This window comes from Vreelandella gomseomensis (genome assembly GCF_031451645.1).
Classification (GTDB): domain Bacteria; phylum Pseudomonadota; class Gammaproteobacteria; order Pseudomonadales; family Halomonadaceae; genus Vreelandella; species Vreelandella gomseomensis.
In genome coordinates this window covers 286,446-344,116 of record NZ_JARWAI010000001.1, presented here as the reverse complement: position 1 = coordinate 344,116, position 57,671 = coordinate 286,446, and the positions used below count along the sequence as shown (strand labels likewise).

The window sequence follows — 57,671 nt, the reverse complement described above, 5'->3', positions numbered from 1 at the left end:
CCAAGGTGGAACGTGCCGAAGCGGTGGCCGATGACGCCACCCTGGACGGCATTATCGCAGCTTCCGAGGCGGTGATGGTCGCCCGCGGTGACCTGGGCGTCGAGATTGGCGATGCCCAACTGGTCGGGGTGCAAAAGCGCATGATCAAGCGCGCCCGCACGCTCAACCGCGCGGTGATCACCGCCACGCAAATGATGGAAAGCATGATTGCGGCGCCGCTGCCCACCCGCGCCGAAGTGTTCGATGTGGCCAATGCGGTGCTGGATGGCAGCGATGCGGTCATGCTGTCGGCCGAGACGGCGGCGGGGGACTACCCGGTAGAAACCGTCGATGCCATGGCGCGGGTCTGTCTGGGGGCTGAACGGGAAAAAACGGCCCAGGAATCGGGCCACCGCATTCACGAAGGCTTTACCCGGCCTGACGAGACCATTGCGCTTTCCGCGATGTACGCGGCGAACCATATGGAAGGCGTCACGGCGATTGCCTGCATGACCTCGTCGGGCTATACCCCACTGATCGCCTCACGCATTCGCTCGGGGCTGCCGATTGTCGGCCTGGCGCATAACCCCATCGCTCAGCGTCGCATGGCGCTGTATCGCGGCGTGGTCTCGCTGCCGTTCGATACGTCTGCCATGACCGCCACTGAGCTCAATGACCGCGCCCTCCAGGTGCTGGTCAAACAGGGCGTGGCGAAGGTCGGCGATTACGTGATTCTGACCCGTGGCGACCACATGAACGCCCACGGCGGTACCAACACCATGAAGGTCATGACCATTACCGAACAGCACCTCGACCCGCAGGCGGGCTGAACGATGCGCAGGTTATGGCTGATGGTATGGCTGATGCTTATTGCACTGCCCGCCTCGGCGGGGACGGCAACGGTAGCGGCGGCCTCTTCGCTGCAGTTCGCGCTCACTGAGGCCGCCACACGCTTTGAGCAAGAGAGCGGCCACACGCTGCGGCTCAACTTTGGCTCCTCGGGTAATTTTCGCCGCCAGATCGCCCAGGGAGCGCCCTTCGAACTGTTTCTGTCAGCCGACGAGCGTTATGTGGCAGCGCTGCATGAAGACGGCTATACGCTCGACGCCGGGGTGATTTACGCCCGTGGGCGCCTAGTGTGGCTACAGTCAGCGACGCAGGGCAACGTCCCGGATGCAAGCGCCCCGCTAGCGGGCGTTGAACAGGCGCTGGTGCGTCAGGCCAAGGGAGAGCGGCCGCGCATTGCGCTGGCCAACCCCGACCATGCACCGTATGGCGTTGCCGCGCAGCAAGTCCTTACTCATGCGGGCTTTTGGGAGGCAAGTCGCGCGCTTCACGTGCTGGGCGAAAACGTCTCTCAGGCCGCGCAGTTTGCGCTCACTGACGACGCCCAGGGCGGGCTGGTGGCCTATTCATTGGCGCTGGCCCCCGCGTTAGCCGAACGAAGTGAGTACGTACTTATCCCTGAGGGTTGGCACCAGCCGCTGCGCCAGCGCATGGTGCTTACCCGCCAGGCCGGTGACACCGCCCGCGCGTTTTATGCCTGGCTGCAGCAGGACGAGGCTCGCGCTATCTTTCAACAATACGGGTTCAGTACAGACTGATGGATTGGTCGGCGCTCTCGGTGTCACTGCGCCTGGCGGCGCTGACGTGCGTGTTTTTGCTGCCCCTCGGCATCTTGCTCGGCCGCTGGCTGGCGGTTGCCCGGTTTCGTGGCAAAGGGCTGTGCGAAGCGCTGGTGGCGCTGCCGCTGGTGCTGCCGCCGACGGTGCTCGGCTTTTATCTGCTGCAAAGCTTTGGCCGCGAAGCGCCGGTCGGCCAGCTGTGGATGACGCTGACCGGCGGCGGGCTCAACTTCACCTTCAGCGGTATCCTGCTGGCGTCGCTGGTGGCCAACCTGCCGTTTGCCGTCCAGCCGATCCAGCGTGCCTTTGAGCACGTGCCCCACAACCTGCGCGAGGCGGCATGGTGCAGCGGGCTTGGCCCCTGGCAAACCCTGCTGCGCATTGAGCTTCCGTTGGTATGGCCGGGTATCCTGTCTGCGTCTGCGCTGACCTTCGCCCACACCCTGGGGGAGTTTGGCGTCATCCTGATGGTCGGCGGGGCGATCGATGGCGAAACGCGTACCCTGGCGATTGCCATCTACGACCGAGTGCAGGCTTTTGACGAGCAGGGCGCGGCGCAGATGGCGGCGCTATTGCTGGTCGTCTCCTTTACCACCCTGGGCGTGGTCTATGGCCTGGCGGGCCGCCGGAGGTGGGCGCGTGGCTAGGCTTCAGGTTAATGTGCAGCAGGCGGGGCCGATCCCCCTCGATGCCCGGTTCGGCTGCTTGCCCGGTGAGCTGCTGGCGCTGGTGGGCCCTTCGGGCAGCGGTAAAACCACCTTGCTGCGCGCGATTGCGGGGCTCTATCGCCCTCAGCATGGGCATATTGAATGCGCCGGTGATACCTGGCTGGATACCCGGCATCAGCATTCACTATCGCCCCAGCGGCGCCGGGTAGGCATGGTGTTTCAGGATTACGCGCTGTTTCCCCATCTGACTGCGCTTGCCAATATTGCGCTTCCGCTGCGCCATTTGCCGCAACCGCAGCGCCGCCTGAAAGCCGCAGCGTGGCTTGAAACCGTGCGCTTGAAGGGGTTGGAGAACCGCTATCCGAGCGAGCTTTCCGGCGGCCAGCGCCAGCGCGTGGCGCTCGCCCGGGCATTGGCCCGCGACCCCCAGGTGCTGCTGCTCGATGAGCCGTTTTCGGCGGTGGATCAGGTCACCAGGCGGCGCCTCCAGCGCGAGCTGGCCAGGCTTCGCCAGCACATCTCGATACCCATTGTGCTGGTCACCCACGACCTTGAAGAAGCTTCGGCGCTGGCGGATCAGATCTGCGTGCTGCATAACGGCAATAGCCTCCAGCAGGCGTCTCCCGAGACGCTGTTTCGAACCCCGGCCTCGCCCAGCGTGGCGCGCTTGCTGGATCGGCACAACGTCTATCAGGGGCAGGTGGTTGGGTCGGCGGGAACGCACCGCCTGCGCTGGGGAAACGTGGAGCTGGACGTCGCGACGGGGCTTGAAGGGCTTGCGCCAGGCACGCAGGTGGCATGGTATCTGCCGCCGTCTGACATCGTGCTGCATCGTCGCGGACGACCTTCCCACGGTGAACGCGAAAACCCGGTGGCGGCGAGCGTTGACGATATGCTGGTGCTTGGCAGCATGACGTCGGTGGCGTTGCGCGTTCCACATGGCGATGTGCTACGTTTCGATATCGCCACCCACGCCGCACGGCGTAATGACTTGACGCCCGGCGCCGCCGTCCATGTGTCCCTGCTGGCGGGGGGCATCCATTTAATGCCAGGACAGGGCGACGACATGACGCCCAACGAGAAAAGGACACCGATATGACCATGAACCGGCGGACGCTGCTCAAGACGTCACTCATGTTGCCGTTGTCGCTGATGCTGCCCGGCGGCTCCCTGTGGGCCCAGGAGGCGGCAAGCGACGCCGATACCCTGGCGCTGGCGATTCATACCGAGCAGGGCCCGCATCGTTTGACGGTGGAAGTGGCCAAGTCGCTGGCCCAGCGTCAGCAAGGCCTGATGGGGCGTGAGACGCTCGGCGAAAAGCGCGGCATGCTGTTTGTCTTCGAGCGCGAACAGGCGCCCGGCAAAGGCTTCTGGATGTACCGTACCCTGATCCCTTTGGACATCGCCTTCATCGATGACGACGGCCGCATCGTCGCGATTGATACCATGCAGCCCTGTGAGTCGTCGTCGCCCCGCGACTGCCCCTCTTACCCAGCGGGCGCCGCCTACCATGCGGCGCTGGAAGTCAACGCCGGCTATTTTGCCGAGCGTGGCATCAACGTGGGTGATTGTGTTTCCGTCCCGGATGAAGCCGGTTTCTGCCAGCCCTAGACCGGGCGACGGCGAAATTTGATCACAATCAGGGCAATGCCCGCGATCACCAGGCCGCCGCCCATTAGCTTGTGCACGCCTAGGCTGTCGCCCATCAACAGTGCGCCCAGGCCTACCGCCAATACCGGTACGAGCAGCGTCATGGGCACCACACGGTTGACGGGGTGGCGGCGCAGCAGCGCGTACCAGATGCCATAAGCGACAATCGACGACATCACGGCGGTATAGACCATTGCCCCCCAGCCCAACCAGTTCGCTTGCTGTACTGCCTGCCACTGGCCACTCTCGAACAGCCACGAACCCAGCGCGACCTGGGGTACGGCAAACAGCGCGACCCAGCCTGCCAGCGCCATCGGCGCAATCGGCGGGCCACGCTTGATCAATAGCTGCGATACCGCCCAGCCCATGGCGCTACACAAAAGAATCGCCAGGGGAAGGGGCGTCGGTAAGGTGGGGCCCCCCGCTAATACGATAATGCCCGCAAACGAGAGCAGCAGCCCGACAACACGTTTGGGGCCTAGCTTCTCTTTCAGAAAGATCACCGCCAGCAGCGTGGCAAAGGGCGTGCCCATCTGCACTAAAAGCGCACCGGTACCCGCCTCGGCCTGCTGTAAGCCAATAAACAGCAGGCCGAAATGCAGGCTGCCGAAGGTGAAGGAAAGTAATAGCAAAAAAGGCAGCTGGGCTCGGGCTACCGGATAGAAGGGCACCAGCAGCACGGCGACCAGCGTAAAGCGCAGCGTGGTCATCAACAGCGGCGGGAGTTCTGCGACGCCGACCTTGATAACAATAATATTCAACGCCCAAATGGCGATAACGAATAAGCCGAGCAGCAGGTCGCGTAGGGGCACGTTGATGTCCGTTGATAGGTGTAAATTATTGCCATTGTATCAGCTTGGTTAAGTGCCAGAATGATCGGGTGACAAGTAGCTGCCTTCCCATCATCTGACGGGTGAACGCGACGACCCGTAAGGCAGGATGACGCTGTCGTTCATGCCGAACTTGGGTGGCTTCTTTTTGTGAGTGAAGTGCTTACAATGAAATGGAGCTCCACCAACGGCGTTGTGCCGTTGCATACACCACCATAAAAATCGATAAAAAAGGATCTGTTATGACGCTGACACGCTCAATGGCTTGCGTTTCCACCGGTCTCGCCGGTGCGCTGCTGCTGTCTTTTTCGTTCTCGGCGCAGGCGCGCGAACTGTCCGTTTCAACGGTATTGCCCGATGCCTTTCCCTGGGGCCAGGCGGCGGAAAAGTGGGCAGAATTGGTCGAGGAACGCAGCGACGGTGAGCTGACGATGCGGGTATATCCCAATTCTCAGCTGGTATCCGGTGACCAGACACGCGAATTTTCGGCCATGCGCTCGGGGCTCATCGATGCGGCGGTCGGTTCGACCATCAACTGGTCGCCGCAGGTGCCCGAGCTCAATCTCTTCTCGCTGCCGTTCTTCATTCCCGATGAAGCGGCCGTCGACGCGGTCACCGGTGGGGAAGCCGGTGACATGGTGTTCGAGGCGATCGAGTCGCGCGGCGTGATACCGCTTGCCTGGGGCGAAAATGGCTTCCGTCAGGTCTCCAACTCCCAGGGCCCCATCAGCGAGCCCGAGGATCTGGAAGGCCTGAAGATTCGCGTCGTCGGGTCGCCGCTGTTCCAGGATACGTTCTCGGCGCTGAATGCCGACCCCACGCAAATGAGCTGGGCGGATGCCAAGCCTGCGCTTACTACCGGGGCGGTAGACGGTCAGGAAAACCCGCTTTCGGTATTTGATGTGGCGCGCATTGACCAGGTCGGTCAAGAGCACTTGACGCTGTGGAACTATATGAACGACCCGCTGATTTTCGCTGTTAACCAGCAGGTATGGCAGTCGCTTAGCGAAGAACACCGTACCCTGCTGCGCGACACCGCCGTCGAGGCAGGCGAGTGGGAAATCGCTATGACGCGTGAAGAAGAGAGCGATCGCCTCGCGGCTATTCGGGAGCGCGGCGTCACGGTGACGGAGCTGACCGATGCGCAGTACCAAGCCTTTGTTGACGCCACACACGCTGTATACGATGAGTGGGCACCGCGGATTGGTGAAGATCTCGTAGAGGCCGCACAGACGGCTATCGACGCTCGCTAGGCACAGCCTATTCATTTTTATTGTTTTCCTACCGGCCTTTAGGGCCGGTAGCTTTAGCTGTGAGGCTGTCATGAAAGGCATTCCGGATGCGCGCCCCGAACGCTGGCTGGCGGCGCTGGCACTGATCATCATTTCGCTGATCAGCCTGGGAAACGTGATCACGCGCTATCTGACCGGCGGCTCATTTTCCTTCACCGAAGAATTTTCCGTGTTCCTGCTGGTGGTGCTGACTTTCGCCGGGGCGTCCGTGGCGCTGCGTCGTCAACGCCATATTCGCATCAGTTTTCTGGAGCGCGCGCTGCCCCCTGGCCCGCGTCGGCTATTGATAGGCTTTCAGGCGCTGTGTGGGGCCGTGGTGCTGGGGTTGATCACCTGGTATGGCGCCAAGCTGGCCTGGCAGGAATATCATTGGCAGTCGCTTTCGCCCGGTCTTGGCCTGCCGCAGTGGTGGTATATCGTCTGGTTGCCGGTGCTGTCCGCTGCCATGCTGTGGCGTCTGTTGCAGCAGACCCTCGACCGTCTGGCCGGGAGACACGCCGATGACGCCTGATGTATGGATGATTCTGGCCTTCGCTGGGTTTCTCATCGCGGGCGTGCCGGTGGCGTTTTCGCTGGCGTTGTCGGGCGCAGTGGGCATCGTGATCGGGCTGTCGCCGGACATGCTGGCGACCCTGGGCACCAATACCTACAACAGCATTGCCAAGTATCCGCTGATCGCGATTCCGCTGTTCATCTTGACCGGGCTGATTTTCGAGCGTGCCGGTGTCGCGCTGCGCCTGGTGCGCTTCGCTCAGGCGTTGATTGGCCCGCGCCATGGCGGTCTGGCGCTGGTGGCGGTGCTGGTGTGCATGATCATGGGCGGCATGAGTGGCTCCGGCCCCGCCGATGCCGCGGCGGTCGCCATGGTGATGCTGCCGAGCATGACCAAGGCCGGCTACCCCAAGCCGTTTTCCGCCACGCTGATCGCGGCGTCGGCTTCCACGGCGATTCTCATTCCCCCTTCCGTCGCGCTGATCCTCTACTCGATCGTGGTGCCGGGGGTGGATCTGCGTGCCCTGTTTGCCGCGGGCTTGTTCCCCGGGATACTGGCCGGTCTGGCACTGTTGCTGCCGGCATTGCTGGTGTCCAGGCGCTATGGATGGGAAGGCGGGGCGCCGGCGGAAGGGGCCGAGCGGCTGAGCGTGCGCGACACCTTCAAGCAGGCTCTGCCCGCGCTGTTTGCCCCGGTGCTGATCCTCGGGGGGCTGCGCTCGGGGCTATTTACCCCGACGGAAGCCGCCGTGGTGGCGGTTGCCTACGGTGCCATCGTCGGGCTTTTTCTGACCCGCGAGCTGTCCTGGCGTGATCTGTGGGAACTGTTCGGCGAAGCGGCGATTATCTCCGGCGTGGTGATGCTGATTATTGCGCTGGCGGGCATTTTTGCCTGGGCGGGCACCATGCTGGGCACTTTCCGTCATCTGGCAGAGTGGATTATCGGTCTCACCGACAACGGCGTGCTGCTGCTGATGCTGGTCATGCTGGCGGTGCTGATAGCCGGAATGCTGCTGGATGCCATTTCCATCTACCTGATCATGATGCCGATTTTGATACCGGTCATGCAGCATTTTGAGTGGAACCCGGTATGGTTCGGTATTTTGCTGGCCATGAACATTGCTATCGGGCAGTTCACCCCGCCGGTGGCGGTGAATTTGATGGTTACCACGGAAGTGGCCAAGATCCGCCTGGAACAGACGCTGGGTTGGGCGCTGATGTTCGTCGTGGCCATGGCCGGCGCGCTGGCGCTTGTCGCGGTGTTCCCGAGCATTGCGCTCTGGCTACCGCGCATTTTGGGCTACAACGTGGACTGATACCGCTTGGCCTATGCAAAAGCGGTATACCGGTTAACGCTCCCTAAACGGTGAACATCACTACACTCAGTGCATGACGTTAAGAAACGATGTTTGTCGGCTGACGTATCGCGTTTCGCTAATTACGTTTTTTTTCGCTAAAGTAGTCAACGCCGACAGACCCTGTCGATGCTGATAACAGATTGTCTTGAAAACGTTTTGGATCAGCCCACCTGTGGAAACATGATGCAGGTGGGGCCAAGACGCACAATGCTCATAACATCAAGATAAAGAGGTGTATTCATGAAACGCCACGCATTTTCTACCGCCGCCTTCTCCGGTGCGTTACTCGCCGCCACGGCCTTTGCCGCACCGGCCATGGCGCAAGAAGACCAGCAATTCATCACCATCGGTACCGGTGGCCAGACCGGCGTTTACTACGTCGTCGGTCAGTCGGTCTGCCGACTGGTCAACCGCGGCAGCGACGACCACAACATCCGCTGTAATGCGCCGTCCACCGGCGGCTCCGTTGCCAACATCAACGGTATCAAGTCCGGCGAGCTGGATATGGGGGTTGCCCAGTCCGACGTTCAGTACCAAGCCTATAACGGTACCGGGAATTTCGAGGGGGATGCCTTTGAGGATCTGCGTGCTGTCTTCCGTATTCACGGCGAGCCGTTGACGTTGCTGGCCCGCGCGGACTCGGGTATCGAAACGCTTGATGATCTCGAAGGCAAGCGCGTTAATATCGGCAACCCGGGCTCGGGTCAGCGTAACACCATGGAAGTGGTGATGGACGCCAAGGGCTGGGACGAAGACACTTTCTCCCTGGTCTCTGAGCTGGACGCCGCCGAGCAGGCCGCCGCCCTGTCGGATAACAACATCGACGCCATGGTTTACGTGGTCGGCCACCCGAACGGCTCGATTCAGGAGGCCACCACCACCGTCGACTCGCACCTGATCCCGATGAACGACGAGGACGTCCAGGGCATCGTTGACGAGTACCCCTACTACTCGACGTCTGTGATTCCGGGTGGCCTGTACAAGAACAACCCCGATGACGTCGAGACCTTCGGTGTGGCGGCGACGTTCGTTACCTCTGCTGATGCTGATGATGACGTGGTCTACGAAACCGTTAAAGCGGTATTCGATGATTTTGACCGCTTCAAGCGCCTGCATCCTGCCTTCGAAAACCTGGATGCCCAGGATATGGTCACCCAGGGCCTGTCCGCGCCGCTGCATGACGGTGCCAAGCGGTACTACGTCGAGCAGGGTTGGATCGAAGAGTAAGCTCTTCGGATAAGGGTGTTCATCACCCAGTGAAAGTGGCGCGCGGTCTCTCATGGGGCCGCGCGCTGTGTTTGGGATGCCGCTAGGCATCAAGCGGGCATCTCACAGTGCCATCCATATTTTAGCAGGGCATGCTTATGACAACGGACAACACCAAGACCGGCGGGTCGAATGTTGATCTTGAAGATCTTGTCGCCTCGACGGACTCGGGCTCCCGCAAACCAGCGGGGATGCCGGGCAAGCTGCTGGTGGGTATTGCAGCGGTGTGGTCACTCTTTCAGCTGTGGATCGCATCGCCGCTGCCGTATCTGGTCGGCTTTGGGGTTTTCAATGCCACCCAGTCCCGCTCGATCCACTTGGCCTTTGCGCTGTTTTTGGCCTACATGGCATACCCTGCGCTGAAGCGGTCGCCGCGCGATCGTATTCCTCTCCAGGACTGGGTGTTGGCGGCGGTTGCCGCGTTCTGCGGCGCCTACATGTTCATTTTTTACGAGGGCCTGTCGGAACGCCCTGGTGCGCCGCTGTTGACCGATGTGGTCGTCGGTGTGACAGGCATCCTGTTGCTGCTCGAAGCCACCCGGCGCGCCCTGGGGCCGCCCTTGATGATCGTGGCCAGCGTCTTCCTGTTCTATTCGCTGGCCGGCCCCTGGATGCCCGGCATGCTGGCCCATGGGGGCGTAAGTCTTTACGGGCTGGTAAACCATCAGTGGCTGACGACCCAGGGCGTATTCGGTATTGCCCTTGGGGTCTCCACCAGCTTTGTGTTCCTTTTCGTGCTGTTTGGCGCGCTGCTCGATAAAGCCGGTGCCGGTAACTATTTTATTAAAGTCGCGTTTTCCCTGCTGGGCCATTACAAAGGCGGCCCTGCCAAAGCGGCGGTAGTGGCGTCGGGCATGACCGGTCTGATTTCGGGCTCCTCGATTGCCAATACCGTGACCACCGGTACCTTTACCATCCCGATGATGAAACGGGTGGGCTTTTCCTCTGAAAAAGCCGGCGCGGTAGAAGTGGCCTCGTCGGTGAACGGCCAGATCATGCCGCCCGTCATGGGCGCCGCCGCCTTCCTGATGGTCGAGTACGTCGGTATTTCCTACGTCGAGGTGATCAAGCACGCGTTTCTGCCAGCGCTGATTTCCTATATAGCACTGATCTATATCGTTCACCTGGAAGCCTTGAAAGCTAACATGCAGGGGCTTGAAAGCAGCAACCCACCCAAGCCGCTGGTGCGCAAGGTCACCGGTTTTTTGGCAGGTCTGTTGCTGATGATGGTCACCGCCCTGGCGGTGTATTACGGGCTTGGGTGGATGCAACCCGTACTGGGCCCGGCGGCTCCCTGGGTGATCGGTCTGGCGCTGGCGGCGGTTTATGTCGCGCTGCTGAAGCTCGCCTCGAACTACCCTGAACTTGAAATTGATGATCCCAATGAGCCGGTCGTCACGCTGCCCCAGACGCGGCCCACGGTGCTGGTCGGCCTGCAGTACATTCTGCCGGTGATCGTGCTGGTGTGGTGCCTGATGGTTGAACGCCTTTCCCCCGGGCTATCGGCATTCTGGGCCACGGTGTTCATGATCTTCATCATGCTGACCCAGCGGCCGATCACTGCCTACTTCCGCGGTCACAGCGATTTCAAGGCGGATCTGCGCGAAGGCGGCCTTGACCTGTGGAATGGCCTGGTCACCGGTGCCCGCAACATGATCGGCATCGGCATCGCGACGGCCACGGCGGGGATTATCGTCGGCGCCGTTTCCCAGACAGGGGTCGGGCTGGTATTGGCGGATGTCGTCGAGACCCTCGCCATGGGCAACCTGATGCTGATCCTGCTGTTTACCGCCGTACTCAGCCTGATTCTGGGCATGGGGCTGCCGACTACCGCCAACTACATCGTGGTGTCGGCACTGCTGGCGCCGGTGATCATTCAGTTGGGGGCACAGAATGGCCTGCTGGTGCCGCTGATCGCTGTGCACCTGTTCGTTTTCTATTTTGGCATCATGGCCGACGTGACGCCGCCGGTGGGGCTGGCCTCGTTCGCGGCGGCGGCGGTTTCCGGGGGGGATCCGATCCGTACCGGTTTCCAGGCGTTTTACTACAGCCTGCGCACCGCCGCGCTTCCGTTCCTGTTTATCTTCAACACCGATCTGCTGTTGATCGACGTGACGCCGCTGCAGGGAATATTGATCTTCGTGGTGGCAACCGTGGCGATGCTGATCTTTGCCGCCGCCACTCAGGGCTTCATGGTGACGCGTAACCGCTGGTACGAGTCGATTCTGCTGCTCGTGGTGGCGTTTGCCCTGTTCCGCCCTGGCTTCTTCATGGACATGCTTCACGACCCTTACCGGTCGACGCCGCCTGAAGAATTTGCCGAGACCCTGGGCGAGGTGGATGAGGGATCGTCCTTGCGCGTACAGATCAGCGGCCTGGATGATTATGGCGACCCCATGACCACCTATATTCTGGTGCCGGTGCCCGAGGGCGATAGCGGTCAGGCGCGGTTGGATAATCTCGGCTTGACGTTGCTGACCGAGGACGATCAAGCGATTGTCGATATGGTCACCTACGGCAGTGACGCGGCGGATCTGGGCTTTGATTTCGATCAGGAAATCGTCGAAGTACTGGCACCGGTGGATCGCTGGACGAAGGAGTGGATCTGGATACCCGCATTAGGGGTGTTTGCGCTGATCGTCATGCTGCAGCGCCGTCGTCGGGCCGCCGAAGGGCGTGCGCCCAAAGCCAATACCGCGTAAGGAGGGGCTGTCTCATGTACCACAAGATCCTGTTACCCGTTGATCTCAACGAAGAGAGCTCATGGGCCAAGGCATTACCCACGGCTATCAAGCTATGCCAGACGTTTGATGCGTCGCTGCACGTGGTGACGGTGATGCCGGATTTTAAGATGCCCATGGTGGGCGCGTATTTTCCCAAGGACTTTTCCCAAAAGGCCCACGAGGCGGTGAAGGAGGCGCAGCATGACTTCATCCAAAAGCATGTGCCGGAAACCATCAGTACCCAGAGCGTGATTGTCGACGGCTCGCCGTGGGAAGCGATCATCAAGGTGGGCAAGCGACTGGATATCGACCTGATCGTCATGGCCTCGCATACCAAGCGCAAGTTCGTCGACTATGTGCTGGGCCCCAACGCCGAGCATGTGGTTCATCATGCCAAGATGTCGGTCATGATCGTGCGCTGATCCCTGTATGGGAAATGAAAGCTCCAGGCCTGGCTTGGAGCTTTTTTATTATGATCACTGGTTTGGCAGGGTGAGTCAGCTCGTCATGACGTTAGCAAATAAAACGTGTTTAAACTGACCCTGTCCATGCGATGGCGTAACCTTGAATACTGAAAAGGTTACCTTCCGGTTAACGCGGCAAGAGGATATCGCAGTGAAAGCGTTGTTGTTGGGGTGCATCATGCTGGCGTTCAGCATTCCCCTGGCGGGGCTCGCGGCTGATGCGGACGGCCACAAAGCGCCGGCAGGGCCGGTGATACTCAGGGTGGTGGGCGATATCGACAAGACGAATGTCGACGGTGAGGCCCATTTTGATCGCCGGATGCTGCAGCAGTTGCCGCAGCATGGCGTCGAGACGACCACGCCGTGGACGGACAGCCAGGATCACTATGAAGGCCCGTTGATGCGCGACCTGCTCGCGCACCTTGGCGTGACGGATGGCCGCGTCAATGTACTGGCGTTGAACGGCTACGAGGCGGAGATACCGGTCAGCGACTTTTACGACTACGATGTCATCCTGGCACTCAAGCGCGACAGCGAGGCGATTCCCATCCGCGAATACGGCCCGCTGTGGGTGCTGTACCCGTTTGATCATGACGCCGCCTTGCTAAGCGAAAAGATGCGTTTTCGCGCCGTCTGGCAAGTGATGAAGATCAATGTCCGCTAGCGGTTCGGCAACGCACTATGCGCGCCTGCTGCGCTATCCCTGGCGTTTCAAGCTGGTCGCCATGATCGCTGTGGTGCTGTTCGCTGCGGCGATTGTGGTGGCGACCATTGCGGCATGGCGGCAGGATAATCTTACCCAGACCCTGCGGGAAGACACCTCCTGGGTGATTTACAAGCTGGATCGTGATGCGGTGCAGCTCCTCAATCAGCTGCTTAGCGCCACGCGTGGGCCGATAGCACCCGCTGCCCAGGACGACCTGAACCTGCGCTTCGAACTGCTGTACAGCCGCATCACCCTGCTCAATGAAGGCGAGGTCAGCACCCTGCTGAACCGCATCGAGCCTGCCCGCGAGCTGCTCGACGAGATCCAGCAGCAACTGGATGTCATCGATCTGATGCTTGAACCCCACGAACACCTGGAACGCATGCCGGTTATCGCGCTGGAAACCGAGCTGCAGACACTGACCCGCCTGACGGAGCGGCTGGTCATCACGATCAATGGCTACCTGGCGGAATCCGCCACCGAAGAGCGTGCCCAGCTGAGCCTGCTTTACAAGCTGTTGATGAGCCTGATTGTGGCAATGAGCGTGGCGGCCCTGTTGATCGTCATCTTTCTGGTTCGAGAGATGCGCGAGAGCGCCGCGGCTCGCCGCGAGCAGGAACAGCTCAGCCGCCAGTTGGAAGTCACCGCCGAGCAGGCCCAGGCGGCCAACCATGCCAAGTCGGACTTTCTCGCCATGGTCAGCCACGAAATTCGTACCCCCCTGAATGGCGTTATCGGGATGAGCGAACTGTTGCGCGAGCCCACCAATCGAGCGCAAGTGGAAGATTACGCCAGCACGATTCACGACAGTGCCAACCAGCTGTTGGCGATGATCAATGAGATTCTGGATTTTTCCAAGATCGAAGCGGGCCACCTCAGCCTGGAAACCGTGCCGACGGCGGTCGAGGAAACGGTGTCAAGCGTAGTGGCCCTGTTCAAGCCTCGTGCCGAGGCAAAAGGGCTGGCGTTGACCCACCATGTGGATGAACGGGTACCGGCCTGGATAATGGTCGATGCCGGGCGGCTGCGACAAATATTGCTCAACATGATCGCCAATGCGATCAAATTCACCGATGAGGGCGCGGTGGCCGTGCGCGTCTCTGCCACGGAGGACCAGCTATTCTTTGAGGTCATCGATACCGGCTGTGGCCTAAGCGACGCGCAGCAGCAGCATCTGTTCGAACCTTTCCATCAGGCGGACGCGTCGGTCGCCCGCCGGTACGGGGGAACCGGCCTGGGGCTGGCCATTTGCAAGCGGCTGAGCGAGGCCATGCAGGGGCAACTGAGCGTTGACAGCCAGCCAGGCAAGGGCAGCACCTTTCGCTGTCAATTGCCGCTGGTGGAGGCCGCGCCTGAGCATCGCGCGCCGCGTCCTTCCTTGCCCACCCAGCAGCACTTTGCTGGCACCTCATTGCTGCTGGTGGAAGACAACGCCATCAATCGCAAGGTTGCCATCGAGCTGTTGGCACGCCTGGGCTGCGATGTGGTGTGCGCCGAAAACGGCCACGATGCCCTGGACATGGCTGCGGCTCAGCGTGTTCACCTGATCTTCATGGATATTCAACTGCCCGACATTGATGGGCTAGAGGTCACCCGCCAGCTGCGTGCTCAGGGGGGCTGGCTGGCTGACGTACCCATCGTCGCAATGACGGCAGGCGGCGCTGAAGATGACCGCCAACGCTGCCTCCAGGCGGGCATGGACGATTACATCACCAAGCCGCTATCCATCGGCGCGCTGAACGACATGCTGGCCTTGCAGCTGAGCGACCCATCAGCCGACGCGGCCGTGCCCACCGAGTCGGCGAGCAACGCATCAAGGCTCGACCTCGAGACCTTGAGCGGCCTTTACCAGGCGTTGGGTGAAGACCATCTGCGCCAGCTTATCGCCCTCTATTATCAGCAGGTCGACGATTACCTGGCACAGCTGTCGACCTACCTTGTCTCAGACACGCTCTCTGCCGATAACGCCCGGCAGGTTGCCCGCCTGGCCCATCAGCTGCGCGGTGAAGCCTTGAGCATCGGTGCCCGGCAGGTGGCGGAACAGGCGCGAGCGCTTGAATCGCTGGCCAACCAGGCTCCCCTGCCCTGCACCGCCATGCGCGAGGCGCTGGACGCGCTGCGCCAGACCGCCGAGGGTACCGCAACCGACCTGGAGCAATGGCAACGTGACCATATCGACACCTGATCAGGGTGCCGTGGTGGTGGCCAGCCGCCTGGTGGATGCCGAGGAAGCGGTTCAGGCGCTCGCTGAGGGGTTGCGCCATGCCTATCTTGGGGGGATTATCTTTTTCTGCAGCGCCGAGTATGATCTGGGTCGCCTGGCGGCCGCGCTTACAAATGCCTTTCCAGCGGTGCCGGTCAGCGGCTGCACCACAGCGGGCGAAATCACCCCCGAAGGCTACGATCGCGGTAGCATCGTGGCCATCGGCTTTGATCGGCGGGTGTTTGCCATCGAGTCGGCGCTGGTCGACGACCTGGATCGTTTCGCGCTGAGCGATGCCCAACCGCTGGTCGATGACCTGATAGCGCGGTGCCGTCGCCAGGCGCTGGCACCGGTCAACGCGCACAGCTTTGCGCTGACGCTGCTGGACGGGCTTTCCAGCCGTGAAGAGCAGGTGCTGGCCACGCTGGACGCCGCCCTGGGCCGCATTCCCAGCTTCGGCGGCTCCGCCGGTGACGATAACCATCTGGCGCACACCCATGTGTACGCCCATGGCCGCTTTCACAGCCGTGCCGCCGTGGTGGTGATGATCAATACCCGTCTGCCGTTCGAAGTGTTTTCTACCCACCACTTGACACCGCTCAGCCACAAGCTGGTGGTGACCGAGGCCGACCGCGAGCGCCGCCGGGTGGTGGAGCTCAACGGCCTGCCGGCTGCTGGCGTCTATGCCGACCTGGTCGGCGTTGCGCCTGACGCCCTCGACCCCGGTGTCTTCGCGCGCCACCCCCTCGCGGTTCAACTGGGCGGGCAGCACTATGTGCGCTCGATTCAGCGCGTCAATGACGACGGGAGTCTGAGCTTCTACTGTGCGGTGGAAAACGGCATCGTGCTGACGGCCATGCAACCCGCCCCGCTGCTTGATGACCTCAACCGCATGCTGGAGGGCGTGACCGCCCGGGTGGGGGGGCCGTCGCTGATGATTGGCTGCGACTGCTTCCTGCGGCGTATGGAGCTGGAGGCCGTGCGGCACCTCGACCAGGCGTCGGCGCTGCTGCGGCGCTCCCGGGTGGTCGGCTTCAACACCTATGGCGAGCAGCACCACGGCATGCATGTCAACCAGACCTTTACAGGAGTGGCGCTTGGCACTCTTCCAACTCTCGGCGAGTGACGATACCTCGCTCAGCCCCGCGGCCTTACGCGAAGAAAACCGTCGCCTGCGCAAGGTGTGCCAGGCGCTGATGAGCCGTGTGGAATCAGGTAGCGACGCCGATGGCGCGCCCTATGCCGCCTTCGAGCGTTCCGTGCTGCTGGCCGAGCAGGTCCGGGAACGCACCGATGCATTGCATCGTGCCCTGGACGAGCTGGGGCAGGCCAATGCTCGCTTGCAGGCCGCCAAGGCCGAGGCCGAGGCGGCCAATCTGTCCAAGACCAAGTTTCTCGCTGCGGTCAGCCACGACCTGCTGCAGCCGCTGAACGCGGCACGCCTGTTTGTCAGCGCCCTGGAAACGCACCCCTTGCCCTCGGCCTCGCAGGCGCTGGTCGGCCACGCGGGCCGCTCGCTCAAGGATGTCGAGGGGCTGCTTGGCACCCTGGTGGATATTTCGCGTCTGGATGCCGGGGTGCTGCACGCCGATAAAGCGCCGTTTGCGGTCAGCACCCTGCTCGATGCCCTGGCGGAAGAGTATCGCCAGGTGGCGGCTGTACGAGGACTGAGCCTGCATTACGTGCCGTCGAGCGTGGTGGTGGAGTCGGATCTGGCGCTGCTCGCGCGGGTGATTCGCAACTTCTTGAGTAACGCGGTGCGCTATACCGAGCACGGCCACCTGCTGCTTGGCTGTCGCCGCCGCCGCGAGGGCGTCGAGATCATGGTGGGGGACACCGGCCCGGGGATTGCCGAGCAGCAGCGCGAGGCGATTTTTCTGGAGTTTCAGCGCGCCCCCGATGCCAAGCATCACCATAGCCGTGGTTTGGGACTGGGGTTGGCAATCGTGGATCGCATCAGCGCCATGCTCGAACAGCCGGTGACGCTGGCCTCAACGCCCGGCCGCGGGGCGCTGTTTTCGATCACCGTGCCCTATGCGCCGTCGTCCAATGCACAGGGGGCGTCTTCTCAGGCGGCTGAGCTTTCCCAAGACATCCCCGATTCACCGCTTGCCGAGAGTGTGGTGTGGGTCATCGACGACGATGCCGCCATCATCGACGGCATGCAGGCGCTGCTTGGCAGCTGGGGCTGCCGGGTGCGAGCGGCCGCCACGGCAAGCGCGCTGGAGGCCGCAAGCGACGGCGAGCCGCCCAACGTGCTGCTGGTGGATTACCATCTGGGCGACCACCGCGAAACGGGCCTGGACCTGGCGGCACGCCTGCGGCGGCGCTACCCCGGGCTGGCGGCGGTAGTGATTACCGCCAATCACGATGCCGCGCTGAGCCGCGCCGCCCGCGAGGCTGGGATGCATTGCCTGCTGAAGCCGTTGAAGCCCATGCGCCTGCGCATGCTGCTGGTGAGCTTGCTGACCGCGCAGGATTAACGCGCCGTGCGGCTGGCCATCACGAGCGGCAGGTCGGCGTCGCCTGCCATGACGATGGCATGCACGCGGCTGGTGGCGCCCAGCTTACGCAGGATGGCCGAGACGTGGGTCTTGACGGTGGTCTCGGCAATGCTCAGCTCGCGGGCGATCTGCTTGTTCGACATGCCCTGCGTCATGCAGTGCAGGACGCTGAGCTGCTTGCCGGTCAACTGGGCTAGCCGATCATCGGACAATGGCCCGGCAGCGAGGGTATTGGCCTGGGGGGAGGGCGTTGCCGGCGGGCGGCGCATCACATCCGGGGGCAGGTAGAGCTGGCCGTCGAGTATCTGGGTCAGCGCATTGAGCAGGGCCTCCCGGGGCGTCGATTTGGGAATGTAGCCGACCGCCCCCAGGCTGATGGCATCGAGTACCAGCTGGCGCTCCTGATGCGCCGAGACAATCGCCACCGGCAGCCAGGGGTAGGCGTCGCGCAGCCGGGCCAGGCCGTCAAGGCCTTCCGCATCCGGCAGGCTCAAATCGAGCAGCAGCAAATCCAGACCGTCGTGCTGGGCGATCAGCGGCATGGCGGCGGCAAGGCTGTCGGCTTCCAGCAGTTGGCTATGCGGCAGGCCGCTGCTGATCACGACCTGCAGCGCGTCGCGAAACAGCGGATGATCATCTGCCACCAATAACGAATACATGGCGTCTCCTACCAAGGGATGAGGGCGCATCCTGCCATTGGGCGATACCGTGCCGCGCCCGACTGACCAACACTGCATGAGCACTCTTTAATAATCATAATACGCAGGAGCTCGATAATGATCTACGCCAATCCCGGTGACACTGGTTCAGTGGTGTCATTCGAAAACCGCTACGGCAATTACATCGGCGGCGAATTTGTTGCCCCGGTAAAAGGCCAATACTTTGACAACGTCAGCCCGGTCAATGGCCAGGTATTCTGCGAAATTCCCCGTTCAACGGCGGAAGACGTCGACAAGGCGCTGGACGCCGCCCATCTAGCCGCACCGGCCTGGGGGAAAACCTCGGTTCAGGAGCGCAGCAATATCCTGTTGAAAATCGCCGACCGCATCGAACAGAACCTGGAGATGCTGGCCGTCGCTGAAACCTGGGACAACGGCAAGGCGGTACGCGAAACGCTCAACGCCGACCTTCCGCTAGCCGTTGATCACTTCCGTTATTTTGCCGGCTGCCTGCGCTCGCAGGAGGGCACTGCGGCCGATATCGACGCCAATACCGTGTCGTATCACTTCCACGAGCCGCTGGGTGTGGTAGGGCAGATCATTCCCTGGAACTTCCCGATTCTGATGGCCACCTGGAAGCTGGCGCCGGCCTTGGCGGCGGGCAACTGCGTGGTACTCAAGCCTGCTGAGCAGACACCGGCGTCCATCCTTAAGGTGGCAGAGCTGATCGGTGACCTGCTGCCCCCGGGCGTGCTGAACATCGTCAACGGTTTTGGCGCCGAGGCAGGCCAGGCGCTGGCCAGCAGCAAGCGCATCGCCAAGATCGCCTTTACCGGCTCCACCCCGGTGGGCTCGCATATTCTGAAGTGCGCAGCGGAGAACATCATTCCCTCCACCGTGGAGCTGGGCGGCAAATCCCCCAATATCTACTTCGCCGATATCATGAACGCCGAGCCGACGTTCATTGATAAAGCGGTCGAAGGCCTGGTGCTGGCGTTCTTTAACCAGGGCGAGGTGTGTACCTGCCCCTCTCGGGCGCTGATCCAGGAAAGCATGTACGACGAGTTCATGGCCAAGGTCATCGAGCGTACGCAGACCATCAAGCGTGGTAACCCGCTGGATACCGACGTACAGGTAGGCGCGCAGGCGTCTCAGGAACAGTTCGACAAGATCATGTCGTACATGGATATTGCCCGCGACGAAGGCGCCGAGTTCCTCACGGGTGGTAACAAAGAGACCCTGGACGACAGCATCAACAGCGGTTACTACATTCAGCCCACGCTGCTGAAGGGTAATAACCAGATGCGTGTCTTCCAGGAAGAGATCTTTGGCCCGGTGGTAGCGGTCACCACCTTCAAGGACGAAGAAGAGGCGCTGGCGATTGCCAACGACACCGAGTTTGGTTTGGGCGCCGGCGTGTGGAGCCGCGACATGAACGTCGCTTTCCGCATGGGCCGTGGGATTCAGGCCGGGCGTGTCTGGACCAACTGCTACCACCAGTACCCCGCCCACGCGGCCTTCGGTGGCTACAAGAAATCCGGCGTTGGCCGCGAAACCCACAAGATGGCACTGGAACACTATCAGCAGACCAAAAACCTGCTGGTCAGCTATGACATCAATCCGCTGGGCTTCTTCTAACCAGCTCCGTAAGTCACACCGTCCGGCATAAGCCGGACGGTGTCTCACTCTCCCTGACGCTGAATTTTCCGATAATGGCCATTCTTACAATGGCCGTGTCGAAAACTATTAGGAGTTGCATCATGGATAGCACAATGCGCGCGGCGGTGGTTCGTGAGTTTGGTCAGCCATTGGCGTTAGAAGAAGTTGACGTACCCCGCCCCAAGCAGGGTGAAGTATTGATGAAAGTGGCGGCCTCTGGGGTTTGCCATACCGATTTACACGCCGCTCACGGCGATTGGCCGGTGAAGCCCTCACCGCCGTTCATTCCCGGCCATGAAGGCGTGGGTCATATCGTGGCGGTGGGGGAAGGGGTCTCCCATGTCAAAGAGGGCGATCGTATTGGTGTCCCCTGGCTCTATTCGGCCTGCGGTTACTGCGAGCACTGCTTGGGCGGTTGGGAAACCCTGTGCGAGTCCCAGCAAAATACCGGTTACAGCGTTAACGGTGGGTTTGCCGACTATACCCTGGCGGATGCGGGCTATGTCGGTCGCCTGCCGGACGCCGTTGATTTTGTTGAAATAGCCCCGGTACTGTGCGCAGGGGTGACGGTCTATAAAGGCTTGAAAATGACCGATACCCGCCCTGGCCAGTGGGTGGTGATTTCGGGTATTGGTGGCTTAGGCCATATGGCGGTGCAGTACGCCAAAGCCATGGGACTTAACGTAGCGGCGGTAGATATCGACGACGGCAAACTGGCTCTGGCCGAGCGCTTGGGCGCTACGGTAACCGTCAACGCCATGCAAACCGACCCGGCGGCCTATCTGAAGAAGACCATTGGCGGTGCTCACGGCGCACTGGTCACCGCGGTATCGCCGAAGGCGTTCGATCAAGCGCAAAACATGCTGCGTCGCGGCGGCACGCTGGTACTTAATGGCCTTCCACCCGGTGACTTCCCGCTGCCGATCTTTAGCACGGTGCTCAACGGTATTACCATTCGCGGCTCCATTGTCGGCACGCGCAGCGACTTGCAAGAAGCGCTGGACTTCGCCGCCGAAGGCAAGGTTAAGGCCACGGTGGCCACCGACACGCTGGATAATATCAACGATGTCTTCCAGCGTATGATCGACGGCAAGATAGAGGGCCGCATCGTGCTCGATATGGCGAGCTGAAGGGGTATGTGAGCAGACGGGGGAGGCTAACTCCCCCTTTTTATCGCTAACGTTGTCATGGCACCGATGCGATTAATTCCCCGCCGTTACCGAACTGCTATCACGCCAGCCCAACCAACGGCGCGCCATGCGCTCGGCGTGGGCAAGGTTGCTGACGACCGCTAACTTACCCGCTTCACGCTTAATGCCTGCACGTTTGATTTTCAGCGCCATACGCGGCGGCAGCCCAACGAATATAACGCCTACGTCTTGCTCACCCAGTTCCCGTCGCAGGCTGTCCAGCGCCACCATGGCGGTGGTATCCAGGCTCGGCACATCGCGCATATCCAGCACGACAATCCGAATGCTGTGATCAATGGCTCTTAGCGTGGCAATGGCCTTTTCGGCCGCGCCAAAAAACATCGGGCCACTGATCTTATAAAGCGCCACTTCCGACGGGAAGTATTCAGCGGTGTCGGGTGCGGTCAAGCGCCGGGTATGGGTCAACTGGGCCATACGGCGAATAAATAACGCCGCTGCCAAGCCAATGCCGACTGCCACTGCGATAACCATGTCGAAGATCACCGTCAGGGCGAAGCAGATCACCAGCACGGCGACATCGCTGGCGGGGGCGCTTTTCAGCGTATGCACGAAATGGCGCGCTTCACTCATGTTCCAGGCGATGACCAGCAGCAGCGCCGCCAGTGCGGCCATGGGCACATACCCCAGCACTCCCGCCAGTGCCACCACGGCGAGCAATACCACCAGCGAATGCACCAGGGCCGCGACAGGCGAGAAGGCCCCGCTCTTGATATTGGTTGCCGTACGCGCAAGGGCTGCCGTGGCGGTAATGCCGCCGAAGAAGGGCACCACCATATTGCCCAGGCCCTGACCAATCAGCTCGGCGTTGGGGTCGTGGCGGGTGCGGGTCAGGCCGTCTGCCACCACGGCACACAGCAGTGATTCAATCGCCGCCAGCAGCGCAATCGCCAGCGCCGGTCCGAGAAGCGATTGAATCAGCGCAAAGTTGACGTGCAGCGGATCGCCATTCGCACCTGGCAAATGCCACGGCAGCGCAAAGCCGGGGGCGAAGGGGGGAATGCCGTTGCCCTGCTCGCCATCTAACGCCCAGTTGAACCGCGAGGCGATGGTGTCGACCTCGACGCCTGCCACCACCACCAGCAGTGCAGCGGCCAGAGTGCCCACCGCCAAGCCCACCAGCGGCGCCGGGACGGGCGTATTCAGACGCGGCCAGATTAACAGCGTTGCCAAGGTGACAAGCCCGACGCCTGCCTCAGCCAGCGAAAGGCTGGGCAGTGCCTGGCCGATCAGCATCAGGTTATGCAGGGTGCTATCGCCAAGCTCGACGCCAGACAGACCCAGAAAGTCCGGCAGTTGCAATAGCGCAATCACCACGCCGATACCTGCGGTAAAGCCGAGAACGACCGGGTAGGGGACGTACTGGATCAGGCTGCCCAGGCGTGACAGTCCCAGCGCCACCAGGATGGCCCCCGCCATCAGCGTGGCGATCAACAGCCCGCCCAGGCCATGGTTGGCCACAATGGGGAAGAGGATAACCACAAAGGCAGCGGTGGGGCCGGAGATGTTGAACCGCGATCCGCCGGTCAGGGCGATCACCGCGCCCGCGACGATGGCGGTATAAAGCCCGTGCTGGGGCGGCACGCCGGTGGCGATGGCCAGTGCCATCGACAGGGGCACCGCCACCACGCCAATCGTTAGCCCTGCCAGGACATCGCGCTTCAATTTGCCAAGCGAGTAACCCTCGCGCCAGGCGCTGACGATGGCGCTGCCCGGCAGGGGAAAGACGTATTCTTTGGCGCGATGGCGGCGGGACATGGGATCAATCTCCTTGGCGATAGCGAAATCAGTCCTTTACGCTACTCCTGCCGTGTAATTTGCACAACGAGACCTGTGTTGCTGGGTGGGCGATCTATAAAAACATCCCGGCCATTTGGCCGGGATGTCGTTGACGGTGCTCATGCCTTATCAGGAAGGCTGAGTAGCGTCCTCTGGCGGTTCGCCGATGGTGCCCGGCATGGCCTGCTGATGGCCGGCCAGTGCCAGGAAGTGCAGATGACGCTCGTACTCGCTCACCAGGTCGCCAATGACCTGACTGCGGGTGAAGCCGTTGAGATCCTTGTCCTGCCCGCCTTCGGCGAGGAAGACGTCCAGCCGCACGTAGAAATCGTCATCTGCGGGGATGAAGCTCGGCGTGCGTAAGCGGTGCGGGCATACCTGATAGACGAAGCTGGTCGCGTCGCCGAAATCGACCTGCAGCATCAGGTTGGGCAGCGACTCGCCCTCAATATGCTCTTCGCTCACGTTGGCGGTCTGCCCCCGGCTTTCGAGCTCCTGGGCAAACTGAGTCATCGCCGGGCGAATGGCATGCTCGATGGTGGCGGCGGCGCCGGCGCGGTTCGAGGTGTCCAGCGCGCGATCGAGGCGTTCCTTCCAGTCGCCCCCATGGGCGGTGCCGGTGACCAGGCGCCGTGCATCGGCCTTGCGGCCTTCAAGCTTGAGCGCTTTGTACATGCCTACCATGATGGCGAAAATCACCACCGAGAACGGCAAGGCGGTAATCACCACGGCACTTTGCAGGGCGTTCAAGCCGCCCGCCATCAGCAGCGCAATGGTGATCAAGCCGATAATCGCCGACCAGAAAATACGCAGCTTCACCGGCGCATCGTGGTTCACGTCGCTCAGGATAGAGGTGAAGTTGGCCAGTACCAGCGCCCCTGAGTCCGCTGAGGTAATGAAGAACACGATACCCAGCACGGTGACCACGGCCGCAGTAATGCCCACGTAGGGATAATATTCAAGCAGCGTGTAAAGCGTGGTCTGCGGGGTGTTCAGCGCCTGCTCACCGAGTTCGGTGACGCCCTGGTTGGCGACCAGCTCGATACCGCTGTTACCGAAGATCGACATCCATACCATCATGAACGCCAGTGGGATAAACAGCGCGCCTGCGACGAATTCACGGATGGTGCGGCCACGGGAAATGCGCGCCAGGAACAGACCGACGAAGGGTGTCCAGGCGATCCACCAGCCCCAGAAGAAGATCGTCCACCACATTTTCCATTGCTGGGCGCCTTCGCCGTCAAAGGCGTAGGTGTCGAAGCTGGCCGCCACGAAGCCCGACAGGTAGTCGCCGGCATTGTTGACCACTTTATCCAGCAGCACCAGGGTATCGCCGGAGAACAGCACGAACAGCATCAGTGCCAGGGCCAGCAGCATATTGAACTCCGAGAGCCGGCGAATGCCTTTTTCGACGCCGGTTACCACGGAGATGGTCGCCAGTATCACGACCAGCACGATCAGGATCACCTGGACAGTCAGCGACTCAGGCACGTCGAACATGTAGTTCAGGCCGTAGTTGAGCTGCATGACGCCGATGCCCAGGCTCGTCGCGATGCCGAACACCGTCGATATCACCGCGGTGATGTCCACCGCATTGCCGATTGGACCGTGGATACGCTTGCCCAGCAGCGGATAAAGCGCGCTGCGAATGGCAAGGGGCAAACGGTGGCGGTAGCTGAAATAGGCCAGCGCCATACCCATCAACACGTACAGACCCCAGCCAGAGAGCCCCCAGTGCAGATAGGTTTGGACGACGGCATTACGCATGGCCGCCTGGCTTTCCGGTTCCAGGTCGGGGGGTGCCAGGTAGTGGGCCACCGGCTCGGCGACGCTGAAGAACAGCAGGTCGATCCCGATACCGGCGGCAAACAGCATCGCCGACCAGGATAACAGCGAAAACTCGGGGCGCGAGTGGTCGGGCCCCAGCCGAATACTGCCGTAGCGCGACATGCCAATCAGCGCCACGAATACCAGGTACGCCACAATGGCCAGCATGTAATACCAGCCGAAGGTAGCGCTTACCCAGGCAAGGCCGGCATCAAAGAAAGCGCCTGCCTGCTCGGTGAAGAGCATGGTAAGCACCAGGAAGACCACGATACCGGCCACGCTGCCGTGGAACACCACGGGGTTGAGTCGGTCGCGGGAGGGAAGGACGGGATTGTCTTTCGCCATGGAGGCGGACTCCTATTGTTAGAGACAGATACCAAACGACATGTTTCGCTCAATTTTATTTTGAATGAACGTTCAAATAAAATACGCGCTTTAGCGTGGGGCTTCAAGTCTGTGCTCGGCACGTATCGTTGGCTCGTCATCCAGATGGATAGGCATCGCTGACGGTGAGACACCCGCTATTTTCCCAGTATAGAAACAAAAAATGCCCGGCAGAGCCGGGCATTGAGCAGGGGTTGGACGCTAAATAAACGCGTTTATTGACGGTGCTTATTCGTCGTTCATGGCCTCGCCATGGTGACGTTTGCCATGACCTTCACGGTAGGCTTCACGGGCTTCATGCATGGCGTCGCGCAATGCCTGCTGCTCGTCCTCGTCGAGAATGTCTGCCATGCGCGCCCGATGGGCTTCACGTACGTCGGTCATTTCCTCGCGAAACGTATCGTGGGCTTCGTTCAGGGCCTGCTGCTTTTCGTCGCTCAGTCCGGCACGCTCGTAGACATCCTGACGGTGCTCTTGCATGCGCTCTTCCATGCGTTCGCGATCCGGCGCGTGGTGTTCACCGCCGTGATTGCCCGCCTGGGCGGTGACGGCAAGCGGCAACAGGGCGGTGGCCATCAGCCCCGATGCGATGAGTTGGCGAAGTGACATGGTCATGACGTATCTCCTGGTAAGTTGACGGTGTCAGTATCCCCCGTCCGGGTGCAAAACAAATGCAGAGAGTGTGCAACAATCGTGATCTTAGTAAGCTCGCTGGGGGGCGGGGAATGTGAGAGGAGAAAGCCCATGAGGCGAATGGCTATGTGGAAGAGACCTCGTTGGAAGCGCCTGCAGGGCGTTGGCGGTATCAGTGTCTTGACGTTGCTGCTCAGCGGCTGTGGCGTCACTCACCTGGCAAGCCAGGGGGCACCCGCCAACGCGGTTGATGAAGCCGCCCCCCAGGAGGCGCTGACTTATAGGCGTCTCCCGCCAATGGCGTATACCCCCGACGAGTGGCCCGAAACGCTCAATGCGCAGGTCTACCTGCCCGACACGCCGACCCGGGCGCGCCGCCCGGCGGCGCTGATCGTTCACGGCGGTGGCTGGCGCAACCGTGGCCCCGAGGACATGCAGGGCATTGCCGAGCAGCTGGCCGAACAAGGCTATGTGGCGGTCAACATCGAGCATCGCTTTGCACCGGCGCATCGGTTCCCCAGCCAACTGCACGATTTACAGCAGGCCATGGCCTGGCTGCATGACAATGCCGACGCCTGGCGGGTGGATACCCAGCGTATCGTGGGCGTCGGGTTTTCATCCGGCGCGCACCTGGTCAGCCTGCTGGCGGTGGCTGGCGTAGAAGGCCCGCTGGCTGACCCCTACGGCGGCGAGGAGAGCCGGTTGGCGGCGGTGTTGGCGGGTGGGCTGCCCAGCGACCTGCTGAAATTCGACGATGGGCGCCTGGTGGTGGATTTTATCGGCGGTACCCGCGCTGAAAAGCCAGAAGCGTATCGCCTGGCGTCCCCCGAGCGCCAGGTAACGCCTGACGCACCGCCGTTCTTTATCTTCCACGGCACCTGGGACCAACTGGTGCCCGTTGATCATGCGCGGGATTTCTACCAGACGCTGATCGACAACGACGTCGAGAGCGAGCTTTATCTGCTGCACGGCCGCGGTCATTTCGCCAGTTTTCTGCTGCGCGGCGGCGCGATCGAGGCGGGCATTGCGTTTCTCAATCAGCAGGTAACCCCTTGAATAACCGCAGAAGATCCTAGCCTTCGGGCTGGTACTTGTAGCCGACGCCATACACCGAGCGGATGACCTCCTGCTCGGGGAGCGCTTCGTGGATCTTCTTGCGCAGCTTCTTGATATGGCTGTCCACGGTGCGCTCCGAGACGATGCGGTTGTCGCGGTACATGTGATCCATCAGCTGCTCGCGGCTGAAAATCCGCCCCGGCGCCTGCATCATCACCCGCAGCAGCTGGAACTCCACCGCCGTGAGGCCCAGGTCGTGGCCCTTGGCGAGGGCTTGCCAGCCGTCTTCGTCGAGCGTCACCGGCGCGCTGTCGGTGGTTGGTTGGGCTGTCTCGGCCGCCGCCTGGCTGCGCCGCAGGACCGCCTTGACCCGCGCCACGACCTCCCGGGGGCTGAAGGGTTTGCAGATATAATCGTCGGCCCCCAACTCTAGCCCCAGCAGGCGATCCACCTCTTCGACCTTGGCGGTCACCATGATGATGGCGATATGCGGCCATTGCTGGCGAATCTCGCGGCATAGCGTCAGGCCGTCCTTGCCGGGCAGCATCAGGTCCAGCAGGATGAGGTTGGGTGTCTGCGCCACGAGCCACGGCATTACCTCATCGCCGTGGTCGAGGGTGGTGACCTCGAACCCGTGAGTGGTCAGGTAGTCGGCCATCAGGCGGGCGATTTTGGGTTCATCTTCCACCACCAGTAAAGAGGCGTTATCCATAGGGCAAGCTCGCTTGAAGAAAAGGACCGGCGTTATTGATTGTTTAGCAGCGGAAACCGCAGCGTCCAGCATAACCCACCCAGCGTCGAGTGAGAGGCCGACAGGCTGCCGTCATGGGCGTGGGCCAAGGCGCTGGCGATGGATAGCCCCAGCCCGCTGCCGCCGCTGGCGCGATTGCGCGAGCCCTCCACCCGGTACAGCCGTTCGGTGAGGCGCACAAGCTCGCTGTCGGGCACCCCGGGGGCGCTGTCCTGCCAGGTGACCACGGCCTCGTCGCCCTCGCAGCGCAGGGCGACCTCAAGCCTTCCTGGGGCGTCGGTGTAGGCGCAGCTGTTATCCAGCAGGTTATCCCACAGCTGGCGCAAGCGTTGGGCGTCGCCGCGGATCATCACGCCCGGGGCGATGTGCCGGGTCAGGCTCAGGTTGCTGTCGTTAAGCCAGCGTTCGGCGTCCTCCAGGCGGCCAGCCAGGGTGTCGCTCAGGTTCAGCGGCGCCAGCTGAATGTCCAGTGCGCCGGCATCGCTTTGTGAGAGCAGGCGCAGGTCGGTGACCAGGCGTTCCAACTGATCGACTTCCTGGCCGAGGGACGCCAGGCTTTCGTGGTTCAGCGGGCGAATGCCGTCCTGCATGGCTTCGATTTCACCGCGCAGCACGGCAAGCGGCGTGCGCAGTTCGTGGGCGGTGTCCGACACCCAGCGCGCCCGGGCATTGCGGCTGGCCTCCAGGGTAGCGGCCAGCACGTTGAAGTCCTTCGCCAGCCGGGATAGCTCATCGCGCCCGCGCTCGGGCAGGCGGCTGTGATAATTGCCCTCTGTCAGGCGCCGGGTGGCCATGGCCAGGGCTCGGGTTCGTCTGCCCAGCCACCACGACAGCCCGCCGGCCAGTAGCAGCGACGCCACGCCCAGCGAGATGACGATGATCATGAGGTTACGCTGCTGGCGTTCGAGAAAGCGGTTTTCCATGCGTTCCATGACCTGCATCGGTGGACGAAATCCCAGCTCGCCGATGACCTCGCCGTCGCTGCGCAGGGGCAGCCAGTGCCAGTTGCTTTCCCGTCCGTTATGGGGCGGTACGATGAATCGCTCTTGGGTATCGCGCAGCACGAAGTCCTGTGCCTCGCCCAGTGGGCTTGGGCGGTCGCGGTGTTCCTGCCCCAGGGCATGGCGAACCACCATCGGCCAGCGCTTTGGCGAACGCTCGAGCCATGCCCAGCTTTCCCGTGGCTCCCAGCGGTTGATCAGGCTGTCGGCCAGCAGCGTCGCGCGGCGTTCCTGAGCCTGGTTGAGGTATTCAAGAAACCCCCGGTCGATACTGAACGAGACCGCCAGAAAGACCCCGGCGGAAATCGCCACGTTGACGCTCAGGATGATCATGAACAGCTTCAGCCCCAGCCGCGAGAAGCGCCAGCTGAAACGGCCGAGTGTCGAGCGTGACGAGGGCGGCGGCATTAGCGGGCTCCTGATGAGTGGGGCTGCGGCGGCGTGCGTAACCGCTCACGCAGATGCTCGAGGCTCAGGTAGAGACACGGCACCAGGACAAGCAGGATCAGCGTTGCGAAGAGCATGCCAAAGCCCAGCGAAATGGCCATGGGGATCATGAAACGTGCCTGACGGGAAGTCTCCAGAATCATCGGCGCGAGCCCCAGAAAGGTGGTCAAGGTAGTCATCATGATCGGCCGCAGGCGCCGGGTGGCCGCTGCGACAATGGCTTCGCGGGCGGTCATGCCGTCGCGGCGCTTGCGGTTGGCGTAGTCGATCAGTACTAGCGCATCGTTGATCACCACGCCCGAAAGCGCCAGCATGCCCAGCAGGCTGATGATCGACAGGCCGAAGCCCATCAGCATATGCCCGCCAATCGCCCCGACGATACCAAAGGGGATGGCCGCCATCACCAGCAGGGGCTGCAGGTAGCTTCTAAACGGAATCGCCAGCAGCGCATAGAGAGCGGCGATCATCAGCCACATGGCGGTGCGCAGCGTGGCCAGGTTGTCGGCGGTATCCTGCTGGCGCCCGCCCATGCTGACCTCGAGCCCCGGCCAGCGGTTTTCCAGCGTGGGAAAGACGTCGTCTTGTAGCGTGGAAAGCACCTGATTGATCGGCAGCCCCTCCTCGGCATCGGCGGTGACGGTAATAACGCGCCGGCCGTTGATCCGCTCGAGCCCGCTCGAGGCCTGGCTCAGCGAGATGTCGGCAACCCGCGACAGCGGTACGCTCAGCCCGTCGGGGGTGCGCACGGGGAGTTGGTAAAGGTCGTTCAGGCTGTTGCGGCTGTCGCTGGGCAGCTTGACTTCGACACTGACTTCGCTGCGCCCCACGAACTGCTCCAGCGCGGTGGCGCCTTGCAGCGGGCCACGCAGGGCCTGGGCCAGGTCGTTGCCGGTGAGGCCTAGCGAGCGGCCCTCGGCGGACAGGCGCATTTCCAGCTGCGGCTTGCCGTCGCCCAGGCCGCTGTCGATATCGGTCAATCCGTAGCTGCCCAGCGACGCGGCCAGCTGGCCGGCGGCGCCTTCAAGCACCTGGGTGTCCGGGTGGGAGAGGCGCAGACTGAGTGCCGCACCGCTGCCCGGGCCGCCCACGTCGGATTCGAAACGTACCGACTGGGCACCGAGCAGGTCGCCGGAAAGCGTGCGCCATTCCCGGGCGATGCGCGACGGCGGCCACTCGGCCAGGCTGTCCTGGGCGATATCCAGACGGACGTCGAGGCTTTCGCCGTCAAGCCGGCTACGCGTGCTCGAGAACGTAAGCGACGGTTCGCGCTCGCTCAGGGCGTCGGCCGCGTCCAGCAGCTGGTCGCTCAGCTCACGGCTGACGCTGATATGGCTGCCGATCGGCAGCGTAACCGAGGCCTGAACCTGGTCCGACTCGACCCGTGGCATCAGCGAGAAGCCGAGTCGCCCGCTCATGCTCCAGGCAAGCGTCACCAGGAGGATGACGATACCCAGCGCCACGGTAAGCAACCGCGCATTGAGCGCGCGCTGCAAAAAGGGCTCGAACTGGTGGTAGGTGAAATGATGCAGCCCGCCCTGCAGGCGCTGGCGCAGCGCTTCGAGGGGGCGCTGCCACTTGGGCGTCTGGCGGGGTTTGCGGCTGTGGGCCAGGTGCGCGGGCAGAATAAACAGCGCTTCGGCCCAGGAAATCAGGAACACCGTGATCACCACCACGGGCACGGTGGCGAAAATCAGCCCCAGAAAACCGGGCAGGAACAGCAGCGGCAGAAAGGCGACGATATTGGAGAGAATCGCAAAGGTCAGCGGCGTGGCGATTTCGCCGGCGCCCTTAACCGCCGCATCGCGCAGCGAATAGCCTTCTTCGCGATAGCTGTAGATGTTTTCACCCACCATGATCGCATCGTCGACCACGATCCCCAGCGCGATAATGAACGCAAACATCGACATCAGGTTCAGCGACACGCCGATCCAGGGCAGAAACAGCATGGCACCCAGAAACGCCGTGGGAATGCCCAGGGTGACCCAGAACGCCAGCCGGGCTTCCAGAAACAGCGCCATCAGCACCAGCACCAACGCCAGGCCCATCCAGGCGTTTTTCAGCAGCAGCCCCAGCCGGTCTTCATACACCTCGGAGCTGTCGCGGGAGATGTCCAGGCTGACGCCTTCTGGCAGCCCTGCGCGCAGGCGCTCGAGCTCACCATGGACCGCTTCCGAGATGCTGGTGGGTGTCTGGTCGCCAATCTGGTAGACGTCGACGGAAAGACCGGGCTGGCCGTTATAAAATTCCTCGCGGTCGGTGTCGGCGAACCCCTCGCGGACCTCGGCGATATCGCCGAGGTGAATCGGCGCGCCCTGGGTGCTGGTGAGCACCGGCAGCTCGGCGAAGGCCGCGGCGCTGTTGCGGCGTCCCTGGTAGCGGATCAGCCATTCGCCTTTGTCGGTGGTCAGCTGGCCGCTGGCCAGATCCAGGGCTTCCTGGCCAATCACCTCGGCCAGCGCCCGGTGATCAAGACCGTAGCGTTCGATGGCTTCGTCATCCAGCAGCACCTGGATTTCCCGGGCGCGATTCCCCGACAGCTCCACACGGGACAGGCCGTCGGTGGCCTGCAGTTCGGCGCGCACGTTTTCGGCCACATCGTGGAGCGTCCCCAGGTCGGTCTGGCCGTAGACCTGCAGGCTCAGAACGCTGCGCGCGCGGCCCGAGAGGGTGAAGCGCGGCGGGTCAGCGGCGCTCGGCAGCGTGGTGATGGCGTTGACCGCCTGCTGAATATCCTGGTAGGCGCGCATCACGTCGATACCGTCCACCAGGGTGGCGCTGACGTTGGCGGCCCCCTCGCTGGCGCTGGCGGTCAGCTCATCGATGCCTTCCACATCGGAAATGGCCGCCTCGACGGGTAGCAGCAGGCTTTGCTCGATGTCTTCGGGGGTAGCGCCTGGGTAGCTGACGTTGACCTGTACCACTTCGGTCTCGAAGTCCGGGAAGATCTCTTTCTTGATCGCCAGCGACGCCATCAGCCCGCCGACAATGAACAGCACCATCATCAGGTTGGGCGCAACGCCGTGATCCACCATCCACGCTAGGGGGCCTTTGCGCATCATTGGGCATCACCGGCGTCGTCGGCAGGAGTGTCATCGCCCTGGCGAAGTCGTACGCGCTGGCCTTCGCGGGGCTGGGCGAGGCCGGCAGTTACCACCCGGCGACCGTCTTCGAGCCCGCTGCTGACCAGGGCGACGTCCTGGCCTCGATAGGCGAGAGAAACCTGGCTGCGCTGAAGGCGATTATCCGCGTCGACCCACCATACCTGTTCGCCGGGGCGCAGCGCGGCGGCGGGCAGGGCGATGAGGTCGGGTCTGGCGCTGGTGGCAAACGATGCCCGCAGTACGTCGCCCAGGCGCAGCGCGGGGCCATCGCGGTCAAGCGCGAGCGGGTCATCGACGGCAATCAGCAGCTGCGCCTGAAGGCCGTTTTCCTCAAGCGCCGGCAGTATGGACACCAGTGTGCCTTCGCGTTGCTCATCAGCGGGCCAGCCACTGCTGGTCAGCGTGACGCGGCTGCCTTCACTCAGCCAGTGCAGCCATTCGCCGGGTAGCGAGGTGCGTACCCAGAACTGCTCGACGCCCACCAGGTGTAGTACCTCGGTGCCCAGGCTAAGCAGACTGCCAGCACCCACCAGGCGCTCTTGCACCATGGCCCGCCAGGGGGCGCGCAGCGTGGCGCGCTCCAGGTTGAGCGCGGCCTGGTCGCGCGCCACCCGCGCCTGGGTGACCCCGGCCTGGGCCTGGCGCAGTTGGGGTTCGCGCAGCACCAACGCCCGGCGTTCGGCCGATAGCTGGCGACCGAAGGATTCATACTCGCTGCGCGCGCGCTGCTGCTCCGCCTGCTCCAGGGCAAGCTGGGCCTGGGCGTCGGCGAGCTGGGCCTGGGCATCTTCCAGTGTCAGCTGTAGATCCGCCTGGTCGATATAGGCGACCGGTGCGTTTTGCTCGACGACCTGGCCAGGCACCACGCCCTCGGCAAACCGTTCCAGTTGCCCGGCAACACGACTGGCGAGCATGGTTTCCTGCTCGGCCTCAACGCGCCCAAAGCTCTGCAGGTCGGGCGACCGGGCAGCGGCGGATACCCTGACGACATCGACCAGCGGCGGAGTGGGCTCGGGCGGCGGCTTTCGTTCGATGCGCGGCGGCTGGGTCACCAGCCACCACGCCAGCGCTGCGCCACCGACCAGCACCAGCAACGCGACCACGACGCTCAGCCGAATGCGGCCCTGCTGCAAAGAAGGGGAGGAAGCGCTGTGAAGTGTCATGGTCGCGGGTCATCCGTTGGCTGAAGGCAAAACTTAGAGCTATAAGGGCGTATCATGCTAGCATCACCCAACGCCACGCAGCGATTAGGTAAGCAATGTGTAAATTACGTGGAACTCACCCCGCACAGTGCCGACAGCGCTGCCACGTGGCATGATGATCGTCTTGACTGACGCTTCACTTGCTCATACTAGACTGACTGGTCTATTTTTAACGATATGAAAAACACCGCTACGCGCGAAAAGCTCATCGAGACCGGTGCCGAACTGATCGGCCAGCACGGCTATAATGCCACGGGGATCAATGCCGTATTGAAAACCTGCGGCGTTCCCAAGGGCTCGTTTTACCACTACTTCTCGAGCAAGGAGGAGTTTGGCCTGGCGGTGATCAATCAGTTTGCGGCTGCCTACGATGCGCAGCTGGCCGAGCTGCTGGAAGACACGATGACCCCACCGCTCGAGCGGTTGCGGCGTTACTTTGCTGCCGGGCGCGAGCACATGCACAGCTGCAACCATGCCACGGGCTGTTTAATCGGCAATCTGGGCCAGGAGCTTTCCGGGCAGAGCGATACCTTCCGTGATGCCCTGGATCGGGTTTTCCAGCGCTGGGAGCACCGTCTGGTAGGTTGTCTAAAGGGGGCTCAGGAAGCCGGTGAGTTAAGCGCCGCGCTACCCGCCGATACCCTCGCCAGCTTTATTCTCTCGGGCTGGGAAGGCGCGATCCTGCGTGCCAAAACGCTCAAGTCCGTGGTGCCGATGGAGCAGTTCGAGGCGATTCTGTTCCAGCAGGTGCTGGTGCCGCCCGAGAGTAATGTCGGCAGCGCCTGATTAATACGACTTTCCAAGACGAACCGGGTTAAAAACTGGATAATGGCCGCCATTCGCCTACGCCCTGGTGGTTTAAACGGCTAGGCAAACTCATTGCTCCGGATGCCCGCTCATGGAAATCAAAGTCAATTACCTCGACAATCTCCGGCTCGAGGCCAAGTTCGACGACTTCAATGTCATCTCCGACCAGCCGATTCGTTACAAGGGTGACGGTTCGGCGCCTGGCCCGTTCGATTACTTCCTCGCGTCTTCGGCCATGTGCGCCGCCTACTTCGTCAAGGTGTATTGCAACGCGCGCAATATTCCCACCGAGAACATCCGCCTGTCGCAGAACAACATCGTCGACCCGGAAAATCGCTACAAGCAGATCTTCAAGATCCAGGTCGAGCTGCCGGATGATATCTCGGAAAAAGATCGCGAAGGCATGCTGCGCTCCATCGATCGCTGCACGGTGAAGAAGGTGGTGCAGACCGGCCCCGAGTTCCAGATCGAGGTGGTCGAGAACATCGACGAGGACGCCCAGGCGCTGCTGATGGGCGCGCCGGAAGGCAGCCGCACCTATATTGAGGGCAAGGATCTGCCGCTTGAGCAGACCATCGCCAACATGAGCGCGATACTCGCCGACCTCGGCATGAAAATCGAAATCGCCTCGTGGCGCAATATCGTGCCCCACGTCTGGTCGCTGCATATCCGCGACGCGGCCTCGCCGATGTGCTTTACCAACGGCAAGGGCGCCACCAAGGAGAGCGCGCTGTGTTCTGCTCTGGGCGAGTTTATCGAGCGGCTGAGCTGCAACTTCTTCTATAACGACCAGTTCTTTGGCGAAGCAATCGCCAATAGCGAATTTGTTCACTACCCCGACGAACAGTGGTTTCAGCCTGGCCCCAAGGATGAGCTACCCGAGGAAATTCTCGACGAGCACTGCCTAGCGATCTATAACCCGGAAGGCGAGCTCAATGGCTCCCACCTTTTCGATACCAACTCGGGTCGTGTTGATCGTGGCATCGTGTCGCTACCGTTTGTGCGCCAGTCGGATGGTGAGACGGTGTATTTCCCGTCGAACCTGATTGAAAACCTGTTCCTGAGCAACGGCATGAGCGCCGGCAACACCCTGGTGGAAGCCCAGGTACAGTGCCTCTCGGAAATTTTCGAGCGGGCGGTAAAGCGTGAAATCCTCGAGCAGGAGCTAGCCCTGCCCGACGTGCCGCAGGAGGTACTGGCGAAATACCCGAGTATCGTCGAAGGCATTGCCGCGCTGGAAGCCCAGGGCTTTCCGGTGCTGGTCAAAGATGCCTCCATGGGCGGGCAGTTCCCGGTCATGTGCGTCACCTTGATGAACCCGCGCACCGGCGGCGTGTTTGCCTCCTTCGGCGCCCACCCAAGCTTCGAAGTGGCGCTGGAGCGCAGCCTGACCGAGCTATTGCAGGGCCGCAGCTTCGAGGGCCTGAACGACCTGCCGCTGCCGACCTTCAACTCGCAAACCGTCGCGGAGCCCAATAACTTCGTCGAGCACTTTATCGACTCGGTGGGCGTGGTCTCCTGGCGCTTCTTTAGCGCCAAGCCTGACTTTGAGTTCAGTGAATGGGACTTCTCCGGCAGCAATCAGGAAGAGGCCGAAACGCTGTTTGGCATTTTTGAGGAGCTAGGGGCCGAAGTGTATGTGGCGATTCACGAAGACCTTGGGGCGCCCGTATGCCGTATTCTGGTGCCCGGCTATTCCGAGGTCTACCCGATCGAGGATCTGATCTGGGACAACACCAACAAGGCGCTGGATTACCGCGAAGATATTCTCAACCTGCATCGTCTTGCTGACGATCAACTGACGGATCTGGTCGAGCGGCTGGAAGACAGCCAGATGGACGACCACACCGATATCATCACCCTGATTGGTATCGAGTTCGACGAGAACACGGAATGGGGACAACTGACCATTCTGGAGCTGAAGCTGCTGGTCTATCTGGCGCTGCAGCGCCACGAAGAGGCGCTGGATTGCGTGCAGATGTTCCTGCAGTACAACGACAACACCGTCGAGCGCGGCCTGTTCTACCAGGCGGTGAACGCGGTGCTGGAAATTGTCCTGGATGATGAACTCGAATTGGAAGATTACCTGCACAACTTCCAGCGCATGTTCGGCGAAGCGACCATGGCGGCGGTCGTCGGCTCGGTGAGTGGCGACGTGCGCTTCCACGGCCTGACGCCCACCAACATGCAGCTCGACGGCCTGGAGCGCCACCAGCGCCTGATCGAAAGTTACCAGAAGCTGCATGCCGCCCGTGCGGCTAGGGCGGCCGGGTAACTCGCCAGGCTTGCGGGGTGAAGCCGGCTACTTCACCCCGATAGCGAGAGAAAAAACAAGATCAGCGGTGGCGAAAGCAACGAGAGAATAAACCCGCTGACCACGGCGATGGGCACGCAGGCCACGCCGCCGTGTTGCTGAATGACCGGCAGCGTGAAATCCATGGACGTCGCGCCGCCGTAGCCAATCGCCAGCGCGGTGTGGCGGTGAATGACCAGCGGTATCAGGATGAACGCCAGCAGTTCGCGGGTCAGGTCGTTGAAAAACGCCACCCCGCCCATCAGCGGGCCCAGCTGGTCGCCGATCAGAATGGCCGAGAGCGAGTACCAGCCAAAGCCCGCGGCCATGGCGAGGCCTTCGTTCCAGCTTAGCGCCAGCAGCGGGGCGGCCACCAAGCCAGCCAGCAGCGAGCTGAGCGCCAGGGTGACGGCAATTGCCAGCCCCAGCCGGTTGAGCAATATCTGCTTGAGCGGCATGCCCGAATTACGCAACTGGCAGCCGATGAGCGCCAGCAGCAGGTAGAGCACCCATTCGGCCAGTAAATCCGCCGTGGTAAATAGCTTTTCCCCGAGATGGGGGCCGGCCAGCAGGCCGGCGGTAACACCGCCAGCCACCACCGCCACTAACAACAGCGAGCCCTGCATCGCCGCCAGCTTGCTGGTCGGCGCATCCTTGACCACCGGCGACTGGCCGGCTTTCAGCGCCACCCTGCGCGATAGCCACCACAGCGCCGCCAGATTGAACAGCGTGGTAATGCTGAACAGCAGCAGAGCGTTGCCGCCGAGCCGGGAAAGCTGGCTCGAGAGGTTTTCAAGCCCGGTCAGGCTGATGCCCATCAGCAGCAAAATGATGTAAACGGCGCTGTTGACGGCGTGGTTGATCGCTTGCTGCCAGCGCAACGAAGGAACGCGCACCAGGTAGCCCAGCAGCAGCGGGAGTAGGACGATCAGTAATCCGGAAAACATTTACGGCGTGGTGCCCCCGTCTGGCTTGAACTCGGTCAAGGCGATCTGCGTTTCTCGCTCCCCGTTCTTGATGTACTCGGCGGACAGCACCAGCCCGGGCCAGTCGGGGTGGAAACTCAGGTGAAGCTCGCGATCGCGTTTTTCGGCGTTCAACAACACCACGTTCCGCGCGTCGAACTTGCCGGCGGGGACGCTGATGGGCTGTTGGCTATCCAGGTAATACCGGTAGTGCTCTTCGTCGCCCTCGTGATCCAGAAAGCGCACATCGCAGGGTGCCGCCTCGGTGCAGTGCTCGTTGCCGGCGCGGCGCGACAGGTCGAACAGGGCGGTTTGGCGGTCAAGTGTGGTCAGCTCGCCTTCCTTGAGCTGGTAGTCGTTGCCGATGCCGAACAGTGAATAGCTACTGTTGTAGAGCAACGCACGGGTGGTGTTGTCGGCCACGCTGAAGCGGCTTCTTTCCTCGCCGCTTACCACCGCGATGGAGAAGCGCATGTCGCTGCGCCAGTGATTACCTTCCTGGCTCAGGTGATGGGTAATGGTCGCGCTGGGCCAGCCGCTGACCTTGAGACGGTAGCTGGCTTCAAACGCCTGTGGCGCTTTGGTGGCGGCGCTGGCGTCGGCCACCAGGGCGCCACAGAGGATAAGGGCCGCCGTCGCGGCGAGGCGCCGCGGGTGGTGAAAATAGCGTGATAGCGCACAGCGCATAAGTAAGTCTCCCTGACGAGCGGTCGCCCAATCGTTTGGGCGGTGTGGCATGCTTATACCGTGGACGATAGATGCGCCAGGGCGTCACTCAGTGCCACCGGGTAATCGCTTTCTCCGTCGGCCAGCGCCGTCACGGAGGCTGGAAAGCGCGGCAGGGCATCGGCCACCCGGGTGCTGGCGTGCTGGGTGTCGGCCATCGCCGTGGTGTTGATGACGCCGCCGGTCACCACCGGCACGAGTAACGCCTCGCCTTCGATACCTGTTTCATCGCGACGGGCGATGATATCGCCAAGGTAGCGTCCTTGGGTATCCCGCCGGCGATAGATTTGTTTGCGGGTTGGCAGGTTGGTCTTGCTGGGAGAATGCTTGGCCCGCGGTGTGCCGGCGTATTCAACCAGCTTGTACGACAGGTCGATCACCGGGGCATCCGCCGAAACGCCCATCTGGGTGCCGACGCCAAAGGCGTCGATCGGTGCATCCTGAGCAATCAGCTCGGCGATGCTGTGCTCGTCCAGGCCGCTACTGGCAATGATCCTGATTGACTGAAAGCCGGCGTCGTCCAGTAACGCCCGCGCGCGCTTGGCGAGCGTGCTCAGGTCGCCCGAGTCGAGGCGAACGGCACTGACCGTAAGGCTGGGCATGTCACGCAGCACGTCGATCACGTGCTGAACGCCTTGCAGGGTGTCGTAGGTATCGACCAGCAAGGTGGTGTCGGGGTAGTGGCGGGCAAATGCGCGGAAGGCCGAGGGCTCGTCATCGTGCGCGAGAATATAGCTGTGCGCCATGGTGCCGCTGAGCGGCAGATCATGGCGCAGCCCGCCGAGTACATTACTGGTGCCGCTGATGCCTGCCGTCTTGTAAGCGCGCACCCCGCGTACCGCCGCATCGATGCCGTGCACGCGGCGCATGCCAAAATCCACTACCGGGCGGTCGCCCGCCGCCCAGACGATACGCGCCGCCTTGGACGCCAGCACCGTTTCCAACTGGACAAGGTTCATGATCAGGCTTTCGAGCAGTTGGGCCTCGGCGATCGGGGCGTCCACTTCAAGCAGCGGCTGATGGGGGAAGAGCACGGTGCCTTCGGGCACGGCCCAGATATCCCCGGAAAACCGCCAGTTCGACAGCCAGTCCAGAAAATCGTCGTCAAAGCGCCCGGTCGAGGCGAGTTTTTTAATGGCAACGGCGTTGAAATGCAGCTGGCTGAGCGTGGCCGCCGCGTGCTGCTGGCCGCAGGCGAGGATAAACCGGCGCGACGGGGGGAGCTCGCGGAAAAACAGGCTGAACGTCGCGGGCGTCTGGTGCATTCCCTCTTTCCAGTAGGCCTGGATCATGGTCAGCTGGTAAAGATCGGTCAAAAGTGCCAGCTCGTCGTCTGCCACGCTCAGCGTCACGGGTTCACTCATTCACTTACCTCGGCCCCGGCATTCTGCATCTCACGACGGCAGCGCGGGATGGCGTCGGGGTCGGCCGCGGCGGATAAGGTTTCCAGAAACAGCGTGGTAAAGCCTTCGCGGCAGGCTTCAAGTACCGTGGCGTGGACGCATACGTCGAGCGCCAGGCCGCACACCACAACGCGCTGGATATTGCGTTCGCGCAGGTAGTCGCCCAGGCCCGTGCCATCGAAGGCCGAATAGGCGTCGGCATCAAAGGCCGTGGCCTTGCTCACGCGGATCACCTCGTCGGGGAGCACGAGATCCGGGTGAAAGGCGGCGCCCGGCGTATCCTGCACGCAGTGAATCGGCCAGGGACCGCCTCGGTGGCTGAAGCTGACATGATCCACAGGGTGCCAGTCCCGGGAGGCCACGACGGTCGCCCCGGCGGCGAGGGCCGCGTCGATTTCGGCATTGATGCCGGGCACCAGGGCGCTACCGCCGTCAATCGCCAGGGCACCGCCTTCGCAGAAGTCGCGCTGCATGTCCACGACCAACAGGGCGTCATGGGGTTGATAATGGAGGGCCGACGTCATGGTGCGTTTCTCCTTTATTTCCAACGGGTTAATTATTTGCTACCGGTATGGACAAGTTACCCGTTCGAGTGTTTCGGGCATCAGTAGCCTGCTTCAGGATCGATGGTCGTGACTGGCTCGCCGGCTTCAAAGGCCTTCACATAGGCAATGACCTGGTCGATGGCGTCACTGAGCGGCGTCGGGGCGGCCATGTGCGGGGTGACGATGACCCTGGGATGTTGCCACAACGGATGATCGGCGGATAGCGGCTCTTCCTCGAAGACGTCGAGCAAGGCGCCGCGCAGATGGCCGGGGTCATTGCCCGGGCCCAGCGCCTCAAGCAGCGCTGTCTGATCGATCAAGCTGCCCCGGCCAGGGTTGATGATGCTGGCCCCTTCAGGTAGTTGGGCAAGCCGCTCGGCGTCAAGAATATGTCGCGTTGCGGCGGTGTCGGGCAGGATAGTGATGACCGTCTGCACCTGACCGAGTAACTCGTTGAGGCCTGCCTCGCCGTGCAGGCAGTGAATACCCTCGATCTGCTTGGGTGAGCGGCTCCAGCCGAGTACCGGAAAGCCCGCCTGGTTGAGTTCGTTTGCCACAAAGCGGCCGATCGCGCCCAGTCCGAGTATGCCGACCGGCCACCGGGATTTTTCGACGACGCCCTGGGGTTGCCAGGTGGCGCTTTGTTGCTGGGCCGCATAGCGATCCATGCTGCGGTAGAAATGCAGCACGCCGTAAAGCACATAATCCGCCATCAGCTCGCCCATGCCCGCATCGCGTAGCTTGACGATGGGCACCTGACGGGGCAGGCCGGGGGTCTTGAGCAGGTGGTCGACCCCCGCGCCTAGGTTAATGATGCCCTTGAGCCGGGTTTGCTCCTCGAGCAAATGCGCAGGGGCTTTCCAGACGGCGAGGTAATCGGCGTTCTGGCGATCGTCCGCCGGTGCGTCACTGGTCAGCACCTGGGCATCGGGAAACGCCTCGGCCAGCGCTTCCTGCCACTGCTCGGCCTCGTCGATATGCACAATGATTTTCATGGCGGCTCCTGTCGCAGGCGGGTCATTACGCAAGGCTATCATGGTAGGCGATAAACGCCGCAGCAGACTTGCTTAGCGTAAATCATGATGCCCTATGCATATTTTGTCATAAAGGCTTTGACCGGCAACCAAGGGTGGGTGCTAGTATCGGCTCAAGACGACGTTGGCGGGCCTACTGTGGCGGTGACCAGGTCGATCCTGTGGCCCAGCGACCTGTAATGGTGCTGGTTCTTGGTGATCCTTAATGGCGAGTTGCCCGATGACTCAGGTGTCCCTGCCTTTCACTCGTGAAGAGTATGCAAACCGCCTCTGGAAGGTGCGTGCTGAAATGGCCGGTCGCGGCATTGACGTCTTGATCGTCAGTGACCCCTCTAACATGGCCTGGCTGACCGGCTACGACGGTTGGTCGTTCTATGTCCATCAGTGCGTGCTGGTGGGCCTTGAGGGTGAGCCTGTCTGGTTTGGCCGGCGCATGGATGCTAACGGCGCGTTGCGTACCTGCTGGATTGATCCCGACAACATCACCTATTACCCGGATTATTACGTGCAGAATCCGGATATGCACCCGATGGAATACCTGGCCCAGTCGATCATGCCCGACCGAGGCTGGCACCTGGGCGTGGTGGGCATGGAAATGGACAACTACTACTTTTCCGCCAAGGCTTATCAGAGCTTGCTGCGTGAACTGCCCCATGCGCGCTTCATGGATGCCAACGCCCTGGTAAACTGGTGCCGGTCGATCAAGTCGCCCCAGGAAATCAGCTATATGCGCACGGCCGCCAAGATCGTGGAAGGCATGCACACGCGTATACTGGAAGTCATCGAGCCAGGCCTGCCCAAGAGCAAGCTGGTCTCGGAGATTTACCGCGTCGGTATCGAAGGCTTTGTGGATGAAAACGGCAAGGTATTTGGCGGCGACTATCCGGCGATCGTGCCTATGCTGCCCACCGGCAAGGACGCTGCGGCTCCCCACCTGACCTGGGACGATACGCCGTTTCGCGAAGGCGAGGGCACGTTTTTCGAGATTGCCGGGGTATTCAAGCGCTACCACGCGCCGATGTCGCGGACGGTATTCTTAGGCAAGCCGCCGGCGGATTTTATTCGGGCGGAGTCGGCGCTGCTGGAAGGCATCGAAAACGGCCTGGCGGTGGCCAAGCCCGGCAATGGTACTGCCGATATTGCCATGGCGCTGGGCGCTGCCATGGATAAATACGGCTTTGACCGCGGCGGCGCCCGCTGTGGCTATTCGATCGGTATTTCCTACCCGCCGGACTGGGGCGAGCGCACCATGAGCCTGCGCCCCTCGGATGACACCATCCTGCAGCCGGGCATGACGTTTCACTTCATGCCCGGCCTGTGGGTTGAAGACTGGGGCCTGGAAATCACCGAAAGCATCTTGATCACCGAAGACGGCTGCGAAACGCTGGCCAACTTTCCGCGTCAGCTGTTTGTTAAGTAAAAGGACGACACCATGACGATACCCTCCCGCCAACAGCGGCCCAGCCCGATTTCGGCTACCGTGGACTTTGATGCCGACGGCGTCCAGCACGGCTTCTTGAAGCTGCCGATTTCCACCGATGAATCCGCCTGGGGCGCGGTGATGATACCCGTCACCGTGGTGAAGAATGGCGACGGCCCCACGGCGCTTTTGACCGGCGGCAACCACGGCGATGAATACGAGGGCATCACTTCGCTGCTCAAACTGTCGTCAACGCTCAAGGCAGAGGACGTCACCGGGCGGGTGATTATCGTGCCGTGCATGAACACCCCGGCGGTGATGGCCGGGAAACGCACCTCGCCGATGGACAAGGGCAACCTCAACCGCAGCTTTCCGGGCGACCCCAACGGCAGCGTCACGCCGCAGATTGCCGACTACTTCACCCGCGTGCTGGTGCCGATGAGCGACGTCGTGCTCGACCTGCATTCCGGCGGCCGCACGCTGGATATCCTGCCGTTCGGCGCCTCCCACGTGCTGGACGACAAAGCCCAGCAGCAGGCCGCCCTGGAGGGGGCCAAAGCCTTTGGCGCGCCCTACGCCATGGTGATGTTCGAGCTGGATGCAGAGAAACTCTTCGACACCGCCTGCGAGCGCCAGGGCAAGGTGTTTGTGGCCACCGAGCTTGGTGGGGGCGGCACCTCGACGCCCGAGAGCATCGCGATTGCCGAACGTGGCGTACGTAATTTCCTGATCCATTACGGTCTGGTAGCAGGCGAGGTGGAAATGCCTGCCGGTGGGCAGATGTATCTGGATATGCCCGACGCCAGTTGCTACGTGCAAAGCCAGCATTCAGGCGTGCTCGAACTGCTGGTGGCGCTGGGTGACGAGGTAAAAAAGGGCCAAACCATTGCCTACGTCTACGACATGACCCGCAGCGGCACCGAACCGGTGGCGTATCACGCCGAACGCGACGGCATTCTGATGGCCCGTCGCGCACCGTCGTTAATCAACATGGGCGACACCCTGGCGGTGATTGCCGATGTGGTTGAGCGTCTGGAGGCGTAACCCCTGCCGTGATGAAACTTGATCGTTACGACCTGAAAATTCTCGACATTTTGTCCCGCGACGGGCGAATCACCAAGTCGAAGCTGGCCGACGCCATCAACCTCTCCGTCAGCCCTTGCTGGGAGCGGGTCAAGCGGCTGGAAAACGCCGGCGTCATCCAGGGTTACAGCGCGCGCATCGATGCCGAGGTGCTGGTGCCGCGCAATCCCGTCTGGGTGCAAATCGAGCTCAAACAGCACAACGCCGACAGCTTTGCGCGCTTTGAGGCGCTGGTGATGCAGACGCCGGAGGTGACCGAGTGCGTGGCGGTGGGCGGCGGCGTGGACTATCTGGTCAAGTTTGAAGCCCGCACCATCGACAGCTACCAGCGCCTGATGGACAAGTGGCTGGTCTCGGATGCAGGTATCGAGCGCTATTTCACCTATATCGTGACCAAGACCGTCAAGCGCGAGCCCATCGGTATCGATATCGGCGACGTGTAACGCCCTGATGCCGTTTACCCGCCAAAAAAAACCGCTGCTAAAGCGGTTTTGACAAAAAAAGTTCCGCGATTGCCTGGCGCTTTCAAAAACACTTCGTGCGCCATCTCCTCTAGGCTAGACACATCGAAACACGACGGCTCAGCCGTCATTTTCAATGTTCAATGGCTTGTCGCCTGCCAAGGCGTGCAACCCGGGGAGGTGCCCATGACCACACTATCGACGACGCTTGCCAAACGCCTGGAAGATCCGCGTCTGTTCCGTCAGTACGCCTACGTGAACGGTAAATGGACGCATGGCGAGGGCGGTCGTGAAGAAGCGGTCTACGACCCCGCAACCAATGAAGCCATCGGCCATATCCCGCTGCTGGAAGCCAATCAGATTACTGCCGCCGTGGATGCGGCTGAAGACGCCTTTGGACAGTGGCGGGCGCTGCGCGCTGACGAACGCTGCGAGCGCCTGCTGGCCTGGTATGACCTGATTCAGGCCAACCGTGAAGACCTCGCCACCATCATGACGCTTGAGCAGGGAAAACCGCTGCCTGATTCCCGCGGCGAGGTGCAATACGGTGCCAGCTTCGTGCGTTGGTTCGCCGAAGAAGGCAAGCGTACCTACGGCGACACCATCCCCAGCCCGATTCCCAATGCCTCGCTCGGCACCCTCAAGGAGCCGGTGGGTATTTCGGCCATGATCACGCCTTGGAACTTTCCGCTGGCGATGATTACCCGCAAGGCCGCAGCGGCGCTGGCAGCCGGCTGCCCGGTGATCATCAAGCCGGCCAACGAAACGCCGTTCTCGGCGCTGGCGCTGGCAGAACTCGCCGAGCGGGCCGGCATTCCGGAAGGCATCTTCAACGTCGTGCTGGGTGACCCGCCCGAGGTGTCCAAGATTCTGTGTTCCGAGCCGCGTATCCGTGCGCTGTCGTTCACCGGCTCCACCCGCGTCGGGCGCATCCTGATCGAACAGAGCGCCAACACCGTCAAGCGGCTCGCGTTGGAGCTGGGCGGGAACGCGCCGTTTATCGTAGGCCCGGATATGGATCCCAAGGAAGCCGCCTATGCAGCGGTGGCGGCCAAGTTCCAGACCGCCGGGCAGGACTGTCTGGCGGCCAACCGTATTCTGGTGCACGAATCCATCCACGATGAATTCGTCGAGCAGTTTGCCGAGCGCATGTCCGCGCTGACCGTGGGTAACGGGCTGGAGAGTGAAATCGATCTGGGGCCGCTGATTCACCGCCAGGCGGTCGATAAAGCCGCCTCCATCGTCGACGACGCAGTGTCGAAAGGCGCCACCATGGTGGCGGGTGACCAGAGCCAGGCCCCCGGCGAGAACTTCTTCATGCCGGTGCTGCTCACCAACGTCACCGCGAACATGAAAGTATGGCGGGAGGAAAACTTCGCGCCGGTTGCCGGGATTACCAAGTATTCCAGCGACGATGAAGTGATCGAAATGGCCAACGATACCGAGTATGGCCTGGCGGCGTATATCTACACCCACGATATTCGGCGTATCTGGAAGCTGATGCGCGCTCTGGAATACGGCATGGTCAGCGTCAACTCGGTTAAGATGACCGGCCCGCCGGTGCCCTTTGGCGGCGTGAAACAATCCGGCCTCGGCCGTGAGGGCGGCGCCACGGGTATCGATGAGTACCTGGAAACCAAGTATTACTGCCTGGGCGCGCTGGGTTCCGTCTCCGGCAGCTAGGAGCGCCTGGGTACCCAGCCGTCAGTCACTATTTAAATACCCTCCCCGCTCTGTGGGGAGGTTTACCGTCTAGAGAGAACGCCATGAGCTTGCATCAGGATCTGATCGAACGTGATCGTAACGTCACCTTCCACGCCTCTACCCACCTGCGTGACTTCGCCCATGGCGATGCGCCGGGTCGGGTGATTACCGGTGGTCAGGGCATCAATATCGTGGACAAGGACGGCCGTGAATTTATCGATGGCTTTGCCGGACTCTACTGCGTCAACATCGGCTATGGGCGCACCGAAGTGGCCGAGGCCATCTACAAGCAGGCCCTGGAGCTCTCTTACTACCACACCTATGTGGGCCACTCGAACGAGCCGCAGATCGAGCTTTCCGAGCGCATTCTGAAAATCGCCGGCATGAACATGTCCAAGGTGTACTACGGCATGTCCGGGTCGGATGCCAACGAAACCCAGCTCAAGATCGTGCGTTACTACAATAACGTCCTGGGGCGGCCGCAGAAGAAAAAGGTCATCTCGCGGATGCGCGGCTATCACGGTTCCGGCATTGCGTCGGGATCGCTGACCGGCCTGAAAGCCTTTCACGATCATTTCGACCTGCCGATCGATACTATTCGGCATACCGAAGCGCCGCACTATTACCTGCGGGCTGCCGAGCAGCACGGCATGACCGAGCTCGAGTTCTCTGCCTACTGTGCGGACAAGCTGGAAGCGATGATTCTGGAAGAAGGCCCGGATACCGTGGCGGCCTTCATCGGCGAGCCGGTACTCGGCACCGGCGGCATCGTACCGCCCCCCGAGGGTTACTGGGCAGCCATCCAGGCGGTGCTGGCCAAGTACGACGTGCTGTTGATTGCCGATGAAGTGGTGTGCGGCTTTGGGCGTACCGGCTCGGACTTCGGCAGCCATCACTATCAAATGAAGCCCGACCTGATCACCATCGCCAAGGGGTTAACCAGCGCCTACCAGCCCTTGTCCGGCGTGATTGTCGGCGAGAAAGTCTGGCAGGTGCTCGAGCAGGGCACCGGTGAATACGGCCCCATCGGCCACGGCTGGACCTACTCCGGCCACGCCCTTGGCTGTGCGGCCGGCCTTGCCAACCTGGACATCATCGAGCGTGAAAACCTGGTGGGCAACGCGGCGGAAACCGGCGGCTACTTTCAGCAGCAGCTCAAGGCCACGTTCGAAGGCCACCCGCTGCTGGGCGACGTGCGCGGCGTTGGCCTGATGGCCGCGCTCGAATTCTCGCCGGATGCCAAGCAGCGCCTGCACTTCGACCCGGCGCTCAAGGTCGGCCCCCGCGTGGCCGCCGCGGCCATGGAAGAGAACCTGATTGCCCGCGCCATGCCGCAGGGTGACATCCTCGGCTTTGCGCCGCCGCTGACCATCAACCGTGACGAAATCGACGACATGATTGGTCGTGCCAAGCGCGCCATCGACCGAGTCACCGACGAACTGGTACGCGCGGGCGATCTGAAAACCGGCGACAAAGAAGCCGCGTTCACAGTGTAAAGAGAGCCTTTGCCGGATTAACGCCGCTGCCTGTGCAGCGGCGTTTTTGTTTTTCAACGCCTCGACTATGCTTAATAGCCCCACGTTTCACTATTAATCCGAGGAGTTTCCATGCAGCCCGTACTGGCATTTGATGTGTATGGCACGCTGATTGATACCCAAGGGGTCAAGGTTGAGCTTGAACGACGCCTGACCGAGCCGGATAAAGCCGCTGAATTTGCCCGCCGCTGGCGCGATAAGCAGCTGGAGTACAGCTTTCGTCACGGTCTGATGGGGGCCTATGTGCCGTTCTCGCAGTGCACACGGGAAGCCCTGGTGTTCACCGACCGCGCCCTGCAGACTGGGCTTTCGGATAACGACCAGGATCACCTGATGGCCGTGTATGCCGAGCTTCCCGCCTTCCCCGATGTGGTGCCTGCGCTTGATCAACTACGCGACGCGGGAATGCGCTGCGTGGCGTTTTCCAACGGCACCGCCGATGCGGTCTCTGCCTTGCTGAAGCGCGCGGGGGTCGATCAGCACATGGACGACGTGGTAAGCGTCGACGATATCAAACGCTTCAAACCCGACCCGTCGGTTTATGCATTTTTACGCAACCGCCTGGAAACCCGCCCCGAGCAGACCTGGCTGATTTCCAGCAACCCCTTCGATGTGATTGGTGCCACCCACGCCGGCTTGCGCAGTGCCTGGGTACGCCGCCACTCGGATGCGCCCTTCGACCCCTGGGGGTTAGAGCCCGATATGACGGTCACGGATCTCGAGTCATTGGCCGACCGCTTACTCAACGTATAGACAAGGAAACAATATGCGCTTTTTACCTTTATTGGCGTTGGCGACGGTGGGTGGGTTGCTCAGTCAGCCGGCGCTGGCCGAAGGCGATAACGGCATTGAACACCTGACCAGCGAGACCAATTTTTCCACGGTCGTCAGGCAGCTTAACGACGCCCTGGATGACAACGGCCTGAGCCTGATGGCCACCGTGAACCATGGTCAAAATGCGGCGAACAACGACCTTGAGCTCGCCCCGACCATGACCTTCATCTTCGGCAATCCTAAGGCCGGTACGCCGATGATGCAGTGTCAGGGCAGCGTTGCGCTGGATTTGCCGCAGAAAATGGTGGTGCGTGAAACCGATGACGGCGTGCGCCTGGAGTGGAACGACCCTCACTACCTGGCCGAGCGCCATGGGCTTGAGGGGTGTGATCTCCCACTCGACAACATTGCGGGCGTACTGAACGATGTCGCCGAGCGTGCGGCTCAGTGAAGGCGCTGAACGTTCACCAGGTCGCGTTGTCCAGACGCACCAGGTAAGCGCATAATAGTGAGCGCTCAACGACTTAGGATGCCATCATGTCAGAAAAGATCTATTGTATTGCCGGTTTCAAACCCAAGCCCGGAAAAGAAGAAGCCGTCTTCAAGGCGCTTCAGGCACTGGAGCCCAACGCGCATCGTGAAGATGCCTGTATTCACTATACCGTGACGCGTCAGATCGATAACCCCTTCGCCCAGGGCACCAGCTACCCGATTGTCTTCCATGAAATCTGGGCCAGCCGCGAAGAGTTCGAAGCCCATTGTCAGCGCAAGGAAATCCAGGATTTCTTCGCCCAGCAGGTTGAGGCGCCCGATGGCGATATCGAAGACGCCAACGTCTGTGTCTACACCGATGAACCCTGGAATTTCGACGCGCCCAAGGTGTAATTCAAAGGTGTACAATAGGGCCAAGTCAGCTACGTACAGCGGAAAGGAGCTAAGATGACCGAGCAAAAGATGAACGTCGAGAGCTTTAACCTGGATCACACCAAGGTAAAAGCACCCTACGTCCGTTTGGCCGATATCAAGGAAGGCCAGAACGGCGACCGGATTCATAAATACGATTTGCGCATTTGCCAGCCGAACAAAGGCCACATGGATATGCCGGCGCTCCATTCGTTGGAGCACCTGATGGCTGAGATGTCGCGCAATCATACCGATAAAGTGGTCGATATCAGCCCCATGGGCTGCCAGACCGGCTTTTACATCGCGATGATCAACCACGACGATTACGACGGCGTGATCGAGATCCTCGAGAAAACCCTCAAAGATATTCTCGATGCTACCGAAGTGCCTGCCTGCAATGAAATGCAGTGCGGCTGGGCGGCCAGTCACAGCCTTGAAGGCGCCCAGGAGCTTGCCAAGGCCTTGCTGGACAAGCGTAATGAGTGGACGCAGGTGTTTGCGTGACCATGACGTAACGCTTTGATTGCATGTCTTCCAACGCCCCCTTGGTCAGGGGGCGTTGGTGTTTCAATGGCTCACCACAATACGATTTCGCCCAGTTTCCTTGGCTTCATAAAGGCCCTTGTCGGCACGCTTGAGCGCGGCTTTCAAGGTGGTTTCGTTCAGCTCTACATGGGTAACGCCGAAAGACGCGGTAATATGCAGCGTCTGATGATCACCCTCGTGTTCGATCGTCACCTCATGGGTGTCGATGGTAGTGCGAATGCGCTCCGCGATCTGCTCTGCCTGGGAGATGGCCGTGTTGGGCAGCAGAATGGCAAACTCCTCACCGCCTACCCGACACAGCAGGTCTTCCTGACGCAGCAGTCCGCTGACCACCGTCGTCAAGCGTTTCAGGACTTCATCGCCGGCATCGTGCCCGTACTCGTCGTTGATCCGCTTGAAGTGGTCGATATCAATGGTAATCAATGAAAGCGGTGTGTTGCTCCTGAGGCCTCGCGATATTTCATTGGTGGCCTGGGACTGCAGATAGCGGCGGTTGAACACCCCGGTGAGCGGGTCGGTCATCGCCTGGGCGAGCAGCTTTTCTTCAAGCTGCTTGCGTTCGGTGAGATCGAACACGGTTGCGCGCGAATAGATGAAACGCCCGTGCCGACGGTAGCCGGAAGCCTGGATGACCACATGTCGCTGGTCGCCGTGACGCGTCAGCAGCGTGCATTCCGCCTCGCCCGGCTGGCCGGCGACGACCTGTGCAAAGGCTACATCGAAGGCGTCCTGGGTGTCGGGGGATATGACGTCGCGGTAGCGCAACTGGCCCACTACCTCGTCAGCGTCAAATCCCAGCCAGCGGCGCTCGGTGCGATTCATCTTGATGACGATCCCGTCAGCGTTCAACGAGTGATAGCCGCAGGGGGCGCCTTCATACAGGCTGCGCACTTCGGCGGCTTGCTGCTGGGCATTTTGGCGCAGCTTATGCTGCTGGTGGCTGCTAAAAGCCCAATAGACGCCAAACGCAACGGCGGTGACATAAAGGAGTCCCAGGAACCAGAGCACCGACGTTTCTTCTTTCAGCAACGATCGCCAACTGGGCGTCGGCAAGGTCACGCCCATGACCCAGGGGAGCGTATCGCCGGTACTGAAGATCCGTCCCGCCAGGCTGTTGTAGAACTTGGTGCGAACGTCTTCCGTCTGAAAGTAGAGCATGCGGTCGTCAAGGCGGATGTCGCCTTCAAGCGTGCCCGACAGCAGGCTCCATGGATCCGGGGCGGCGTTGGCGTAATCATCGCCGAATGATAAGTCAGGAAGCTGGTGGGTGCCTCGGGTCAATAGCCAGCCACCCTGTGCATCGACAAGCAAGACCTTGGCCTGGGGGTTTACCTGCATGGATTGGTAAAGAGACTGGGTTAAATGCTGCCAGTTGAGGCTGAGCAGCACGACCCCCTTGCGTTCTCGCTGGCTATTGAAGATAGGGGTGGCGACATTGACGACGGGAATGGCTTCGCCGCTTGCCATCTCATATTGCAGATTGCGCCCCGGCGGCGATAGATAGATATCTCGCGGGAACAGCTTGGAGGCGCCTTTGAAGTAATCCGTGTGGGCGTGATTATGCCTGCCCAAGTGTGGTTCGGCGTCGGTGTCCTGTGGAGCGCGAAGCATTTCATTGCCCTCATTATCGATGAGGACGAGTTTGCTGTAGCGAGGCGTATGATTAATGAAGGCATTCAAAAAAACGCTGAGTTGCGTCGGATCCCTGGACGACACGGCACCCTCACCAACCGGGAGATTGCCCTCCAACCGCTGTTGAAGGGTCGGCATTTCCGCAATGGCGAGCGCATAGTTGAGCGTTTCGTTGATCTCGCGAACCAGCGCCTCTTCGCCCACGCGCAAAATACCCTTGGCTTCATCCCGTACCCCGTCCAGGCGTGTTTCCATGTGCATATCCAACACAGGAAATAACGTGGACGTTACCAGGATCAATGGCAGGGTGGCCGCCAATAACAAGCGGAGATAAAGGCGCGGCGAAGTCGATCGCATGTTGTCCTGTGGTAGGCAGGGCCAGTTGGATGTCTTATGGAGGCTATAGTATAGGGTGTGGGGCAGGACGGCAAAATACACGCGACCATGGCCTGCCAAGCTCGGCCCAAGCGAGTGCCCGCTTACGCCCCGTCGGGAAGCGCTTGCCACGCATTGACATCGGCGTGTCATGTCCCTATAAACGCGTGATCATTCATCACCTCGGGTTCACATGGTCCTTCTTATTACGATCGCCGTCCTGTCTATCGGGTTCTCATTCCTGTGTTCCATCATGGAGGCAGCGCTGCTTTCGATCACGCCGAGCTATATCGCCAAGCAAAAAGAAGATAGACCCAAGCTTCACGCCTCGCTGTCGCAGCTGAAAAACAACATCGATCGCCCGCTGGCGGCCATTCTTACCCTCAATACCATTGCCCACACAGTGGGGGCGACCGCCGTCGGTGCCCAGGCCGCCGTGGTGTTCGGGGAGTCGTCGATCGGCATCGTGTCGGCGGTCATGACCATGTTGATCCTGGTGCTTTCCGAGATCATTCCGAAAACCATCGGGGCGACCTATTGGCGCGGGCTGTCGCCACTGCTGCCGCGCCTGCTCAAGCCGCTGATCGTCATTCTGCTGCCGTTCATCTGGATGTCCGAGCAAATTACCCGCCGTCTGGGCAAGTCCGAGCACGATGTCGACCTGCGCGACGAGATCAAGGTGCTGGCGCGGGTAGGGCTGGAAGAGAAGGTGCTCGATGCCGACGAAACGCGCACCATCGTCAATATGCTCAACCTGCACGATATACCGGTGGGCAAGGCCATGACGCCGCGCACCGTCTGCCAGACGGTACTGCCGCACCTCACCGTGGCCGAGTTTGAAGCCGCCTACAGCGATACGCCGTTCACCCGCTTCCCGGTGATGGACAACGGCGAGCAGGCTTTCGGGTACGTGCACAAGGCTGACATGTATCACGCCGACGCCGACAAGACCATGAAGGACATGATGCACCCGATTGCCAGCGTGGATGTGTCGCATAACGTGGAGCAGGTATTCGCCTCCATGCTGCATGACCGGCTGCACATGCGGGTAATCTACGATGAGCACGGTACCTTTGTCGGCCTGATTACCCTGGAAGACATCATCGAAACGATTCTGGGGCAGGACATTGTCGACGAAACTGACAACGTCGATAACCTGCGCAGCTACGCCAAACAGGTGTGGCTCAAGCGGGTCAAGCGTGAAAATAAAGGTGATCCAAAACCGGCGAGGTCGGACAGCGCCTAGTCGATTCATCGACCCAGCGAACCGTTGCCCCTGCTATGTTCGGCGGTGGGCATGTTTATATGCTGATTAGCCGGTTTGGAATTGGCTTGCTTAGCACTTTATGTTCTATAGTGAAGGGTCTGAAAGACGCATAAAGCATTAGGGTATTTCAACCCACAGGAGGAAGGCATGTCACTACGTATCAATGCAGTGGTTCCCGATTTCGAGGCTGAAACCAGCCACGGCACTATCCACTTCCATGACTGGATTGGCGATAGCTGGGCGATCCTGTTCTCTCACCCGAAAGATTTCACCCCAGTCTGCACGACCGAGTTCGGCGCCGTTGCCACGCTCAGCGACGAGTGGAAGAAGCGCGGCACCAAGGTGATTGGTGTCTCGGTAGACGGTGTCGAAGATCACAAACGCTGGGGCGACGATATCAAGACCGTCAGCGGCAGCGATGTCGACTTTCCGATCATCGCCGACGACGGACTCAAGGTCTCCAAGCTCTACGACATGCTGCCCGAAGACGCCTACCTGCCGGACGGCCGGACACCCGCCGACAGCGCCACGGTTCGCTCGGTATTTATCATCGGCCCGGACAAGCAGCTCAAGCTGTCCATGACCTATCCCATGACCGTCGGGCGTAATTTCGCCGAAATCCTGCGCGCGCTTGACGCTCTTCAGGCGACCACCCAGCACGGCGTGGCGACCCCGGCTGACTGGACGGTCGGCCAGGACGTCATCATTCCGCCCAGCGTCTCGGACGAAGACGCCAGGCAGAAATTCGGTGACTTTGAGGCGGTACTGCCGTACCTGCGCAAAACAACGCTGCGTTAATCGCTTCAGGCGTCGTCTTTACACGCGGCACGTCAACGCCAGCGCATGATGCGCTGGCGTTTTGGTTTGCGAGAGAGGTGTTATCGAGCGAAGGCTGGGGGAAAGGCAACCTAACTTGCGGCCTCGAGCGCTAACTGATCAATGGACGTCGAGACATTGCGCGAGCCCGTTAGTATCTCGTTCACGATCGTTTCAATTTCCCCGATACTTGTCTGACTGGACTGGCTGCGGTCGATCACCTGCTTCATGGTCTCGGTGGTGCGGTCGACCAGCTCGCTATTATCCTTGAGCACACGGGTAATCTCGGCCACGGCATCGTTGGATCCTTTGGCCAGTTGTCGGACTTCGTTGGCGACCACGGCAAAGCCGCGCCCCTGCTCGCCGGCGCGCGCCGCCTCGACGGCGGCATTCAGCGACAGCAGATTGGTTTGATTGGCAATCTTGGCGATGGCATCGGTAATCATGTTGATGCTTTTGGCCTGTTCGTTAAGCGATTCAACCAATTGCTGAGCTTCTTTGAGCGCCTGAGCCGATTGTTGGGCGTCGTCCAGTACGTGCTGCAGGTGCGATAGTCCGTTCTGGGCGATTTGTTCGGTTTGCGACGACGTCTGCTGTGCGGCCAGGACGGCTTCCTTCGCCTGATTGGCTTCCTGCACGGCGGTGGTAATGTCGGTGGCAAACTTGACCACCTTGTAGACCTGACCTTCGGCATCGACAATCGGGTTATAGGTCGCCTCCAGCCAGATACTGTTGCCCTTGGCATCCAGTCGTTCGAACTTGCCCTGCTTGAACTCTCCGTTGGCGAGCTCTTGCCAAAAGTGCGGGTGCTGCTGTTCGAAAGCGTCCGTGCAGAACCGGCGGTGATGGGTGCCTACCAGTTGCTCGTTACGATACCCCATGGCCCGCTCGAAATTGGCGTTGGCATTGAGGATCTCGCCCGTTGGCGTGAATTCGATCACCGCCATGGAGCTGTCAAGGGCCTGGAGGACAGCATCTTTACGCCACGCTTCCTGATGGGCCTCGGTAATATCGTTGGCGACCTTGAAGACCTTCGTCACGCGTCCATTACGGTTGCGGATAGGGAAGTAGCTGGCCTCGAGCCAAACGTTCTTCCCTTCTGCAGTCACGCGCTTGAATTTGCCCTGCACGCTTTCGCCACCGGCAAGCGTTTGCCAGAAAGCCGTATAAGCCGAGCTGCTGGCGTCTTCATGGCGACAGAACATACGGTGGTGCTGGCCTTCGATCTCGTCAAGCCGGTAGCCCATGACGTCCAGGAAGCGTTGACTCGCCGTTTTAATAATGCCCGTTGGGGTGAACTCGATACAGGCCGTATGCGCCATCAGCGCCTGGCGAGTGGGTGACATGCGTGACGTCAACTTCATTCATTGGCTCCCAAAACATGACTAAACAGATCTCAGTCGGCACTCTTTTATAGTTGAATAGTGCTTCCTGATACAGTAATTGTATAAATAATAACAAGTGTTTCTTTTTTGTACAGCATGAGTCTTCTTTATAGTAAATATGTCTATGGTTAAAAGCTAAAGAATTTACGCCTTCATTTGCCTGTAGCCTGCCTGAACATTCAACGCTTGCCAGAGGAGGTCAGGGGCAGGGGGGAGGGGTGTTGCTGGAGGAAAAGCCCAGTTGGGCGAACCAAGCGGTGGCATCATTGCCTGAGTTGTCGCCGTCGCTCATCAAGGCGACCCCGTCGACGGCGGTCACGGCGTCACCGAACAAGGTGGCAAAGTCGTCACGCACGTTGCGTACTTCAGCGACCCATTCGCCGACTTTCGATGGGCCGCCTTGCAGGGCCATGAGTTCGGCGCGGTCGGTAAACGCATTGGTCCAGGTGCTGCCGGCGTCTTGTGTGGACGACCATACGTAGTTGACAGACTGTACCTGCCAGGGGAGCAGCCCCGTTTTGCGGGCCACGTAGACGCGGGCAGGGTAGTCGTCGCCCGCCTTGGTGGTCTCATCGAGTCCCTGGTAGGTGGAATCCACCTGCCAGCACCAGTGCAAGTAAGGGGTTTCGTCCAGGTCGATCTCGCGCTCCAGGTAGCGCGCAGATGCCTGCCCCCGGGACTGGGCTTCGATGACCTGCGTCCCGTCTTTGTCGACGATGGCGTAGCGCGTCTCGCCGTCAAAGCTGCGGGTGGGCCAGGTCATGATCTGGTTGGGCGTCAGGCGGATCTCGGCCATGGCTGTGTCGCTGGCGAGCACCAGGCCTGCGATCGCTATCGCGTGATGGAATGGGCGCACGGCGTTACTCCTCGCGCGTCTGCTTATCATCGGACGTCGGCGGGGTTTTTAACGCCGCAGGATGGTGGTCGCCAATGGCATGCAGAAGATCGAACTGACGCGCACAGGCGCGGCAGGCACCGCACATGGATAGATGAAAACGGAGCGACGCTCTCTCGCGAAGTGTCAACGCTCTGTCCTGTTTTAACGACATCAGGCGCGTCGCTTCACGGCACATGATCATACAATAACCCTCTCGCGAATATCGGCAGGCATGGCACCAGACATGATGAATCGTTACGCATTGCTGATGGCTGTCTCATGTTCAGTGCGCTCCAGGCCAGGTTCCTTTCAGGCCAGCCAGCCTTTTTCGATACAGTGGCGCAGCTTCAGTCGCGCGCGGTGCAGGATGACCCAGCAGTTGGCCTCGGTGATCTCGAGAACCTCACAGATCTCCGGTGTTGAAAGCCCCATCAGCTCACGCATCGTGAACACGCGGGCGGTGTTGTCCGGTAGTGCGATCAGGCAGGTATCCAGCACTTTCCAGAAGGCCTTGTTTTCGAGCACCTGGTCGGGCTCGCCCCAGGGCTTGGGTCGCGTCGTCGCCTGCCAGCGTCCATTGTCCTGAAACAGGCTGTCCAGCGCGTCTTCGTCGCTCTGGTCGTCGCTCTGCCATGCCACGTAACGACCCTGCTGGCGGAGTCTTTCGAGTATCTTGTTCTTGAGAATACCAAAGACCCAGGTTTCAAACGCGGAACGTCCGCCAAAGGTATCGTGCTTTTCCAGTGCGGTGACCAGCGTGTCCTGCACGGTATCCTCGGCCGCCGCATTATCGCGAAGCTGTAGGCGAGCAAAGGCGACGAGTTTGGGTCGCAGCGCCGCAATATGTTCATCGGGTGAGTGCGTGGCAGTTGTCACGTTAGTCCTCAACGACAAGGTCTGATAGCAGAAAAGTGTTCATGCTCATACTCGCCTCTGATCCCTTATGACGCGGGTGCTTCCCACGCAAGCGGCTTGAGCGCTTCGTTGAGCGGTGTGCCGGCAAGGTGGTTGGTGTAGTTCGAGAGTGTTTTCAGCGCGCAGGCAATGACCAGCTCCAGCACCTGCTGATGGGTGAAACCTGCTTCGAGGAAGGCATCCAGCTCGGCTTGCTCGGCCCAGCCACGCTGAGCGTTCAAGTGGCGTGCAAAGCGCGTCACGGCAGCCAGCTTGGCATCGCTGGGTGTCTTGCGGTCGCGCAGATCCTTGACGGTCTCGTCGTCGGCACCGGCTTGTTTAATGCCACCGGTATGGGCGGCGACGCAGAACGCACAGTGGTTATCGGCACTGATGGCGAGCAGGGCCGCCTGCTGTTCCACCGGGCTCAGGCTGGTCTTGGCATAGATGCCGTCAAGGGTCATATAGGCTTCGAGAAGCGTCGGCGCCTCGGCCATCTTGGCAAAGATGTTCGGCAAGAAGCCCATTTTCTTTTCGGCGGCTTTCAGGTTCGCTTGCGCTGCTTCGGGTGCGCTATCGGCGGTATGTAATGGAAAATCGGCCATTTCGCTCTCCTTGGATCGATAAACAATCAGTTGATGCAGCATGGCTGCATTGCGCTCCTTGATTATGGAACAATTGGTTCATAAATGACAATGGTCAACGCCAAAAATCCAGATAACCGATTCAGGAGAAAAAAATTGTAAAGTTCTGAGGTGC

At 61.2% G+C, this 57,671-nt stretch carries 51 protein-coding genes (1 of these 51 only partly in view); 31 read left to right on the top strand and 20 right to left on the bottom strand.

Features of this window, described 5'->3' with window-relative positions; translation table 11 throughout:
• The 5 genes in view from pyk to QC815_RS01430 are tightly spaced (at most 3 nt apart) and all read left to right on the top strand, a layout consistent with a single transcriptional unit that may run on beyond the window.
• A protein-coding gene (pyk, locus tag QC815_RS01450; RefSeq protein ID WP_230445993.1) for a pyruvate kinase crosses the window boundary here: on the top strand, positions 1-809 show its 3' portion. Its footprint begins 676 nt before the window's first position; the window shows 809 of its 1,485 coding nt (coding positions 677-1,485); the start codon falls outside the window, past its left edge; its stop codon occupies positions 807-809.
• Between the two features lie 3 nt (positions 810-812).
• Positions 813-1,583, top strand: coding sequence for a molybdate ABC transporter substrate-binding protein (gene modA / locus QC815_RS01445; RefSeq protein WP_230445994.1), 771 nt, complete (start codon positions 813-815; stop codon positions 1,581-1,583).
• Positions 1,583-2,251, top strand: a complete 669-nt coding sequence (gene modB, locus QC815_RS01440; RefSeq protein WP_230445995.1) for a molybdate ABC transporter permease subunit — start codon at positions 1,583-1,585, stop codon at positions 2,249-2,251. The genes modA and modB overlap by 1 nt, the downstream gene beginning before the upstream one ends.
• The gene (locus QC815_RS01435) at positions 2,244-3,371 is read left to right on the top strand and encodes an ABC transporter ATP-binding protein (RefSeq protein ID WP_309766568.1); all 1,128 of its coding nucleotides are present in this window, start codon (positions 2,244-2,246) and stop codon (positions 3,369-3,371) included. Before modB ends, QC815_RS01435 begins: the two co-directional genes overlap by 8 nt.
• On the top strand, positions 3,368-3,883 hold the full coding sequence (locus QC815_RS01430) for a DUF192 domain-containing protein (RefSeq protein WP_230445997.1): 516 nt from the start codon (positions 3,368-3,370) through the stop codon (positions 3,881-3,883). Before QC815_RS01435 ends, QC815_RS01430 begins: the two co-directional genes overlap by 4 nt.
• Here QC815_RS01430 and QC815_RS01425 read toward each other — a convergent pair.
• Positions 3,880-4,734 (bottom strand): DMT family transporter, encoded by an 855-nt coding sequence (locus QC815_RS01425; RefSeq protein WP_309766567.1) that lies wholly within the window; start codon positions 4,732-4,734, stop codon positions 3,880-3,882. The two genes, QC815_RS01430 and QC815_RS01425, sit on opposite strands and share 4 nt — an antisense overlap.
• A 260-nt stretch (positions 4,735-4,994) precedes the next feature.
• Here QC815_RS01425 and QC815_RS01420 point away from each other — a divergent pair, with 260 nt between their 5' ends.
• The 10 genes from QC815_RS01420 to QC815_RS01375 all read left to right on the top strand — a co-directional run bounded on the left by QC815_RS01420 (position 4,995) and on the right by QC815_RS01375 (position 17,739).
• Positions 4,995-6,005 (top strand): DctP family TRAP transporter solute-binding subunit, encoded by a 1,011-nt coding sequence (locus tag QC815_RS01420; RefSeq protein ID WP_230445999.1) that lies wholly within the window; start codon positions 4,995-4,997, stop codon positions 6,003-6,005.
• Between the two features lie 70 nt (positions 6,006-6,075).
• On the top strand, positions 6,076-6,555 hold the full coding sequence (locus tag QC815_RS01415; RefSeq protein ID WP_309766565.1) for a TRAP transporter small permease: 480 nt from the start codon (positions 6,076-6,078) through the stop codon (positions 6,553-6,555).
• Positions 6,545-7,852, top strand: coding sequence for a TRAP transporter large permease (locus QC815_RS01410; protein WP_230446001.1), 1,308 nt, complete (start codon positions 6,545-6,547; stop codon positions 7,850-7,852). The genes QC815_RS01415 and QC815_RS01410 overlap by 11 nt, the downstream gene beginning before the upstream one ends.
• Positions 7,853-8,134: 282 nt before the next feature.
• Complete coding sequence (locus tag QC815_RS01405) at positions 8,135-9,121, top strand: TAXI family TRAP transporter solute-binding subunit (RefSeq protein ID WP_230446002.1); 987 nt, start codon at positions 8,135-8,137, stop codon at positions 9,119-9,121.
• 137 nt (positions 9,122-9,258) lie between these two features.
• On the top strand, positions 9,259-11,862 hold the full coding sequence (locus QC815_RS01400; protein ID WP_309766562.1) for a TRAP transporter permease: 2,604 nt from the start codon (positions 9,259-9,261) through the stop codon (positions 11,860-11,862).
• 14 nt (positions 11,863-11,876) lie between these two features.
• On the top strand, positions 11,877-12,305 hold the full coding sequence (locus QC815_RS01395; RefSeq protein WP_230446004.1) for a universal stress protein: 429 nt from the start codon (positions 11,877-11,879) through the stop codon (positions 12,303-12,305).
• A 193-nt stretch (positions 12,306-12,498) separates the two neighbouring features.
• On the top strand, positions 12,499-13,011 hold the full coding sequence (locus QC815_RS01390) for a putative pterin-binding protein (RefSeq protein ID WP_309766559.1): 513 nt from the start codon (positions 12,499-12,501) through the stop codon (positions 13,009-13,011).
• Positions 13,001-15,238 (top strand): ATP-binding protein, encoded by a 2,238-nt coding sequence (locus tag QC815_RS01385; RefSeq protein WP_230446005.1) that lies wholly within the window; start codon positions 13,001-13,003, stop codon positions 15,236-15,238. The genes QC815_RS01390 and QC815_RS01385 overlap by 11 nt, the downstream gene beginning before the upstream one ends.
• Positions 15,219-16,382, top strand: a complete 1,164-nt coding sequence (gene nosP / locus QC815_RS01380) for a nitric oxide-sensing protein NosP (RefSeq protein ID WP_422828176.1) — start codon at positions 15,219-15,221, stop codon at positions 16,380-16,382. Before QC815_RS01385 ends, nosP begins: the two co-directional genes overlap by 20 nt.
• A complete protein-coding gene (locus QC815_RS01375) occupies positions 16,354-17,739 on the top strand; it encodes an ATP-binding response regulator (RefSeq protein ID WP_230446006.1) in 1,386 nt (461 codons plus the stop codon). Before nosP ends, QC815_RS01375 begins: the two co-directional genes overlap by 29 nt.
• On the opposite strand, the gene QC815_RS01370 is transcribed toward QC815_RS01375, so the two are convergent.
• The gene (locus QC815_RS01370) at positions 17,736-18,419 is read right to left on the bottom strand and encodes a LuxR C-terminal-related transcriptional regulator (RefSeq protein ID WP_230446007.1); all 684 of its coding nucleotides are present in this window, start codon (positions 18,417-18,419) and stop codon (positions 17,736-17,738) included. The genes QC815_RS01375 and QC815_RS01370 overlap by 4 nt on opposite strands.
• A 117-nt stretch (positions 18,420-18,536) precedes the next feature.
• Between QC815_RS01370 and exaC the strand changes: the two genes are divergently transcribed.
• Entirely contained in the window at positions 18,537-20,057 is a 1,521-nt protein-coding gene (gene exaC / locus QC815_RS01365) for an acetaldehyde dehydrogenase ExaC (protein WP_230446008.1), read from the top strand.
• A gap of 122 nt (positions 20,058-20,179) precedes the next feature.
• Positions 20,180-21,208 carry an alcohol dehydrogenase AdhP gene (gene adhP / locus QC815_RS01360; protein WP_253022616.1) on the top strand — a complete coding sequence of 343 codons (1,029 nt, stop codon included), beginning with the start codon at positions 20,180-20,182 and terminating at the stop codon, positions 21,206-21,208.
• Between the two features lie 72 nt (positions 21,209-21,280).
• Here the strand turns inward: adhP and dauA are convergent, their stop codons facing one another.
• The 3 genes from dauA to QC815_RS01345 all read right to left on the bottom strand — a co-directional run bounded on the left by dauA (position 21,281) and on the right by QC815_RS01345 (position 25,891).
• Entirely contained in the window at positions 21,281-23,044 is a 1,764-nt protein-coding gene (dauA, locus tag QC815_RS01355) for a C4-dicarboxylic acid transporter DauA (protein ID WP_309766555.1), read from the bottom strand.
• 150 nt (positions 23,045-23,194) lie between these two features.
• Complete coding sequence (gene betT / locus QC815_RS01350) at positions 23,195-25,237, bottom strand: choline BCCT transporter BetT (protein WP_309766553.1); 2,043 nt, start codon at positions 25,235-25,237, stop codon at positions 23,195-23,197.
• A 267-nt stretch (positions 25,238-25,504) separates the two neighbouring features.
• The gene (locus QC815_RS01345; RefSeq protein ID WP_309766551.1) at positions 25,505-25,891 is read right to left on the bottom strand and encodes a hypothetical protein; all 387 of its coding nucleotides are present in this window, start codon (positions 25,889-25,891) and stop codon (positions 25,505-25,507) included.
• 144 nt (positions 25,892-26,035) lie between these two features.
• On the opposite strand from QC815_RS01345, the gene QC815_RS01340 reads away from it, so the two are divergent.
• On the top strand, positions 26,036-26,965 hold the full coding sequence (locus QC815_RS01340) for an alpha/beta hydrolase fold domain-containing protein (RefSeq protein WP_309766549.1): 930 nt from the start codon (positions 26,036-26,038) through the stop codon (positions 26,963-26,965).
• Between the two features lie 16 nt (positions 26,966-26,981).
• Here the strand turns inward: QC815_RS01340 and QC815_RS01335 are convergent, their stop codons facing one another.
• From QC815_RS01335 to QC815_RS01320, 4 genes are read right to left on the bottom strand one after another with little or no spacing between them, the layout of a single operon-like run.
• A complete protein-coding gene (locus QC815_RS01335) occupies positions 26,982-27,677 on the bottom strand; it encodes a response regulator (protein ID WP_309766547.1) in 696 nt (231 codons plus the stop codon).
• Positions 27,678-27,709: 32 nt separating this feature from the next.
• Positions 27,710-29,125, bottom strand: a complete 1,416-nt coding sequence (locus QC815_RS01330) for an ATP-binding protein (protein ID WP_230446015.1) — start codon at positions 29,123-29,125, stop codon at positions 27,710-27,712.
• Positions 29,125-32,223: an efflux RND transporter permease subunit gene (locus QC815_RS01325; protein WP_309766545.1), complete on the bottom strand. Its 3,099-nt coding sequence runs from the start codon at positions 32,221-32,223 to the stop codon at positions 29,125-29,127. Before QC815_RS01325 ends, QC815_RS01330 begins: the two co-directional genes overlap by 1 nt.
• A complete protein-coding gene (locus QC815_RS01320; protein ID WP_309766544.1) occupies positions 32,220-33,428 on the bottom strand; it encodes an efflux RND transporter periplasmic adaptor subunit in 1,209 nt (402 codons plus the stop codon). The genes QC815_RS01325 and QC815_RS01320 overlap by 4 nt, the downstream gene beginning before the upstream one ends.
• Before the next feature lie 216 nt (positions 33,429-33,644).
• Here QC815_RS01320 and QC815_RS01315 point away from each other — a divergent pair, with 216 nt between their 5' ends.
• Entirely contained in the window at positions 33,645-34,253 is a 609-nt protein-coding gene (locus QC815_RS01315) for a TetR/AcrR family transcriptional regulator (RefSeq protein ID WP_309766542.1), read from the top strand.
• A 112-nt stretch (positions 34,254-34,365) separates the two neighbouring features.
• On the top strand, positions 34,366-36,549 hold the full coding sequence (locus tag QC815_RS01310) for an OsmC domain/YcaO domain-containing protein (protein ID WP_309766540.1): 2,184 nt from the start codon (positions 34,366-34,368) through the stop codon (positions 36,547-36,549).
• 32 nt (positions 36,550-36,581) lie between these two features.
• Here QC815_RS01310 and QC815_RS01305 read toward each other — a convergent pair whose 3' ends face one another.
• From QC815_RS01305 to QC815_RS01285, 5 genes are all read right to left on the bottom strand, one after another.
• Positions 36,582-37,514: a LysO family transporter gene (locus QC815_RS01305; RefSeq protein ID WP_230446020.1), complete on the bottom strand. Its 933-nt coding sequence runs from the start codon at positions 37,512-37,514 to the stop codon at positions 36,582-36,584.
• Entirely contained in the window at positions 37,515-38,219 is a 705-nt protein-coding gene (locus tag QC815_RS01300) for a hypothetical protein (protein WP_309766538.1), read from the bottom strand.
• 53 nt (positions 38,220-38,272) lie between these two features.
• Complete coding sequence (locus QC815_RS01295) at positions 38,273-39,622, bottom strand: nicotinate phosphoribosyltransferase (RefSeq protein ID WP_309766536.1); 1,350 nt, start codon at positions 39,620-39,622, stop codon at positions 38,273-38,275.
• On the bottom strand, positions 39,619-40,185 hold the full coding sequence (locus QC815_RS01290) for a nicotinamidase (RefSeq protein WP_230446023.1): 567 nt from the start codon (positions 40,183-40,185) through the stop codon (positions 39,619-39,621). Before QC815_RS01290 ends, QC815_RS01295 begins: the two co-directional genes overlap by 4 nt.
• 80 nt (positions 40,186-40,265) lie before the next feature.
• Positions 40,266-41,201, bottom strand: a complete 936-nt coding sequence (locus tag QC815_RS01285) for a 2-hydroxyacid dehydrogenase (RefSeq protein WP_230446024.1) — start codon at positions 41,199-41,201, stop codon at positions 40,266-40,268.
• A gap of 259 nt (positions 41,202-41,460) precedes the next feature.
• On the opposite strand from QC815_RS01285, the gene doeA reads away from it, so the two are divergent.
• The 9 genes from doeA (at position 41,461) to QC815_RS01240 (ending at position 49,624) form a co-directional block, all read left to right on the top strand.
• Positions 41,461-42,660 carry an ectoine hydrolase DoeA gene (doeA, locus tag QC815_RS01280; protein WP_230446025.1) on the top strand — a complete coding sequence of 400 codons (1,200 nt, stop codon included), beginning with the start codon at positions 41,461-41,463 and terminating at the stop codon, positions 42,658-42,660.
• Positions 42,661-42,672: 12 nt separating this feature from the next.
• Positions 42,673-43,704, top strand: coding sequence for a N(2)-acetyl-L-2,4-diaminobutanoate deacetylase DoeB (gene doeB, locus QC815_RS01275; protein WP_230446026.1), 1,032 nt, complete (start codon positions 42,673-42,675; stop codon positions 43,702-43,704).
• Positions 43,705-43,712: 8 nt separating this feature from the next.
• Positions 43,713-44,186 (top strand): Lrp/AsnC family transcriptional regulator, encoded by a 474-nt coding sequence (locus QC815_RS01270; protein WP_230446027.1) that lies wholly within the window; start codon positions 43,713-43,715, stop codon positions 44,184-44,186.
• Between the two features lie 204 nt (positions 44,187-44,390).
• Positions 44,391-45,887, top strand: coding sequence for an NAD-dependent succinate-semialdehyde dehydrogenase (locus QC815_RS01265; RefSeq protein WP_230446028.1), 1,497 nt, complete (start codon positions 44,391-44,393; stop codon positions 45,885-45,887).
• Positions 45,888-45,970: 83 nt separating this feature from the next.
• A complete protein-coding gene (locus QC815_RS01260) occupies positions 45,971-47,404 on the top strand; it encodes an aspartate aminotransferase family protein (RefSeq protein ID WP_230446029.1) in 1,434 nt (477 codons plus the stop codon).
• Positions 47,405-47,515: 111 nt separating this feature from the next.
• The gene (locus tag QC815_RS01255) at positions 47,516-48,196 is read left to right on the top strand and encodes a haloacid dehalogenase type II (RefSeq protein WP_309766532.1); all 681 of its coding nucleotides are present in this window, start codon (positions 47,516-47,518) and stop codon (positions 48,194-48,196) included.
• 13 nt (positions 48,197-48,209) lie between these two features.
• Complete coding sequence (locus QC815_RS01250) at positions 48,210-48,668, top strand: DUF302 domain-containing protein (protein ID WP_309766530.1); 459 nt, start codon at positions 48,210-48,212, stop codon at positions 48,666-48,668.
• 86 nt (positions 48,669-48,754) lie between these two features.
• Positions 48,755-49,102, top strand: coding sequence for a putative quinol monooxygenase (locus QC815_RS01245; protein ID WP_230446032.1), 348 nt, complete (start codon positions 48,755-48,757; stop codon positions 49,100-49,102).
• Positions 49,103-49,156: 54 nt separating this feature from the next.
• Positions 49,157-49,624 carry an S-ribosylhomocysteine lyase gene (locus QC815_RS01240; protein WP_230446033.1) on the top strand — a complete coding sequence of 156 codons (468 nt, stop codon included), beginning with the start codon at positions 49,157-49,159 and terminating at the stop codon, positions 49,622-49,624.
• Positions 49,625-49,687: 63 nt separating this feature from the next.
• On the opposite strand, the gene QC815_RS01235 is transcribed toward QC815_RS01240, so the two are convergent.
• On the bottom strand, positions 49,688-51,655 hold the full coding sequence (locus QC815_RS01235) for a sensor domain-containing diguanylate cyclase (protein WP_230446034.1): 1,968 nt from the start codon (positions 51,653-51,655) through the stop codon (positions 49,688-49,690).
• Between the two features lie 211 nt (positions 51,656-51,866).
• On the opposite strand from QC815_RS01235, the gene QC815_RS01230 reads away from it, so the two are divergent.
• The gene (locus QC815_RS01230) at positions 51,867-52,919 is read left to right on the top strand and encodes a CNNM domain-containing protein (RefSeq protein WP_309766527.1); all 1,053 of its coding nucleotides are present in this window, start codon (positions 51,867-51,869) and stop codon (positions 52,917-52,919) included.
• A 168-nt stretch (positions 52,920-53,087) separates the two neighbouring features.
• Positions 53,088-53,738: a peroxiredoxin gene (locus QC815_RS01225; RefSeq protein WP_230446036.1), complete on the top strand. Its 651-nt coding sequence runs from the start codon at positions 53,088-53,090 to the stop codon at positions 53,736-53,738.
• Between the two features lie 110 nt (positions 53,739-53,848).
• Here QC815_RS01225 and QC815_RS01220 read toward each other — a convergent pair whose 3' ends face one another.
• The 5 genes from QC815_RS01220 to QC815_RS01200 all read right to left on the bottom strand — a co-directional run bounded on the left by QC815_RS01220 (position 53,849) and on the right by QC815_RS01200 (position 57,559).
• Positions 53,849-55,120 carry a methyl-accepting chemotaxis protein gene (locus tag QC815_RS01220; RefSeq protein ID WP_230446037.1) on the bottom strand — a complete coding sequence of 424 codons (1,272 nt, stop codon included), beginning with the start codon at positions 55,118-55,120 and terminating at the stop codon, positions 53,849-53,851.
• Between the two features lie 220 nt (positions 55,121-55,340).
• Positions 55,341-55,997, bottom strand: a complete 657-nt coding sequence (locus tag QC815_RS01215) for a DUF3047 domain-containing protein (RefSeq protein ID WP_309766525.1) — start codon at positions 55,995-55,997, stop codon at positions 55,341-55,343.
• A 4-nt stretch (positions 55,998-56,001) separates the two neighbouring features.
• Positions 56,002-56,220 (bottom strand): zf-HC2 domain-containing protein, encoded by a 219-nt coding sequence (locus QC815_RS01210; protein WP_309766523.1) that lies wholly within the window; start codon positions 56,218-56,220, stop codon positions 56,002-56,004.
• A gap of 107 nt (positions 56,221-56,327) precedes the next feature.
• The gene (locus tag QC815_RS01205; RefSeq protein WP_309766521.1) at positions 56,328-56,894 is read right to left on the bottom strand and encodes a sigma-70 family RNA polymerase sigma factor; all 567 of its coding nucleotides are present in this window, start codon (positions 56,892-56,894) and stop codon (positions 56,328-56,330) included.
• A 65-nt stretch (positions 56,895-56,959) separates the two neighbouring features.
• Complete coding sequence (locus tag QC815_RS01200) at positions 56,960-57,559, bottom strand: carboxymuconolactone decarboxylase family protein (RefSeq protein ID WP_309766519.1); 600 nt, start codon at positions 57,557-57,559, stop codon at positions 56,960-56,962.
• Positions 57,560-57,671 lie beyond the last annotated feature (112 nt).

Coding starts and splice junctions, on each gene's coding strand:
- modA (WP_230445994.1), top strand. CDS start 813: ATGCGCAGGTTATGGCTGATGGTATGGCTGATGCTTATTGCACTGCCC.
- modB (WP_230445995.1), top strand. CDS start 1,583: ATGGATTGGTCGGCGCTCTCGGTGTCACTGCGCCTGGCGGCGCTGACG.
- QC815_RS01430 (WP_230445997.1), top strand. CDS start 3,368: ATGACCATGAACCGGCGGACGCTGCTCAAGACGTCACTCATGTTGCCG.
- QC815_RS01420 (WP_230445999.1), top strand. CDS start 4,995: ATGACGCTGACACGCTCAATGGCTTGCGTTTCCACCGGTCTCGCCGGT.
- QC815_RS01415 (WP_309766565.1), top strand. CDS start 6,076: ATGAAAGGCATTCCGGATGCGCGCCCCGAACGCTGGCTGGCGGCGCTG.
- QC815_RS01410 (WP_230446001.1), top strand. CDS start 6,545: ATGACGCCTGATGTATGGATGATTCTGGCCTTCGCTGGGTTTCTCATC.
- QC815_RS01405 (WP_230446002.1), top strand. CDS start 8,135: ATGAAACGCCACGCATTTTCTACCGCCGCCTTCTCCGGTGCGTTACTC.
- QC815_RS01400 (WP_309766562.1), top strand. CDS start 9,259: ATGACAACGGACAACACCAAGACCGGCGGGTCGAATGTTGATCTTGAA.
- QC815_RS01395 (WP_230446004.1), top strand. CDS start 11,877: ATGTACCACAAGATCCTGTTACCCGTTGATCTCAACGAAGAGAGCTCA.
- QC815_RS01385 (WP_230446005.1), top strand. CDS start 13,001: ATGTCCGCTAGCGGTTCGGCAACGCACTATGCGCGCCTGCTGCGCTAT.
- QC815_RS01370 (WP_230446007.1), bottom strand. CDS start 18,419: ATGTATTCGTTATTGGTGGCAGATGATCATCCGCTGTTTCGCGACGCG.
- exaC (WP_230446008.1), top strand. CDS start 18,537: ATGATCTACGCCAATCCCGGTGACACTGGTTCAGTGGTGTCATTCGAA.
- adhP (WP_253022616.1), top strand. CDS start 20,180: ATGGATAGCACAATGCGCGCGGCGGTGGTTCGTGAGTTTGGTCAGCCA.
- dauA (WP_309766555.1), bottom strand. CDS start 23,044: ATGTCCCGCCGCCATCGCGCCAAAGAATACGTCTTTCCCCTGCCGGGC.
- betT (WP_309766553.1), bottom strand. CDS start 25,237: ATGGCGAAAGACAATCCCGTCCTTCCCTCCCGCGACCGACTCAACCCC.
- QC815_RS01345 (WP_309766551.1), bottom strand. CDS start 25,891: ATGACCATGTCACTTCGCCAACTCATCGCATCGGGGCTGATGGCCACC.
- QC815_RS01340 (WP_309766549.1), top strand. CDS start 26,036: ATGTGGAAGAGACCTCGTTGGAAGCGCCTGCAGGGCGTTGGCGGTATC.
- QC815_RS01335 (WP_309766547.1), bottom strand. CDS start 27,677: ATGGATAACGCCTCTTTACTGGTGGTGGAAGATGAACCCAAAATCGCC.
- QC815_RS01330 (WP_230446015.1), bottom strand. CDS start 29,125: ATGCCGCCGCCCTCGTCACGCTCGACACTCGGCCGTTTCAGCTGGCGC.
- QC815_RS01325 (WP_309766545.1), bottom strand. CDS start 32,223: ATGATGCGCAAAGGCCCCCTAGCGTGGATGGTGGATCACGGCGTTGCG.
- QC815_RS01320 (WP_309766544.1), bottom strand. CDS start 33,428: ATGACACTTCACAGCGCTTCCTCCCCTTCTTTGCAGCAGGGCCGCATT.
- QC815_RS01315 (WP_309766542.1), top strand. CDS start 33,645: ATGAAAAACACCGCTACGCGCGAAAAGCTCATCGAGACCGGTGCCGAA.
- QC815_RS01310 (WP_309766540.1), top strand. CDS start 34,366: ATGGAAATCAAAGTCAATTACCTCGACAATCTCCGGCTCGAGGCCAAG.
- QC815_RS01305 (WP_230446020.1), bottom strand. CDS start 37,514: ATGTTTTCCGGATTACTGATCGTCCTACTCCCGCTGCTGCTGGGCTAC.
- QC815_RS01300 (WP_309766538.1), bottom strand. CDS start 38,219: ATGCGCTGTGCGCTATCACGCTATTTTCACCACCCGCGGCGCCTCGCC.
- QC815_RS01295 (WP_309766536.1), bottom strand. CDS start 39,622: ATGAGTGAACCCGTGACGCTGAGCGTGGCAGACGACGAGCTGGCACTT.
- QC815_RS01290 (WP_230446023.1), bottom strand. CDS start 40,185: ATGACGTCGGCCCTCCATTATCAACCCCATGACGCCCTGTTGGTCGTG.
- QC815_RS01285 (WP_230446024.1), bottom strand. CDS start 41,201: ATGAAAATCATTGTGCATATCGACGAGGCCGAGCAGTGGCAGGAAGCG.
- doeA (WP_230446025.1), top strand. CDS start 41,461: ATGACTCAGGTGTCCCTGCCTTTCACTCGTGAAGAGTATGCAAACCGC.
- doeB (WP_230446026.1), top strand. CDS start 42,673: ATGACGATACCCTCCCGCCAACAGCGGCCCAGCCCGATTTCGGCTACC.
- QC815_RS01265 (WP_230446028.1), top strand. CDS start 44,391: ATGACCACACTATCGACGACGCTTGCCAAACGCCTGGAAGATCCGCGT.
- QC815_RS01260 (WP_230446029.1), top strand. CDS start 45,971: ATGAGCTTGCATCAGGATCTGATCGAACGTGATCGTAACGTCACCTTC.
- QC815_RS01255 (WP_309766532.1), top strand. CDS start 47,516: ATGCAGCCCGTACTGGCATTTGATGTGTATGGCACGCTGATTGATACC.
- QC815_RS01250 (WP_309766530.1), top strand. CDS start 48,210: ATGCGCTTTTTACCTTTATTGGCGTTGGCGACGGTGGGTGGGTTGCTC.
- QC815_RS01245 (WP_230446032.1), top strand. CDS start 48,755: ATGTCAGAAAAGATCTATTGTATTGCCGGTTTCAAACCCAAGCCCGGA.
- QC815_RS01240 (WP_230446033.1), top strand. CDS start 49,157: ATGACCGAGCAAAAGATGAACGTCGAGAGCTTTAACCTGGATCACACC.
- QC815_RS01235 (WP_230446034.1), bottom strand. CDS start 51,655: ATGCGATCGACTTCGCCGCGCCTTTATCTCCGCTTGTTATTGGCGGCC.
- QC815_RS01230 (WP_309766527.1), top strand. CDS start 51,867: ATGGTCCTTCTTATTACGATCGCCGTCCTGTCTATCGGGTTCTCATTC.
- QC815_RS01225 (WP_230446036.1), top strand. CDS start 53,088: ATGTCACTACGTATCAATGCAGTGGTTCCCGATTTCGAGGCTGAAACC.
- QC815_RS01220 (WP_230446037.1), bottom strand. CDS start 55,120: ATGAAGTTGACGTCACGCATGTCACCCACTCGCCAGGCGCTGATGGCG.
- QC815_RS01210 (WP_309766523.1), bottom strand. CDS start 56,220: ATGATCATGTGCCGTGAAGCGACGCGCCTGATGTCGTTAAAACAGGAC.
- QC815_RS01200 (WP_309766519.1), bottom strand. CDS start 57,559: ATGCTGCATCAACTGATTGTTTATCGATCCAAGGAGAGCGAAATGGCC.